This window comes from Shimia sp. SK013 (assembly GCF_001292625.1).
GTDB lineage: Bacteria > Pseudomonadota > Alphaproteobacteria > Rhodobacterales > Rhodobacteraceae > Shimia.
Window position 1 is genome coordinate 56,784 of record NZ_LAJH01000005.1, and the last position, 53,585, is coordinate 110,368.

64 protein-coding genes, 1 tRNA gene and 1 riboswitch (2 of these 66 cut by a window edge) are annotated in these 53,585 nt (G+C 58.1%); of the genes, 38 read left to right on the top strand and 27 right to left on the bottom strand.

The window, feature by feature from the left end:
- The 3 genes from yghU to rpsU all read right to left on the bottom strand — a co-directional run.
- Nucleotides 1–202, bottom strand: partial view of a glutathione-dependent disulfide-bond oxidoreductase gene (gene yghU / locus SHIM_RS00570; protein WP_054000681.1) — the beginning only. The gene continues 668 nt to the left of window position 1, outside the view; the window shows 202 of its 870 coding nt (coding positions 1–202); its start codon is at nt 200–202; its stop codon lies beyond the left edge, outside the window.
- A 70-nt stretch (nt 203–272) separates the two neighbouring features.
- On the bottom strand, nt 273–1,358 hold the full coding sequence (locus tag SHIM_RS00575; protein WP_054000682.1) for an adenylate/guanylate cyclase domain-containing protein: 1,086 nt from the start codon (nt 1,356–1,358) through the stop codon (nt 273–275).
- Nucleotides 1,359–1,501: 143 nt separating this feature from the next.
- Nucleotides 1,502–1,708, bottom strand: a complete 207-nt coding sequence (gene rpsU / locus SHIM_RS00580) for a 30S ribosomal protein S21 (protein WP_024088814.1) — start codon at nt 1,706–1,708, stop codon at nt 1,502–1,504.
- Nucleotides 1,709–1,842: 134 nt separating this feature from the next.
- Here rpsU and SHIM_RS00585 point away from each other — a divergent pair, with 134 nt between their 5' ends.
- Together SHIM_RS00585 and SHIM_RS00590 are read left to right on the top strand one after the other, a co-directional pair.
- The gene (locus tag SHIM_RS00585; protein ID WP_054000683.1) at nt 1,843–2,535 is read left to right on the top strand and encodes a COQ9 family protein; all 693 of its coding nucleotides are present in this window, start codon (nt 1,843–1,845) and stop codon (nt 2,533–2,535) included.
- A 100-nt stretch (nt 2,536–2,635) separates the two neighbouring features.
- Nucleotides 2,636–3,619 (top strand): NAD(P)H-quinone oxidoreductase, encoded by a 984-nt coding sequence (locus SHIM_RS00590; protein WP_054000684.1) that lies wholly within the window; start codon nt 2,636–2,638, stop codon nt 3,617–3,619.
- A gap of 8 nt (nt 3,620–3,627) precedes the next feature.
- Here the strand turns inward: SHIM_RS00590 and SHIM_RS00595 are convergent, their stop codons facing one another.
- Nucleotides 3,628–4,395 carry a FadR/GntR family transcriptional regulator gene (locus SHIM_RS00595; protein WP_054000847.1) on the bottom strand — a complete coding sequence of 256 codons (768 nt, stop codon included), beginning with the start codon at nt 4,393–4,395 and terminating at the stop codon, nt 3,628–3,630.
- Between the two features lie 108 nt (nt 4,396–4,503).
- Here SHIM_RS00595 and SHIM_RS20275 point away from each other — a divergent pair, with 108 nt between their 5' ends.
- Nucleotides 4,504–4,899 (top strand): hypothetical protein, encoded by a 396-nt coding sequence (locus SHIM_RS20275; protein WP_082358203.1) that lies wholly within the window; start codon nt 4,504–4,506, stop codon nt 4,897–4,899.
- Here SHIM_RS20275 and SHIM_RS00605 read toward each other — a convergent pair.
- The gene (locus SHIM_RS00605; RefSeq protein WP_054000685.1) at nt 4,896–5,354 is read right to left on the bottom strand and encodes a GNAT family N-acetyltransferase; all 459 of its coding nucleotides are present in this window, start codon (nt 5,352–5,354) and stop codon (nt 4,896–4,898) included. The two genes, SHIM_RS20275 and SHIM_RS00605, sit on opposite strands and share 4 nt — an antisense overlap.
- Nucleotides 5,355–5,437: 83 nt before the next feature.
- Here SHIM_RS00605 and SHIM_RS00610 point away from each other — a divergent pair, with 83 nt between their 5' ends.
- Nucleotides 5,438–5,788: a DUF1636 family protein gene (locus SHIM_RS00610; protein WP_054000686.1), complete on the top strand. Its 351-nt coding sequence runs from the start codon at nt 5,438–5,440 to the stop codon at nt 5,786–5,788.
- A gap of 77 nt (nt 5,789–5,865) precedes the next feature.
- On the opposite strand, the gene SHIM_RS00615 is transcribed toward SHIM_RS00610, so the two are convergent.
- Together SHIM_RS00615 and SHIM_RS00620 are read right to left on the bottom strand one after the other, a co-directional pair.
- A complete protein-coding gene (locus tag SHIM_RS00615; protein WP_054000687.1) occupies nt 5,866–6,555 on the bottom strand; it encodes a CbtA family protein in 690 nt (229 codons plus the stop codon).
- Nucleotides 6,556–6,573: 18 nt separating this feature from the next.
- Nucleotides 6,574–6,744, bottom strand: a complete 171-nt coding sequence (locus SHIM_RS00620) for a CbtB domain-containing protein (RefSeq protein ID WP_054000688.1) — start codon at nt 6,742–6,744, stop codon at nt 6,574–6,576.
- A gap of 41 nt (nt 6,745–6,785) precedes the next feature.
- Nucleotides 6,786–6,981, bottom strand: a riboswitch (cobalamin riboswitch).
- 237 nt (nt 6,982–7,218) lie between these two features.
- Between SHIM_RS00620 and smc the strand changes: the two genes are divergently transcribed.
- Both smc and SHIM_RS00630 read left to right on the top strand, forming a co-directional pair.
- Complete coding sequence (gene smc / locus SHIM_RS00625) at nt 7,219–10,674, top strand: chromosome segregation protein SMC (protein WP_054000689.1); 3,456 nt, start codon at nt 7,219–7,221, stop codon at nt 10,672–10,674.
- Nucleotides 10,675–10,746: 72 nt separating this feature from the next.
- Nucleotides 10,747–11,097: a hypothetical protein gene (locus tag SHIM_RS00630; RefSeq protein ID WP_054000690.1), complete on the top strand. Its 351-nt coding sequence runs from the start codon at nt 10,747–10,749 to the stop codon at nt 11,095–11,097.
- Between the two features lie 3 nt (nt 11,098–11,100).
- Here SHIM_RS00630 and SHIM_RS00635 read toward each other — a convergent pair whose 3' ends face one another.
- From SHIM_RS00635 to SHIM_RS00645, 3 genes are read right to left on the bottom strand one after another with little or no spacing between them, the layout of a single operon-like run.
- Nucleotides 11,101–12,270 (bottom strand): lytic murein transglycosylase, encoded by a 1,170-nt coding sequence (locus tag SHIM_RS00635; protein ID WP_054000691.1) that lies wholly within the window; start codon nt 12,268–12,270, stop codon nt 11,101–11,103.
- Between the two features lie 60 nt (nt 12,271–12,330).
- The gene (gene cbiB, locus SHIM_RS00640; RefSeq protein WP_054000692.1) at nt 12,331–13,239 is read right to left on the bottom strand and encodes an adenosylcobinamide-phosphate synthase CbiB; all 909 of its coding nucleotides are present in this window, start codon (nt 13,237–13,239) and stop codon (nt 12,331–12,333) included.
- Nucleotides 13,236–14,195, bottom strand: a complete 960-nt coding sequence (locus SHIM_RS00645) for a threonine-phosphate decarboxylase (protein ID WP_054000693.1) — start codon at nt 14,193–14,195, stop codon at nt 13,236–13,238. The genes cbiB and SHIM_RS00645 overlap by 4 nt, the downstream gene beginning before the upstream one ends.
- 173 nt (nt 14,196–14,368) lie before the next feature.
- Between SHIM_RS00645 and SHIM_RS00650 the strand changes: the two genes are divergently transcribed.
- Nucleotides 14,369–14,764, top strand: a complete 396-nt coding sequence (locus tag SHIM_RS00650; protein WP_054000694.1) for a response regulator transcription factor — start codon at nt 14,369–14,371, stop codon at nt 14,762–14,764.
- 18 nt (nt 14,765–14,782) lie between these two features.
- Here the strand turns inward: SHIM_RS00650 and SHIM_RS00655 are convergent, their stop codons facing one another.
- Nucleotides 14,783–15,757, bottom strand: a complete 975-nt coding sequence (locus SHIM_RS00655) for a glutathione S-transferase family protein (RefSeq protein WP_054000695.1) — start codon at nt 15,755–15,757, stop codon at nt 14,783–14,785.
- Nucleotides 15,758–15,961: 204 nt separating this feature from the next.
- Between SHIM_RS00655 and SHIM_RS00660 the strand changes: the two genes are divergently transcribed.
- Nucleotides 15,962–16,315 carry a hypothetical protein gene (locus SHIM_RS00660; RefSeq protein ID WP_054000696.1) on the top strand — a complete coding sequence of 118 codons (354 nt, stop codon included), beginning with the start codon at nt 15,962–15,964 and terminating at the stop codon, nt 16,313–16,315.
- Between the two features lie 180 nt (nt 16,316–16,495).
- Nucleotides 16,496–16,633 (top strand): hypothetical protein, encoded by a 138-nt coding sequence (locus SHIM_RS20280; RefSeq protein ID WP_193749835.1) that lies wholly within the window; start codon nt 16,496–16,498, stop codon nt 16,631–16,633.
- A gap of 391 nt (nt 16,634–17,024) precedes the next feature.
- Here the strand turns inward: SHIM_RS20280 and SHIM_RS00665 are convergent, their stop codons facing one another.
- Nucleotides 17,025–18,197, bottom strand: a complete 1,173-nt coding sequence (locus tag SHIM_RS00665) for a MalY/PatB family protein (RefSeq protein ID WP_054000697.1) — start codon at nt 18,195–18,197, stop codon at nt 17,025–17,027.
- 101 nt (nt 18,198–18,298) lie between these two features.
- On the opposite strand from SHIM_RS00665, the gene def (SHIM_RS00670) reads away from it, so the two are divergent.
- The 6 genes from def (SHIM_RS00670) to SHIM_RS00695 all read left to right on the top strand — a co-directional run bounded on the left by def (SHIM_RS00670) (nt 18,299) and on the right by SHIM_RS00695 (nt 22,130).
- On the top strand, nt 18,299–18,811 hold the full coding sequence (gene def, locus SHIM_RS00670; protein ID WP_054000848.1) for a peptide deformylase: 513 nt from the start codon (nt 18,299–18,301) through the stop codon (nt 18,809–18,811).
- Nucleotides 18,808–19,299, top strand: a complete 492-nt coding sequence (def, locus tag SHIM_RS00675; protein ID WP_054000698.1) for a peptide deformylase — start codon at nt 18,808–18,810, stop codon at nt 19,297–19,299. Before def (SHIM_RS00670) ends, def (SHIM_RS00675) begins: the two co-directional genes overlap by 4 nt.
- Nucleotides 19,296–19,790: a peptide deformylase gene (gene def / locus SHIM_RS00680; RefSeq protein WP_054000699.1), complete on the top strand. Its 495-nt coding sequence runs from the start codon at nt 19,296–19,298 to the stop codon at nt 19,788–19,790. The genes def (SHIM_RS00675) and def (SHIM_RS00680) overlap by 4 nt, the downstream gene beginning before the upstream one ends.
- Nucleotides 19,791–19,813: 23 nt before the next feature.
- The gene (gene fmt / locus SHIM_RS00685) at nt 19,814–20,719 is read left to right on the top strand and encodes a methionyl-tRNA formyltransferase (RefSeq protein WP_054000700.1); all 906 of its coding nucleotides are present in this window, start codon (nt 19,814–19,816) and stop codon (nt 20,717–20,719) included.
- Nucleotides 20,720–20,729: 10 nt separating this feature from the next.
- Nucleotides 20,730–20,966, top strand: coding sequence for a hypothetical protein (locus SHIM_RS00690; RefSeq protein ID WP_054000701.1), 237 nt, complete (start codon nt 20,730–20,732; stop codon nt 20,964–20,966).
- A 135-nt stretch (nt 20,967–21,101) separates the two neighbouring features.
- Nucleotides 21,102–22,130, top strand: coding sequence for a glycosyltransferase family 2 protein (locus SHIM_RS00695; protein ID WP_054000702.1), 1,029 nt, complete (start codon nt 21,102–21,104; stop codon nt 22,128–22,130).
- 48 nt (nt 22,131–22,178) lie between these two features.
- Here the strand turns inward: SHIM_RS00695 and rnhA are convergent, their stop codons facing one another.
- The 3 genes from rnhA to ispH form a co-directional block, all read right to left on the bottom strand.
- Nucleotides 22,179–22,637: a ribonuclease HI gene (gene rnhA, locus SHIM_RS00700; RefSeq protein ID WP_054000703.1), complete on the bottom strand. Its 459-nt coding sequence runs from the start codon at nt 22,635–22,637 to the stop codon at nt 22,179–22,181.
- The gene (locus SHIM_RS00705) at nt 22,630–23,235 is read right to left on the bottom strand and encodes a class I SAM-dependent methyltransferase (RefSeq protein WP_054000704.1); all 606 of its coding nucleotides are present in this window, start codon (nt 23,233–23,235) and stop codon (nt 22,630–22,632) included. The genes rnhA and SHIM_RS00705 overlap by 8 nt, the downstream gene beginning before the upstream one ends.
- A 61-nt stretch (nt 23,236–23,296) precedes the next feature.
- A complete protein-coding gene (gene ispH / locus SHIM_RS00710) occupies nt 23,297–24,250 on the bottom strand; it encodes a 4-hydroxy-3-methylbut-2-enyl diphosphate reductase (RefSeq protein WP_054000849.1) in 954 nt (317 codons plus the stop codon).
- Between the two features lie 179 nt (nt 24,251–24,429).
- On the opposite strand from ispH, the gene SHIM_RS00715 reads away from it, so the two are divergent.
- Nucleotides 24,430–24,876, top strand: a complete 447-nt coding sequence (locus tag SHIM_RS00715) for a c-type cytochrome (protein ID WP_054000850.1) — start codon at nt 24,430–24,432, stop codon at nt 24,874–24,876.
- Between the two features lie 73 nt (nt 24,877–24,949).
- Here the strand turns inward: SHIM_RS00715 and SHIM_RS00720 are convergent, their stop codons facing one another.
- Nucleotides 24,950–25,525 carry a LabA-like NYN domain-containing protein gene (locus SHIM_RS00720; protein WP_054000705.1) on the bottom strand — a complete coding sequence of 192 codons (576 nt, stop codon included), beginning with the start codon at nt 25,523–25,525 and terminating at the stop codon, nt 24,950–24,952.
- A gap of 154 nt (nt 25,526–25,679) precedes the next feature.
- On the opposite strand from SHIM_RS00720, the gene folK reads away from it, so the two are divergent.
- From folK to rnc, 10 genes are all read left to right on the top strand, one after another.
- Nucleotides 25,680–26,240, top strand: a complete 561-nt coding sequence (folK, locus tag SHIM_RS00725; RefSeq protein WP_054000706.1) for a 2-amino-4-hydroxy-6-hydroxymethyldihydropteridine diphosphokinase — start codon at nt 25,680–25,682, stop codon at nt 26,238–26,240.
- A 73-nt stretch (nt 26,241–26,313) separates the two neighbouring features.
- Nucleotides 26,314–26,667, top strand: a complete 354-nt coding sequence (rpoZ, locus tag SHIM_RS00730) for a DNA-directed RNA polymerase subunit omega (RefSeq protein WP_054000707.1) — start codon at nt 26,314–26,316, stop codon at nt 26,665–26,667.
- 24 nt (nt 26,668–26,691) lie between these two features.
- Nucleotides 26,692–28,854, top strand: coding sequence for a RelA/SpoT family protein (locus SHIM_RS00735; protein ID WP_054000708.1), 2,163 nt, complete (start codon nt 26,692–26,694; stop codon nt 28,852–28,854).
- Nucleotides 28,855–28,872: 18 nt separating this feature from the next.
- Complete coding sequence (locus SHIM_RS00740) at nt 28,873–29,553, top strand: DUF2062 domain-containing protein (protein ID WP_054000709.1); 681 nt, start codon at nt 28,873–28,875, stop codon at nt 29,551–29,553.
- Nucleotides 29,554–29,618: 65 nt separating this feature from the next.
- A complete protein-coding gene (locus SHIM_RS00745; RefSeq protein ID WP_054000710.1) occupies nt 29,619–30,353 on the top strand; it encodes a pyridoxine 5'-phosphate synthase in 735 nt (244 codons plus the stop codon).
- Entirely contained in the window at nt 30,350–30,799 is a 450-nt protein-coding gene (locus tag SHIM_RS00750) for an ABZJ_00895 family protein (protein ID WP_054000711.1), read from the top strand. Before SHIM_RS00745 ends, SHIM_RS00750 begins: the two co-directional genes overlap by 4 nt.
- The gene (locus tag SHIM_RS00755) at nt 30,796–31,107 is read left to right on the top strand and encodes a Dabb family protein (protein ID WP_054000712.1); all 312 of its coding nucleotides are present in this window, start codon (nt 30,796–30,798) and stop codon (nt 31,105–31,107) included. Before SHIM_RS00750 ends, SHIM_RS00755 begins: the two co-directional genes overlap by 4 nt.
- Nucleotides 31,104–31,517, top strand: a complete 414-nt coding sequence (gene acpS, locus SHIM_RS00760; RefSeq protein WP_054000713.1) for a holo-ACP synthase — start codon at nt 31,104–31,106, stop codon at nt 31,515–31,517. Before SHIM_RS00755 ends, acpS begins: the two co-directional genes overlap by 4 nt.
- A 56-nt stretch (nt 31,518–31,573) precedes the next feature.
- Nucleotides 31,574–32,410, top strand: coding sequence for a signal peptidase I (gene lepB / locus SHIM_RS00765; RefSeq protein WP_054000714.1), 837 nt, complete (start codon nt 31,574–31,576; stop codon nt 32,408–32,410).
- Complete coding sequence (rnc, locus tag SHIM_RS00770) at nt 32,407–33,090, top strand: ribonuclease III (protein WP_054000715.1); 684 nt, start codon at nt 32,407–32,409, stop codon at nt 33,088–33,090. The genes lepB and rnc overlap by 4 nt, the downstream gene beginning before the upstream one ends.
- 4 nt (nt 33,091–33,094) lie before the next feature.
- Here rnc and SHIM_RS19875 read toward each other — a convergent pair whose 3' ends face one another.
- A complete protein-coding gene (locus tag SHIM_RS19875) occupies nt 33,095–33,655 on the bottom strand; it encodes a thermonuclease family protein (protein WP_082358223.1) in 561 nt (186 codons plus the stop codon).
- Between the two features lie 169 nt (nt 33,656–33,824).
- Here SHIM_RS19875 and era point away from each other — a divergent pair, with 169 nt between their 5' ends.
- From era to recO, 3 genes are all read left to right on the top strand, one after another.
- The gene (gene era / locus SHIM_RS00780) at nt 33,825–34,733 is read left to right on the top strand and encodes a GTPase Era (protein WP_054000716.1); all 909 of its coding nucleotides are present in this window, start codon (nt 33,825–33,827) and stop codon (nt 34,731–34,733) included.
- Nucleotides 34,733–35,065, top strand: coding sequence for a DUF1491 family protein (locus tag SHIM_RS00785; protein ID WP_054000717.1), 333 nt, complete (start codon nt 34,733–34,735; stop codon nt 35,063–35,065). The genes era and SHIM_RS00785 overlap by 1 nt, the downstream gene beginning before the upstream one ends.
- An 85-nt stretch (nt 35,066–35,150) precedes the next feature.
- Nucleotides 35,151–35,882, top strand: coding sequence for a DNA repair protein RecO (recO, locus tag SHIM_RS00790; protein WP_054000718.1), 732 nt, complete (start codon nt 35,151–35,153; stop codon nt 35,880–35,882).
- Here the strand turns inward: recO and SHIM_RS00795 are convergent.
- The 3 genes from SHIM_RS00795 to SHIM_RS00805 all read right to left on the bottom strand — a co-directional run bounded on the left by SHIM_RS00795 (nt 35,857) and on the right by SHIM_RS00805 (nt 38,778).
- Nucleotides 35,857–36,267 carry an META domain-containing protein gene (locus SHIM_RS00795; protein WP_054000719.1) on the bottom strand — a complete coding sequence of 137 codons (411 nt, stop codon included), beginning with the start codon at nt 36,265–36,267 and terminating at the stop codon, nt 35,857–35,859. The genes recO and SHIM_RS00795 overlap by 26 nt on opposite strands.
- A 2-nt stretch (nt 36,268–36,269) precedes the next feature.
- The gene (locus tag SHIM_RS00800; RefSeq protein WP_054000720.1) at nt 36,270–36,821 is read right to left on the bottom strand and encodes a TetR/AcrR family transcriptional regulator; all 552 of its coding nucleotides are present in this window, start codon (nt 36,819–36,821) and stop codon (nt 36,270–36,272) included.
- Nucleotides 36,822–37,089: 268 nt separating this feature from the next.
- Entirely contained in the window at nt 37,090–38,778 is a 1,689-nt protein-coding gene (locus SHIM_RS00805) for an acyl-CoA dehydrogenase family protein (RefSeq protein ID WP_054000721.1), read from the bottom strand.
- Between the two features lie 142 nt (nt 38,779–38,920).
- Between SHIM_RS00805 and SHIM_RS00810 the strand changes: the two genes are divergently transcribed.
- A complete protein-coding gene (locus SHIM_RS00810; RefSeq protein ID WP_054000722.1) occupies nt 38,921–39,688 on the top strand; it encodes a sulfite exporter TauE/SafE family protein in 768 nt (255 codons plus the stop codon).
- Between the two features lie 76 nt (nt 39,689–39,764).
- On the top strand, nt 39,765–40,862 hold the full coding sequence (locus tag SHIM_RS00815) for an AI-2E family transporter (protein ID WP_054000723.1): 1,098 nt from the start codon (nt 39,765–39,767) through the stop codon (nt 40,860–40,862).
- Here SHIM_RS00815 and SHIM_RS00820 read toward each other — a convergent pair.
- From SHIM_RS00820 to SHIM_RS00845, 5 genes are all read right to left on the bottom strand, one after another.
- Nucleotides 40,859–41,368, bottom strand: a complete 510-nt coding sequence (locus SHIM_RS00820; protein WP_342585501.1) for a DUF2478 domain-containing protein — start codon at nt 41,366–41,368, stop codon at nt 40,859–40,861. The genes SHIM_RS00815 and SHIM_RS00820 overlap by 4 nt on opposite strands.
- Entirely contained in the window at nt 41,365–41,838 is a 474-nt protein-coding gene (locus SHIM_RS19880; RefSeq protein ID WP_193749836.1) for a potassium channel family protein, read from the bottom strand. The genes SHIM_RS00820 and SHIM_RS19880 overlap by 4 nt, the downstream gene beginning before the upstream one ends.
- A gap of 19 nt (nt 41,839–41,857) precedes the next feature.
- The gene (locus SHIM_RS00830; protein WP_054000725.1) at nt 41,858–42,640 is read right to left on the bottom strand and encodes an HpcH/HpaI aldolase family protein; all 783 of its coding nucleotides are present in this window, start codon (nt 42,638–42,640) and stop codon (nt 41,858–41,860) included.
- A gap of 155 nt (nt 42,641–42,795) precedes the next feature.
- Nucleotides 42,796–44,706, bottom strand: coding sequence for a Hint domain-containing protein (locus SHIM_RS00835; RefSeq protein ID WP_082358224.1), 1,911 nt, complete (start codon nt 44,704–44,706; stop codon nt 42,796–42,798).
- Between the two features lie 685 nt (nt 44,707–45,391).
- Nucleotides 45,392–45,466 (bottom strand) — tRNA-Thr (locus SHIM_RS00845).
- 86 nt (nt 45,467–45,552) lie between these two features.
- On the opposite strand from SHIM_RS00845, the gene SHIM_RS20285 reads away from it, so the two are divergent.
- From SHIM_RS20285 to SHIM_RS00865, 5 genes are all read left to right on the top strand, one after another.
- The gene (locus SHIM_RS20285; RefSeq protein WP_193749837.1) at nt 45,553–45,723 is read left to right on the top strand and encodes a hypothetical protein; all 171 of its coding nucleotides are present in this window, start codon (nt 45,553–45,555) and stop codon (nt 45,721–45,723) included.
- A complete protein-coding gene (gene murA / locus SHIM_RS00850) occupies nt 45,723–46,991 on the top strand; it encodes a UDP-N-acetylglucosamine 1-carboxyvinyltransferase (RefSeq protein ID WP_054000728.1) in 1,269 nt (422 codons plus the stop codon). The genes SHIM_RS20285 and murA overlap by 1 nt, the downstream gene beginning before the upstream one ends.
- The gene (locus SHIM_RS00855) at nt 46,988–47,467 is read left to right on the top strand and encodes a DUF2948 family protein (RefSeq protein WP_054000729.1); all 480 of its coding nucleotides are present in this window, start codon (nt 46,988–46,990) and stop codon (nt 47,465–47,467) included. The genes murA and SHIM_RS00855 overlap by 4 nt, the downstream gene beginning before the upstream one ends.
- 235 nt (nt 47,468–47,702) lie before the next feature.
- Nucleotides 47,703–49,004: a histidinol dehydrogenase gene (gene hisD, locus SHIM_RS00860; protein ID WP_054000730.1), complete on the top strand. Its 1,302-nt coding sequence runs from the start codon at nt 47,703–47,705 to the stop codon at nt 49,002–49,004.
- 203 nt (nt 49,005–49,207) lie between these two features.
- A complete protein-coding gene (locus tag SHIM_RS00865) occupies nt 49,208–50,044 on the top strand; it encodes an alkaline phosphatase family protein (protein WP_054000731.1) in 837 nt (278 codons plus the stop codon).
- Here the strand turns inward: SHIM_RS00865 and SHIM_RS00870 are convergent, their stop codons facing one another.
- Both SHIM_RS00870 and SHIM_RS00875 read right to left on the bottom strand, forming a co-directional pair.
- Nucleotides 50,045–51,367, bottom strand: a complete 1,323-nt coding sequence (locus tag SHIM_RS00870; protein WP_054000732.1) for an aspartate aminotransferase family protein — start codon at nt 51,365–51,367, stop codon at nt 50,045–50,047.
- Nucleotides 51,364–52,221, bottom strand: a complete 858-nt coding sequence (locus SHIM_RS00875; RefSeq protein WP_241488754.1) for a 3-keto-5-aminohexanoate cleavage protein — start codon at nt 52,219–52,221, stop codon at nt 51,364–51,366. The genes SHIM_RS00870 and SHIM_RS00875 overlap by 4 nt, the downstream gene beginning before the upstream one ends.
- Before the next feature lie 103 nt (nt 52,222–52,324).
- On the opposite strand from SHIM_RS00875, the gene SHIM_RS00880 reads away from it, so the two are divergent.
- Together SHIM_RS00880 and SHIM_RS00885 are read left to right on the top strand one after the other, a co-directional pair.
- Nucleotides 52,325–53,191, top strand: a complete 867-nt coding sequence (locus SHIM_RS00880; RefSeq protein WP_054000733.1) for a MurR/RpiR family transcriptional regulator — start codon at nt 52,325–52,327, stop codon at nt 53,189–53,191.
- Between the two features lie 82 nt (nt 53,192–53,273).
- Nucleotides 53,274–53,585: the 5' portion of a TAXI family TRAP transporter solute-binding subunit gene (locus SHIM_RS00885; protein ID WP_054000734.1), read on the top strand. It continues 651 nt past the right edge of the window; only the first 312 of its 963 coding nucleotides appear in the window; it begins with the start codon at nt 53,274–53,276; the stop codon falls past the right edge of the window.

Sequence of the window (53,585 nt, forward strand, 5' to 3'; positions counted from 1 at the left end):
CGGCGGCCAGCAGTTCTTCGAACATCACAGTGACTTTGACGCCGTTGGGCGTGGCCAGCGAGTAAAGCTGAAAGGGTTGCGTGCCGCGCGGCAGGTCTTTGTCTTGTGTCGGGCCCGCGATGGGGCGGTTGATGCTGGCGAATTTGCCGCCACTTTCAGCGTCCCAAGTCCAGACTTTGGGGGGCGTGTATGTATCGGTCATGTGAGTACCCTGTTTGCGTGTTGTTGCGCCCAATCTAAGCGCATCTGCGCGGATTGACAGGGGGGCGGGTTCAGTTTCCCAAAGCGGGCAAAGAATAGGGACCAGCGTCTTGGCCAAGCGCCATCATCAGGGTCTCTGTTTCGCGGCCTCGTAGGGTCGTGCGACCCATTTCCGTTGCCGTTACGTCGTCGGGCATGTTCATGCGCGCGACGGTGTCGGCGTCGGTCATCACAGAAACGCCGTATGGTTTACACGCATCCTGAAGCCGTTTGGCGGTGTTGATCGTGTCGCCGATATAGATCACCTGGCGTTTTTCCCAGCCACATTCACCGACGGCAACCGGACCTGCCGCCATGCCGATGCGCAGGGTGGGGGCGACGCCGAATGTGTCGAGATACTTTGCGCGCACTTCGGCGGTTTTGGCGATCATGTCGCGCACACAGCGCACCGCGCGGCCGTTTTTGACGCTGCCGCGGTCGCGCCAGCTCATCACAACTTCGTCGCCGACATAGTTGTGGATCATCGCGCCGTATTTGTGGATCGTCGGGTCGAGATCCAGAAAGAATCCCGATACCAATTCGAGGCTGCGCTGATCGCCCAGCTTGTCGGCCATGGCGGTGAACCCCACCAGATCGGCCAACACAAAAATGCGGTCTTCTTGGACAGGGCGATTGTAGCGCCCCATCAGGAAGTGGCGCAGGGTCCGCCCTCCCACAAGCCGTTTCGCTTGCAGAACCAGTTGCACGACAAAAGCGGTGCCTGCGGCGAAGAAAAAATCGCGCGGCAGGCCACGTTGCACCCACGCCCAGAAATCGGCCCAGTCCGGAGAGTAAAGCCAGTGGCTAAGCGCGAGGGCAGCAATGAGGTGGGTGGAGGTGATGATCGACCGCAGAACGAAGGCAGGCACAAAGGCCATCGCCCGCATCCTGCGTTGTACGGGGCCGCGATGCACCAAAAGCTCCAGCGTCAGCACGGCAAGCGCCACAAAAATGCCGCGGCTTGCGCCCCACATCAGCACCTTGGCGGAGAAGTCGCGTCCCACGATCTGGGACATGATGTAGCCATAAAACGCACCGACCACGCCCGCAGCGATGACCGCAAAAAGGATTGTGGGCAAATAGCGGTTCAGCACGGTTTTATCAGGCAAAAGTGTCATAAGGGCTCTTTGATCGGTTTTTCCGTGAAGGACCACAATTATACGGGAGGCGGTCGGCGGTCCGTCGCTGAAAAAAACAAACCCCCGAAACCGAGGCTTCGGGGGTTGTAACTTCTTGTGTCCAAAGCTGGATCAAAGGGTGCTTAGAGCAGACCTTCGCGCTGGAGTTTCTTACGTGCCAATTTACGGGCACGACGGATAGCTTCAGCTTTCTCGCGCGCTTTTTTCTCGGACGGCTTCTCGAAATGTTGCTTGAGCTTCATTTCGCGGAATACGCCTTCACGCTGCAGCTTTTTCTTCAGAGCGCGGAGCGCCTGATCGACATTGTTGTCACGAACACTAACCTGCATGTGGTTTTCACCACCTTTCTAAGTTTGAGTTGCAATGAAATTGCAGGAAGCCGCCGTATAGCAAAGGGTCCAAACATTGTCTAGTATGGCTGCAATTGCAGCATCACCTGCCAAGTTGTGCCGGAGAACACCCCATGTCCGATGCCTCTCAAAACGATCTGAAAACCCGCCTGCTTGAGGCCGCAGAGATGCATGTGCCCTTTGATGGTTGGTCCGAAGCCACCTTTGCGGCGGCAGTGTCAGAAACCGGCATCGACCCAACTGTGGCGCGTGCGCTGTGCCCACGCGGCGCGGTGGATCTGGCGGTGGCTTATCACAAGCGCGGCGATTCGCAGATGACCGCAGCGTTGGCCGAGGCAGATCTGGACGCGATGAAAATCCGCGAAAAAATCACCTTCGCGGTGCGCAAACGGTTGGAGATTTGCCTTGATCGGGAAGTTGTGCGTCGTGGCTCCACATTGTTTGCTATGCCGCAACATGCGGCGCAGGGCGCCGAGCTGATCTGGGGGACTTGCGATGCGATCTGGACTGCGATCGGCGACACCTCGCGGGATTTCAACTGGTATTCCAAACGCGCCACGCTGAGCGCGGTTTATGGCTCTTCAGTTCTGTATTGGCTGGGGGATGACAGCGAAGGCAACACCGCAACATGGGCGTTTCTGGATCGTCGGATCGAGAACGTGATGCAGTTTGAAAAGACCAAAGCCCAGTTTAAAGGCAGCCCGATTGGCAAGATGATGGCGGCGCCGTTGGAAATGCTTGAGCGTATCCGTGCGCCCAAAGCGCCAGAAGGGATGCCCGGCAGCTGGACTCCGCCGCGCCACTGACGCAGCGGCCTGTTGCAGGCCTCGTCCAAAAGTCTCTGTTCCTTGCGCGCGTCGCGGTGCTACACCTGCGGGCAACGATCACTTTGGCCGAGGACACAAGATGAGCAGCATGATGCGCGCCGTGGAAATTTCCAAACCCGGACCGGCGGAGGTGCTTGAGCTTACCGACCGCCCCATCCCGCAACCCGGACCGGGCGAAGTGCTGCTGAAAATCGCATATGCTGGCGTCAACCGCCCCGACGTGCTGCAACGCGCGGGGCTTTATGCACCGCCCTCAAATGCCTCGGATCTTCCGGGTTTGGAAGCGTCCGGCGCCATTGCTGCAGTGGGCGAAGGCGTCGCGGAGTGGGCCGTAGGAGATGAGGTTTGCGCCCTGTTGCCCGGTGGTGGCTATGCCGAATATGCGCTGACACCCGCAGCCCATTGCCTGCCTGTGCCGCGTGGCATGGGATTGCGCGAAGCGGCCTGTTTGCCGGAAACTTTTTTCACGGTCTGGTCCAACGTGTTTCAGCGCGGCGGGTTAAAGGCCGGTGAGCGGTTTTTGGTGCATGGTGGCTCAAGCGGGATTGGCACAACTGCGATCCAGTTGGCAAATGTGCTTGGCGCGCGGGTGTTTGCGACAGCCGGATCGGACGAAAAATGCACAGCCTGCGAGAAACTGGGAGCGGAAAAAGCGATCAACTACCGCGCTGAGGATTATGTGGATGTGATGCGCGCCGAAGGCGGTGCCGATCTGATCCTCGACATGGTGGGCGGTGATTATATCAAGCGCAACGTCAAAGCGTTGGCCGATGACGGGCGCCTTGTGCAGATCGCGTTTTTGCAAGGCCCTCAGGTGGACTTGAATTTCGCGCAGGTGATGATGCGGCGCCTGACAATCACCGGCAGCACATTGCGCCCGCAGAGCGATCTCGCCAAGGCGCGGATAGCGGAAAGCCTTGCGGAACATGTCTGGCCTTTGTTGGATGCGGGCCGCGTGGCGCCGGTGATGGACAGTGAGTTCACGTTGGAAACCGCCGTTCAGGCGCATCAGCGCATGGAAAGCAGCGGCCACATCGGCAAAATCGTGATGAAAGTCGGCTAAAGCGCGGGCTAGCGCGTTGTCTCATGTTCAAACCGTTGTTGGGCCACCGCCTCGTTGTGCAAATACACCTGGTGGTCTGACAGCGCGGTTTCAACAAAGTTCAGGTGAGCCTCAACAGCGGCGCGCGCCGCTTCGGGATCGCGCGCCTGTAGGGCGGTGTTGATCGCACGATGCTGTTCCAGCAGTTCATGCCGCTTCGTGCGTTGTCGGAACATGATCGTGCGGTTGTAAAAGACGCCCTCACGCAACAGCTGATACATCGAGCGCATCATGTGGAGCATGATCACGTTGTGGCTGGCCTCGATGATGGCAAGGTGGAAATCCGCGTCCAGCCGCGCCTCATCTGCCGGATTGCGTTTGGGGTGGGCGGCCTCCATCTTGGAGAACACCGTCTGAATGACGCGCAAATCGGTATCGGAGGCCCGCGTCGCCGCGCGCTCTGCCGCCAGGCCCTCCATGTCGCGTCGAAAGGAAATGTAGTCAAACACCGCCTCGTCGTGGGCTGCAAACAGCTGCACCAACGCGTCCGAAAAGGCGCTGCCCAAGACGTCGGCCACAAAGATGCCCGCGCCAGCCTTGGACGCCAGAAGGCCTTTGTCCTGCAGGGCCGAAATCGCCTCACGGAGACTGGGGCGGGACACGCCAAGGCGCTCGCTCAACTCCCGTTCGGCGGGCAGTCGTTCGCCAGGCCGCAGAATGCCGCGCAGGATCAACAACTCGATCTGGCGCACAACTGAGGTGGAGAGTTTTTCGGGCTGGACCTTTTGGAAGGGCATAGATGTCTCGCGCAAAGTGGTCAAAAGATTTGACCACATACCGGACGGCGGCGCAAGGCGCACGGATCTGGTAAGGTTGCGTTAACCAATATTGGCCAGTCTGGCGGTATGCGATTTTTGAGTTTCCTGATTTTTCTCACGGCCTGTAACGCCCCCAGTCCGCACTATTTCGGCACAGAGGCAACGCGCGTTTCCGTGATGGGCAGCACGTTTGATGTGCGCCACAAAGGTCGACTTGCTGAGGCGGTTCGCGTGAATATGCAATACGCCCCGCGCCTTGACGCCATCGCGCCAAAAGCGGAAATCGCCATGCAGGTGGTCACGGGATGCGATGTGGTCGAAATACGCGGCGATGCGGCCAAAATCACGGGCATACTGGCCTGTGATCCGGGCGACGGGCCGCCCCCTGCATTAAGCTATCTCAAAGAACAAGACTGCGAGGTGGTCGACATCTTTGTGCCCGCTGGCGGGGCGACAGCGTATCTGGAGGCCGATTGCGACTAGTCCAGCGTTTTTGCCATAAAGAGTGAGGCCGGGCTTTCCTCGTAATCGCCAAACGGCGCGCAGTCTTTGAAGCCATGCGCGTAATAGAGGCTGTGCGCTTGCGTAAGTGTGTCACCGGTCTCCAGCTTCAACACCGAAAGGTCCTGCGTGCGGGCATCTCGCTCAAGATGCTGCATCAACTGATGCGCGATGCCGCGCCCCCGCGCGTTGGGGTCAACAAACATCGATTTGATCTCGGCATAGTCCCCCTTGTTGGCCAGCGCCGCACAGCCCAACGTGGTGTCCCCGTCTTTGGCGACAAAGAAGCGGACGGACTCGACGCACAGCTCGTCAATCGACAGAAAATGGTTGTCCTCTGAGGAAAACAGAGATTGCATGAGCGCATGACTTGCTTGCAACAGACGGGTGGCCTGCGGCTCCCGAGGGTTCCCCGGTACAACGCGAATGTCGTTCATTATTCTTCCCCCTCTGGTTTCGCGCGCCAATCTGTGGCATCGCTCGGCTGCTGTCCAGCCTCAGCTTTTGGAATGACCACCTGATGACGCATACGCTTTTTGTTTGTGACACCTGCTGCGCCGAAAACGCCGCACCCAGCGGCGCAACTTTTGCCGCTGCCTTGCGGGATGCCGCCAGAGCGGATCCGGACTTACAGGCGCTGGTCGTCAAAACCGTCAGCTGCTTAAACGTCTGCTCCGAGCCTTTGGCGTTGGCGCTGCGGGCGCCTGAAAAGGCGGCCTACCTGTTCGCTGGCATTGCTCCCGAAACGGACCTTGCGGACACTTTGGCCATGGCCAAGCTCTTTGTTCAAGCGGAGGCAGGGGACATCACCGACGCCCGCCCAGCGGGCCGTCTGCGGTTTTGCCTCAAAGGGCGCATTCCTGCTCCCTAGGCTTTTTGTTTCAAAAATACCTTGGGGTGAATTGCCCCGGTCGGGGCAAGAGGGGCAAAGCCCCTCCCGCCGAATGCTTAGCTGTCTTCGCCCTGCGCCATGAACAAGGCGCAGAAGTAACCAAGTGTGACCCAGCCCACGGCAGCAAAGCCAAGGCTGTGGGTGACAAACTCCGCTGACAGTTCAGGGGGGGCTACGCCCCAGAAGGTGTCCAGATGCGGTGCACCAATCAGCTGTGGCGCGAGGATCACGATCAGACCCAGAAAGTGCATCATCATGCCGCGCCCGAACGCAATCAGCGCAAGGCCAACCAGGGTGGCAAGGATTGTGCCCATCCACCAGATCTGACGCGGGGCAAGCTCGGCAGCGGGTGTGCCTGGCAATTCGGGCGGCAGGCCAACGGCCGGCGCAAGTTGCACTGCGATAAATCCGGCCAAACCCCAGATGATGCCGTTTTGCGCCGTGATCGGGGTGCCGCGATGGTCGCGCGCCAGCCCCATCGCCGCCACCATCAACAAACCATAGCCGGCGTAGGTCACAAGGTTGAAGCCGATCGTCATCAGATGACGGCCCCATTCACCGCCTAATCCGGGCGCGCCACGTTCAGATTGAGGCGTGCCATCGGTCGCGAAGTGCAGCCGTGCGCCGGTTTCATAAAGTTCACCTTCCAGCAAAAGCGGGATGACAAAAACGAACTGAAGCAGGGCTGCAATCAGCCCCGCTATCAGGCCAGCGAACACAGCGCTGGACAACAAATTTTTGGTCATTGTTTTACAGGCGTGCGCTTAGTGGCAGGGGAATGCCATCGCGTGACGCTGGTCGTGAGCCGCATCATGCAAAACGGTGGCTTGCGCCATGCCGGAAACAGTCAACAGAGCCACGCCAACGGTCAAAGCCAGAATGAAGGCCAGTGTGTTGCTGCGTGTTGCTGCGAAATTCGCTGTTTGGGTCGTCATTTTCTTTTCTCCTTTCCCGTCACACCCGACGGGCGAAATGGGGTTTCTCTGTCTGCACGGCCGGTCTCCTGGCTCGCGGGTCGACGCGGTGCATTCCCTTCCCGGAGAGACCCTCCAGTGGTTTGAACGCGCGCTCGCCACTCACAGTCGCGGGGGCGGCTGAGGCTCAGAGCAGGCTCCTTCCTCATTCCCGAACCGAAGATTTTGCTTCGATCTACCGTACGCCCCATGTTTGGCGGTTTTTTGCGTATGGGGTCAAGGCCGTTTCCGACATAGTGACAAGCACAAACGGCGTTCTGCTGCAGGAATGCACCACGCCAAAATGCAATATCTTGTGGATAAGTGGTTAGCATTGGCCAGATGCTGTGGTTAGGCGTTGACTCAAACACTTGGCACTTTGCAGACTTGGAAATCTGCGGGAATCACACGCGCAGGCCTAATGGATTCTGAATCAAACGAAGGACCACCGCCACTTTGCGCTTTTCGAAACTCAGACTGACCGGCTTCAAAAGCTTTGTCGATCCAACCGATCTGATCATCGCAGATGGTTTGACTGGTGTGGTTGGTCCAAATGGCTGCGGCAAATCCAATTTGCTTGAGGCGCTGCGCTGGGTAATGGGCGAAAACCGCCCCAAGGCGATGCGCGGCGGTGGGATGGAAGACGTGATCTTTGCCGGTGCCGCCACGCGACCGGCGCGCAACTTTGCTGAAGTCGCCTTGCAGATCGACAATTCGGAACGGCTTGCACCAGCAGGGTTCAACGAGGATGACGCGCTGGAAATCAACCGCCGCATCACGCGTGATGTTGGCTCCGCTTATAAGGTAAACGCCAAAGATGTGCGGGCCCGCGATGTGCAGATGTTGTTTGCTGACGCCTCAACAGGTGCGCATTCACCTGCGCTTGTGCGGCAGGGGCAAATTGCAGAGCTGATCAACTCCAAACCCAAAGCACGGCGGCGGATTTTGGAAGAGGCCGCAGGCATTTCCGGGCTCTATCAGCGCCGTCACGAGGCGGAGTTGAAGCTTAGAGGGGCCGAAACCAATCTGTCCCGCGTTGACGATGTCATTGAACAATTGGCCAATCAGCTTGGCCAGCTTGCGCGCCAAGCGCGTCAGGCGGCGCGTTATCGTGCCATTGGAGACGAGTTGCGCCAGTCCGAGGGTCTGTTGCTGTATCGCCGCTGGCGTGAGGCAGACGACGCCCGATCGGCGGCAGATGACGAGCTGAAAACCCGGACCACGCAAGCCGCGCAGGCTGAGGGGCTGAGCCGTGTAGCTGCGAAAGAGCGGCAGGTTCGCGACGACGCCTTGCCACCACTGCGTGAGGAAGAGGCGATCGCGGCGGCTGTGTTGCAGCGTCTTCAGGTGCAGCGCGACAGTTTGAACGATCAGGAGGCGCATGCGCTTCAGATCATCGAAACGTTGAAGAACCGCATCTTGCAACTGGGCCGCGACATGGAGCGCGAAGGTGGGTTGAACCGCGACGCCGTGGATACCATCGAACGGCTGGAGTGGGAGCAAAAAGAGCTCGCCAAAGCCGGCGAGGGGCAGGCAGAGCGGCTTGAGGAGGCGCAAGACGAGGCGCGTGAGGCAGCGTCGGTGTTGCAAGAGCGCGAAAGCGAACTGGCGCAGCTGACCGAGGATGTGGCACGTTTGGCCGCCCGGCATCAGTCAGCACATCGCTTGCTTGAGGATACCCAGAAAACCCAATCCAAGAACGAGCTTGAGGCCGAAAAGGCCCGTGCGGCCGTGAGCGACTCTCAGGACGCGTTGGAACGTGCCGCAGCGCAACTGGAGATGTCGCGCGAGGCTGAAGGCGAGGCGATGGAAGCGGCGCAGGATGCTGAGGAGCGGCTTGCGGAGGTCGAAGACGACCGCGCAGAAACACAGTCCCGCGAAGCCGATGCCCGCGCCGAACGTTCCGAGGCCGAGGGCGAGTTGAACGCATTGCGCGCGGAAACCACGGCGTTGGCCAAATTGGTCGAGCGCGACACGGCCGAAGGCGGCCAAATTCTGGATCGTCTTCAGGTGCAGCAGGGCTTTGAAAAAGCGCTGGGCGCGGCGATGGCGGATGACTTGCGCGCGCCAGAGGTCGAAGAAGACGGCCCGTCGGGTTGGTATGTGTTGCCGCAATATCACGACGTGCAGCCGCTTCCGGCGGGCGTAACATCGCTCGTGGAACATGTCTCGGTTCCCGATGTTCTGGAGCGTCGCATGAGCCAGATTGGCTTGGTGTCGACAGAGGATGCGTTGGGCCTTCAGCCGATGTTGAAACCCGGTCAGCGGCTGGTGTCGCTGGAAGGGGATTTGTGGCGGTGGGATGGGTATCGTGCGTGGGCCGAGGATGCGCCAAGTGCGGCGGCATTGCGTCTGCAACAGCTCAACCGTCTGGAAGAGTTGAAGCAGACGATGGCGGTTGCGACGGCGCGGGCGGATGGTGCTGTGCAGGCGCATGAAACGCTGCAGTCACGCTTGCAAGAGTTGGCGCAAATCGATCAGGCCGCACGTGAAGCGCGTCGGGCTGCGGATCGCGCGGTGGCGGATGCCAACCGTGCGCTAAGCCGGGCTGAGGCGGATCGCAATCTGGCGGAAGGCAGGCTTGAGTCATTGGGCCTTGCTGTGACCCGTCACGAGGAAGAAGCCATGGCAGCGCGGTCGCAGTTGCAGGAAGCCGAGCGCGCGTTGGCCGATCTTGGTGATCTGGATGCGGCGCGGTCGGACGTCGAAGACATCAAGATGACGGTCGAAGCCGCGCGGATCATGATGATGTCGCGCCGGTCATCACACGATGAATTGCGCCGCGAAGGCGAGGCGCGTCTGAGACGGTCGCAGGAAGTGACCAAGGAAATAAGTGGCTGGCGTCACCGTTTGGAAACCGCTGAAAAGCGGATGACCGAATTGGCGGAACGCAAGGACGCCTCTGAAGAAGAGCTTTTGGATGCCGGTGCTGCCCCCGAAGAAATCGCCGCCAAGCGCGAAGAGCTGACCGACGCAATCGATCAGGCAGAAGAACGCCGCCGCGGTGCTGCTGATGTGCTGGCAGAGGCGGAGACGGCATCGCGTGAGGCGGAACATGCGTCGCGCGAGGCAGAACGGCTTGCTGGCGAGGCCCGTGAAGCGCGGGCGCGCTCTGAGGCGCGGGCCGATGCGGCGCGTGAAACCGTGGCTTATGCGGCTGAACGCATCATGGAAGATCAGGAAGTCTCGCCCGCGCAGTTGTTGGAACGGCTGGACGTGGATCCGGACAATATGCCGGATGCAGCGCAAGTCGAGGCGGATGTGAACCGCCTGAAGCGGCAGCGGGACGCGCTGGGCGCGGTGAATTTGCGGGCCGAAGAAGACGCCAAAGAAGTGCAGGAAGAATTCGACACTTTGACTGGCGAGAAAACCGATCTGGAAGAGGCGATTGCCACCCTGCGCAACGGCATTGCCAGCCTGAACAAAGAAGGTCGCGAGCGTTTGCTGACGGCCTTTGAGCAGGTGAACAGCAACTTTGGTCTCTTGTTCCGTCACCTGTTTGGCGGTGGTGAGGCGAATCTGGTGTTGGTCGAAAGTGACGACCCGCTTGAGGCTGGTCTGGAGATCATGTGTCAGCCGCCGGGCAAGAAACTCAGCACGCTGTCGCTGTTGTCGGGCGGGGAACAGACCCTGACCGCGATGGCGCTGATTTTTGCGGTGTTCCTGGCCAATCCGGCGCCGATTTGTGTGCTGGACGAGGTCGACGCGCCGCTGGATGATGCCAACGTCACGCGGTTCTGTGACTTGTTGGACGAAATGTGCCGTCGCACCAACACGCGCTTTTTGATCATCACCCACCATGCGGTGACGATGGCGCGGATGGATCGCTTGTTTGGTGTGACCATGGCCGAGCAGGGCGTCAGCCAATTGGTGAGCGTCGATTTGAAGGCGGCGGCGACCATGGTGGCCTAACTCCGGTTCACCGCAACGTGACACCCGCGCGAGCAAAACCCCGCATAAGCTGATCTCAAACAGGAGATATCTATGCGCGTACTTGCTGCCGTTCTAACCCTCGCTGCTGCGCCTGCCATCGCGCAGGACTGGAAGTCGCACTCTGGCGATGAGGCCTTTGACGCGGAGACGCTTACGGCGCGCCTTTCAGGTCAAACGCTGACGTTTTATGACGATGGGCGGTCCGTCTATGACAGCAACGGTGAGTATCAGTACATCTATGGCGGCGGTGGCACGTGGTACGGGCATTGGGCGGTGGCCGACAACTCGCGGGTCTGTGTGACCTTTGTCACCGGCGTTGAGCGTTGCGATAGGTTTGTTACCAACGGCGATCGCTTGGTGTTGCAGACGGCGGACGGGATGCGATTTCCCATCCGCCCTTAACTTTTAGAGTTTGTTCAACAGGCCAACCGTTGGCCATGCATCGGCTGGCAGACCAAGGCGTTTTTGCTCGGCTTGCACAGCGCGGCGGGTCAGTTTGCCCAGAATGCCGTCAACCTTGCCGACGTCATGCCCGCGCGCCTTGAGTTTCTTTTGCAGCGCTTTCATCTGGCCACCAGACAGGCCAGGATCGGCGTTGCCCGCATCATAGCGTGGCGCGCCCTCAAGGCGGGTGCCGAAATAGGCGGCCGTGGTCACATAGACAAAGCTCTTGTTCCACTCAAAATAGACGTGGAAATTCGGGTACGCCAAAAATGCCGGGCCTTTGCGGCCTTGCGGCAACAGCAGCGAGGCGGGCAAGTTGGCCAATTTCCCCGAACGTGGTTTTACGCCCATCTTGGCCCAATCGCGGGCGTTCATAGTGTGATCCAGACCGGATTTTGACCAATCAACGTTGGAAGGCACCGAGACCTCCTGCAACCAAGGTTCGCCCTTGCGCCACCCCAGATGGGAGAGCATTTGTCCACCGGACATTAGCGCATCAGGGGCTGACGTTTTGAGCGTCACCTTGCCGTCGCCATCGCCGTCCACGCCGTTTTCGATGATGTCGGCAGGCAGCATTTGTACCATGCCGATTTCACCCGCCCACGCACCAGTGGTTTTGGTTGGGCTGAAATCGCCACGCTCATAAAGTTCCAGTGCCGCAAACACTTGGGGGCGGAACAATTCGGGGCGGCGGCAATCGTGCGACAGCGTCACCAAGGAATTCAGCGTGTTGAAGTTGCCTTGGAACGTGCCGTAGTCGGTTTCAAAGGCCCAAAATGCCAAAAGCACGCCGCGCGACACGCCGTATTGCTGCTCGATGCGGTTGAAGATGGCGTTGTATTGATTGGATTTTTTGCGACCGTTGTCGATGCGGTTCTGGCTGATCAGACGTTGGGAGAAATCCAGAAACGGCATTTGAAACACGCCCTGACTGCGGTCTGCCTTGATCGTTGCCGGATCCTGACGGGCGGAGGCGAAAAACTTGTCCACCGTGGATTTGGAGTGGCCTTTGGAAATGGCTTCTTTCTTGAGGCCGTTGATAAAGCCGTTGAATGAACCGCCGCAGGGCACTTTGGCGGTCGCAAGGCCCGCGCTGAGAAGCAGGGTGGAAATGGCGAGTGTCAAACGCATATGAAAACCTCTTAATCTGTTGCGCCGACCCTAAGCAGGGGGGCGGCGTAGGGCAATGAATTAGACCACTGCAAAAAATAGGACAGTGCCGACCGCCAGCCCCCATGTGCGCCACAATGCGGAACAGGCGATGTCGATGTCGTCAGGCGTAACTGTGCGACGACCATCTGCGTTCACAAAGGGGAAATCGCGCAATTCGCCATCATAGGTACGCGGGCCGGACACAGCGATGCCCAAGGCGCGCGCCATGGCGGCCTCGGGCCAGCCCGCGTTGGGTGAGCGGTGCAGCGCCGCATCCGCGCGGATCACAGCCCAGTCACCCATAGTGCGATGGCTCACGGCGATCAGGACAGCGGTCAGGCGGGCAGGGATCCAGTTCAGCAGATCATCAAGTTTGGCGGCGGCTTTGCCAAACTGTTCATAGCGCTCGGTGCGATAGCCGATCATGCTGTCGGCGGTGTTGATGGCCTTGTAGATCAGCAGGCCGGGAAGCCCGGCGATCAGGAACCAGAAAGCGGGCGCTATGACACCGTCGCTGAGGTTTTCGGCCGCGCTTTCGATGGCCGATCGCGCCACATCGCTTTGGTCCATTGCCGCGGTGTCGCGGCTGACGATCATCGCCACCGCGCGTTTGCCATCGCCCAAAGACACCCGCAACGCGTCGCCCACGGCCTGCACATGCTGCACCAGTGACCGTTGCGCCAGCAGGATTGCCGCCAAAAGCAATTCCGGCAGCCAGCCAATAGCCGCCAAGACAGACCCCAAAAGCCATGCCCCGACAACCAAGGCAACGCACAGGGCAACGCCTTTGGCAAAGCGACTGTCGCCGGTGTTCAGCCGCGCATCAGCTTTGCCAATCACGCGGCCCATCAGGACCGCGGGGTGGGGCGTGCGGTCCCACATCCAAAGCGGCTCTCCCATAGCGGCGTCCAGCAGCATCGCAAGAAACAGAACAGTGGCGTGGCTCATAGTGCGGCCTCCAGCTGTGCCCAGCGGTCGGGCGCTGGCAGGCCAAGGCGCAGGTAGGTTTTGGAATAGGGAAAGATGCGAGACCAGACGTGTTGTTTGGCAAGCCGGTCCTGCCACGCGGCGGCGTCGTTGACCTCATAAAGCCGGAACAGCGTGGTGCCGCCCACGATTTTGGCGCCTTTTAGGCTCATTAGGGCGTCAAGTCGGGAGGCGTCCGCGATCAATCGCGTTCGTGTTGCATCCGCCCAGCCGTGGTCGCGCAGGGCAGCCGCGCCAATGCGCAGCGCGGGGCCGGAGACCGCCCATGGGCCGGTGAAATCTGCAAGCCGCTCGATTAAGGCAGGATCTCCGATTGCAAACCCCAGCCGTGCGCCTGCAAGCCCCCAGAATTTGCCGAAACTTTTAAGCACTATGCGGCCGGTCTGAGCGGCTTCTTTCACCAGTGTGGCGTCGGGTGTGACGTCGCAAAAACTCTCGTCGATCACGGTCAGAGGCGCAGTCAGATCGTTTTCGGCCCAAAGCCGTCCGGTCGGGTTGTTAGGGTGCACCAAAACGCGGGCGGCAGGATCGTCGGTCGAGACATCCCACCCTTGCGCCACAAAGGCGGCGGCGTGTTCATTATAGGTCGGGGCTGGAATGTCCACACGCGCAGGGTTCGCCAAAGCCGGAATGCGCGCGATCAGCGCCGAAGCGCCAGGTGCCGCCAGTATTGCCGCGTCGTCCGGCACCTGCCAGAAAGCCCGCGCCGCGTCGGTCAGAGCATCTTGCGCCGCCTTGTCCGGTAGGTCGGCCCAATCGGCTGGGGAGAAGTCTGGCAATGGATAGGGCACCGGATTTATGCCGGTAGACAGATCCAGCCATGCGGCGCGTGTGCCGCCCCAACGGGTCACCGCTGCGTCGATGCCGCCGCCGTGGTCGCGAGGAGTGCGTGTTTCCGCCGTTGAAATCATTCGCATTTTACCGACTCTTTACTCTGGTTACCCGCGAATATGCGATATCCACCGGTATTGGCAAGAAATTGCCGTTTACGGAAAATTAAAGTTGGAATTGCCCGCTCGAACCTAGAGTCTTTAGGGATACGGCGGCGCAAGCAAGGACCGCCAGATGTCAAAATCCTAGGGGGATAGATATGGGCACACTTATAGTCGGCAAGACAAATCTTGCCAAACTGTGGGGCTATCACATCAATGATGCAGGCATGCGGGTCGATGTGGTGAAGACAAACGACGATGCAGCAGAACAATTACGCACGCGGTCTTATCGCGTTGTGGTTCTGGATCTGGAAGGGGACACAGAGGACAATGCCTTTGCACTGAGTGATTATGCCGGCGTGCGCCAGCCGGACGCGCAGGTATTGTTTGTGGCTGACAAACCGTCACTGTTGGACGGTTCGCTGTTTAGGTTTTGCGTCAACATGGGTGGGTTGCTGTCCAAATCCACACCGCCTGAAGACCTTGCCGCGCTGGTGGGGCATCTGGCCAGTACCGGCGACGGCCGCCGGCACGTGTCCGGTTTGGCCATCTGAACGTCGGTCACAGAAAACTCAGGCGCGCCCGTGCGGCGCGTCGTAGTCGATCACCGGATTGATCGGCACAATGCGGTGCGGGTTTATGCTTTCGTGGCTGTAATGATAGTGGCGCACGATGTGGTCAAAGTTCACCGTCTCGCGCACGCCGGCCATCTGATAAAGCTCCCGTGTGTAGCCCCAGAGATTGGGGAAATCGACCAGCCGGCTGCGGTTGCATTTGAAATGCAAGTGGTAGACCGGATCAAAGCGGATCAGCGTCGTGAACAGGCGCCAGTCCGCCTCGGTCAACGCGTCGGCCATCAGGTAGCGGTTTTGCGACAGGCGGGTTTCTAGCCAATCCAGCGTGTCAAACAGCGGATGAACAGCGGCGTCATAAGCTTCCTGAGTGGTGGAAAAACCGCATTTGTAAACACCATTGTTCAGCGTGTCGTAAATCCGCGCGTTGACCTCCTCAATGGCGTCGCGCTGGGCCGCGGGCCAATAGTCATCCGTATTGCCAGTGATGCCGTCAAAGGCGCTGTTGAACATGCGGATGATTTCGGCGCTTTCATTGCTCACGATGGTCTCGCGCTGCTTGTCCCAGAGGATCGGCACGGTCACGCGGCCCGAATAGGTCGGGTCGGCTTTGGTATAGATGCCGTGCGCGTGGCTTTGACCGTAAAGCGTGTCGCCGGAGGCGCCCTTGTCGTCCATTTCAAAGGTCCAGCCCTGGTCCAGCATGTCGGGATGCACAGCGGACACTGTGATGTGGTCTTCCAGCCCCTTGAGGGCGCGGAATATCAGCGTGCGGTGCGCCCAAGGGCAGGCAAAAGAGACATAGAGGTGATAGCGCCCGCTCTCGGCTTTGAACCCGTCAGTGCCGCTGGGGCCCGCGCTGCCATCCGCCGTGACCCAATTGCGAAACTGGCTGGCAGAGCGCACGAATTTGCCACCCGAGGATTTGGTGTCATACCACTGATCCACCCATTTTCCGTCTACCAATAGGCCCATGTGTCTCTCCGAAATTGCGCGTTTGGGTCAAAGTAAGCGCTGCGCCCGCGCAGAGAAACCACCGTCGCCGCAAAGGCTCTGCGCGCCAATGCACAGTCTGCGGTGTATCCGCGACATTTTGCCGGAGACAGTGTGTTTACAAAAACTTGGCTTGACCCCGATAGGCTGTGCACCGATTTTGGTGCGGACCGCGGAGGAGATGACATGAGCACCTTTTTGCCCCCTGACGTGCAGGCTGGCTTGGATGCCGCCCGCAAGAAAGCATTGAAGCAACGCCATCGCCTGCGGGTGGAGGCGAACGGCCGGAGCTTTCGTGTTATCAAATTCGAAGACGACGGGTTTACACTGGATATCCAAGACGCCCCGCATCTGCGTGGTCTGGTCGATGTCTTTGACGGCGGCAAACACTTGTACCAATGCCTGATCGTTGCCTCTTCAGAGGAAGCGGACGAAATGCGCTATGACTTCAAGCGCCACACTCTGGCGATGGACCAAGCGCCGGTGGATTTTGAACGGGTGCGCGAGGCGCCGGTGGCGTTGTTGGGGAAAGAGGGTTAGGCGGTAGCGCCGGATGGCATGCATCCGCAGCGAAAGTCAGGTTTGAGCCCAAAGTGCTTGATGCTGCACCGTGCACGAATGGCTGCTTTATGACATGAACGAAGTAGCCCTCAGTATTGTTGTGCAGTTACAGGCAGAAAGCTCTCATTAATCCTTAAATTGGTTCTCGTACGCGGCGACATGTTGCGGAAAAAGATCTTCGTATGGTGGCTCATGTACGCCGAGTGCATCAACGAACATCTCGACATGATCACCGAAATCAACCAAGTGGAGTATGGTGTCTACACACTGAACGCGTCGTCCATCACTCATAATTAAAGATAACCCATTCCATATCCTATAGTCTTTATCTTCTTGCAGTTGCGGGAGGACTCTAATGGAAAATTCTTCAAAAGAATCTGAGGGAAGGAAATCTCCTTCGGCGCAGCCCATGGGCGCATCTCCGCTCTTTGCCAAATCCGTATCACCAATATGCGTGTTGTTGTGGAAGACTGAAAACACCTTGCATCATCCCTACCTGTGATATTCTCGTTTTTGGACAATATGAAAGGCGTGGAATAAACCTACCGCTAACTTGATGGTTTCCCCTAAAGCGGTCTTTGGGAAGAAAGCGATGAAAGGATACTAAGTCCGCATAGCGGTTCCAAGGCTTTGGATGCAGATTGCTGCAATGCAAAGGCGCGAAGGAGTGTCCCCCGCGCCAAAGGCTTTATTGTAGATCCGAAAACGCTTCCGCCAGCCGTTCACAGGCTTCCCGCACGCGCGCACGTGGCGTGGCGATGTTGAAACGCAGGAAGCTGTCTCCCCCTTTGCCAAACGTTGGGCCATGGTTCACGGCGATGCGGGCGCCTTGTTCGACGCGATTGGTAAAGTCTTCGCGGGCCATGCCGGTGCCGGAGAAATCCACCCAACTCAGATAGGTCGCTTCAAGGTTCATCGACGCCAGACCGGGAATGTCGGCAATCGCAGTGTCCAGGATTTTGCGGTTTCCATCCAGATAGACCACCAGTTCATCCACCCAAGCCGCGCCGTCGGGCGAATAAGCGGCCTCGGCCATGAAGAGACCAAAACTGTTGGCCGACAGACCAAGTGCTGCCATGCGCGCGCCGAATTTTGCGCGCAGGGCAGGGTCCGCAATGATCACATTGCCGGAGTGGCTGCCCGCGATATTGAAGGTCTTGGTGGTGGCCGTCATCATCACCAAACGATCGGCGATCGAGCTGTCCACATTGGCCATCGGAATATGAGTGTTGCCCGGAAAGACAAGATCGTGGTGGATTTCGTCGCTCACCAAAACAAGATCGTGCCGCTTGCAGAAATCCGCAACGCCTTGCAGTTCCTCGCGGGTCCAGACGCGCCCGCCCGGATTGTGCGGCGAGCAGAGAATGAACATGGTTTCATGCCCTTTCATCTGCGCATCCCACGCGTCAAAATCCATCTCGTAGCGGCCGTCGCTTAAGGCGAGCTGGCATTCAACAACTTCGCGTCCCGCCGCTTTGATCACCTTTGCAAAGGCGTGATACACAGGCGTCATCAGGACAACGCCGTCATCCGGTTTTGTGAAGGCGTCTACACACATCGCAGTGCCGTTCACCAGACCATGCGTGGTGAAAATCTCGTTGCGTTCCACAGCCCAACCGTGACGTTCTTTCATCCACCAACGGATTGCATCCAGATAGGCGCCATCATCGCCGTAATAACCATAGACGCCCATGTCATTCATTTTGACCAGGGCGTCCGACACGCATTGCGGTGGACGGAAGTCCATATCAGCCACCCACATGGCAATTCCGTCTTTGGCAGGTACGCCGTAAATGGATTCCATCATGTCCCATTTCACGGAATGGGTGCCAAAGCGGTCGATGATCTCGTCAAAGCTCATTAGGGTGGGTCCTTTGCTGGATTGAACGGCCCGACGCTACCTCATTGGCGGGCACGCGCAACCCCGTTGCGCAATCGGGCTGCGTGTCCTAGATGAAAGCCATGAAACGTTCGATCCTGATCCATCCCGATCCCCGTCTGAAAAAGGTCTGTGCGCCGGTCGCCGACCTAAGTGATGAATTGCGCACTCTGGCCAAAGACATGCTGGAAACCATGTATGATGCGCCCGGCATTGGCCTTGCGGCGCCGCAGGTTGGCGTGTTGGATCGGCTGATCGTGATGGATTGCATCAAGGAGGGCGAACCCGAGCCTATGGTGATGTTCAATCCCGAGGTTTTGGGCAGTTCTGATGAGACCAACGTCTATGAAGAAGGCTGTTTGTCGATCCCTGAACAATTTGCCGACGTCACCCGCCCCGAAGCGGTGCGCGTGGGCTGGATCGACATGGACGGCAACCCGCAGGAAAAAGACTTTGATGGTCTCTGGGCGACCTGTGTGCAGCATGAGATCGACCATTTGAACGGCAAGCTGTTCATTGACTATCTTGGCCCGATGAAGCGTCAGATGATGACGCGCAAAAGCCAGAAAATGAAACGTGAGCTGGCGCGGGGATGAGCGTTCTGCCGATTGTTCTCTGGCCTGATGCGCGCTTGTCGCAAATTTGCGCCCCGGTCGGCGACGCGGATATTCGAACGCTGACCGATGAAATGTTTGAAACAATGTATGCGGCTCCGGGTCGTGGGCTTGCCGGTCCGCAAATCGGCGATATGCGCCGCGTTTTCGTGATGGATGTCACGTGGAAAGAAGGCGCGCGTACTCCGATGGTCTTTGCCGATCCGGCGATCACCGCCCGAAGCGTCGAAACTGTCGTGATGGAAGAGGGCTGCCTGTCTATCCCTGACCTGATGGTGCCAGTGACTCGGCCACGCGAGATTTCCGTAACATGGCGCGATGAAGCTGGTGCCTCGCACAGCGCCGACTTTGACGGTTTTGCGGCCCGTTGTATCCAGCACGAAATGGATCATTTGGACGGCGTTGTCACGCTGGATCACCTCGACACCGCCACCCGGGCCGCGCTGATAGAAGGATATGACCCCAAATGACTGTGCGTACCTGCATTCCCTGGCCTGACAAACGCCTGCGCACCGCCGCCGCACCGGTGACGGAGATAACCGATGAGGTGCGTCAGGTCTGGGATGATCTGATCGAGACGATGTATGCGATGCCTGGTGTTGGCATGGGGGCAAACCAGATCGGCGTGATGCTGCGCGTGATTGTGGTGGATGCGACCGAAGACGGCACCGAAGCGATCCGGATGGCCAATCCGGAAATCCTGCACGCGTCGGTGCAGCCGCACGAGCACGAAGAAGCGAGTCCAAACCTTGTGGGCGTGTCGGCCAAAATCAAACGTCCGCGCGCGGTGACCGTGCGCTATTTGGACGAACACGGCGCAACCGTTGAGAAGGATTTTGTCGGTCTGTGGGCGACATCGGTTCAACATCAGATCGACCACATCAACGGCAAGATGTATTTCGACCACCTTAGCAAGACCAAGCGGGATATGTTGATCAAAAAGGCCCGCAAGCAGCGCTGAGGCGCCGCACACAGGAGAAGCAGATGCGTATTGTATTCATGGGGACACCCGATTTTTCGGTGCCGGTTCTGGATGCTCTCATTGCGGCGGGTCACGAGATCGCCGCCGTCTATTGCCAGCCGCCGCGCCCTGCGGGTCGCGGTAAGAAGGATCGCCCGACCCCTGTGCATGCCCGCGCCGAAACGCTTGGCTTGGAGGTGCGCCACCCTGTGTCGTTGCGTAATGAGGCCGCACAGGCCGAATTCGCGGAGCTCAAGGCTGATATCGGCGTGGTGGTGGCCTATGGCCTTATCCTGCCACAGGCCATTCTGGACGCGCCCGAACTTGGCTGCCTGAACATTCATGCCAGTCTTTTGCCCCGCTGGCGCGGGGCGGCACCGATCCACCGCGCGATCATGGCGGGCGATACAGAGACCGGCGTGTGCATCATGCAAATGGATGCGGGCCTTGATACCGGCGACGTGCTGTTGCGTCGTGAGATTGCGATTGGCACCACTGAAACCACCGCAGAACTACACGACCGCCTGTCGCAACTGGGCTCGGGCGCCATCGTTGACGCGCTGGCAAACCTGTCGGCGCTGAAACCAGAGCCTCAGCCTAGTGAGGGTGTTACTTACGCCGAGAAGATCGCCAAATCTGAGGCGAAAATTGACTGGACCGCGACGGCCGAAGAAGTTGACCGCAAAATCCGCGGCTTGTCCCCGTTTCCAGGTGCATGGACCGAGATTGACGGCCAGCGGGTGAAACTTTTGGCGTCGCGGATCGGCGCGGGGCAGGGTGAACCGGGCACGCTGTTGGATGATGCGCTTACCGTGGCGTGCGCGAGTGGGTCGGTGCAGCTTCTGCGCTTGCAACGTGCAGGCAAAGGCGCGCAGGATGCAGAGACATTTTTGCGGGGCTTTCCCTTGAGTGCCGGCCAAACCCTTTAAGGAGCACGCTATGTTCTTTGCCTTTTTCGGCACGGTCATCATCGCCGGTATCATCGGATATGCGTCTGAGCGCTCGGGCTTCACCCACAACGGTTATATCCCTTCGATCATCATCTGTGTTGGCGGCGCGTTTCTGTTTTTTATGGTGTCGCGCATGTTTCATATCGGCTTTGGCAGTCCCGGAATGAACGCAATTGTGTCCGCTGTCGGGGCCCTCATTATCGTGCCCACACATTTTCGCCGCTAGGCCCGCTGTGGCGTTTCTGCCGCGAAAACCTTCGATTCAATTAAAAATGTAGACGTCTGCCCTGACGGCTTGCTACCCTGTGTCCATAACAAAGGGTGGCCGAAAAGAGCTGCCCATGAGCATGAGGCAAAAACAGTGGCTTTCTTCGGATTTGGCAGCGAGTCCGCTGCCCCAAAAGTGACGGTTGTCACCACCATGAAAGACGAGGGTGCTTATATTCTCGACTGGGTGGCGCATTACAAAGCGCTGGGCGCGACCGACATCGTCGTTTTCACCAATGATTGCAGCGATCAAACTGATTTGATCCTGCGAAATCTCAATCGGCTTGGACAGCTGCATCACCGGTTCAATCGTGTGATGAAGCGCGGCCCGCACAAAAGCGCGTTGATGTGGGCGCAACATGAACCCTGCGTTCAGGATGCAGACTATATTCTGGTCGTGGATGTGGACGAATATCTGCAAATCGGCGTTGGCGATGGCACGTTCCAGGCGCTGATCAATGAGCATCCCGAGGCGGATGCGATCTCTCTTGTGTGGCGCGTTTTCGGCAGCGCGGGCATTGAGGCGATCTCTGATGTGCCAGTGCCACAGCAGTTCACCTTGGCAGAACCTGAGGTGCCGACAGCAGACATGCATCCGCACCGGTTCTTCAAAACGTTGTTCCGCAACACCAAGAAGTTCAACCGTATGGGCGTGCATCGCCCGTTCATTGAACCGGACGCCACAGACATCAACTGGGTCACGCCTGATGGCACGCGACTGGACGACCGTCAGGTCAAAGGCGCGCTGCATATCAACAAGGGATTTGGCTATGACGTGGCACAGCTGAACCACTATGCGCTGCGTTCGGTGGACAGTTTTTTGAACAAGCAACGCAGGGGCCGCGCCAATCACGTGAACGGCAAGCTGGAGCTGCCATATTGGAACAAGTTCGATAAGAACCACACCGAAGACCGCCGTCTGGCCGAAGGGTTTGACGCCGCGCTGGCGCTAAAAACCGACCTGCTCAAGGACGAGATCCTCGCCAAGCACCATCATGCAGCCGTTGATTGGGCGCAGCGCATGGCGCAAAAAGCGCGTCGCCAGCGGCCGACCAAGATGTTCCTCGCCAAGCTTAAGGCGCGCGAACAAGTCGAGGCCGTCAACGAGAATAAGGCCGCGTAATCAGGTCTGAAATCTACAAAGGTGAAAGGCGCGGCGTTTGTCCGCGCCTTATTTTTTGGTCTTGTAGGGCGCCATGCCTTCGCGGGCCAACTCGTCAGCGCGCTCGTTTTCCGTATGCCCTGCGTGGCCTTTGACCCATTCCCAGGTCACATCATGGCGCGCCTGTGCCGCGTCCAGTCGCTGCCACAACTCGACGTTTTTGACCGGCTTCTTTGCAGCGGTTTTCCAGCCATTGCGTTTCCAGCCGTGAATCCAGCCGGTCACCCCGTCTTTGACATAAGAACTGTCGGTCACAACGGTGATTGTTGACGGGCGTTCCAGCGTTTCAAGCGCCATGATCGCCGCCATCAGTTCCATCTTGTTGTTGGTGGTTTCCGCTGCGCCGCCGTTCAGCGTGCGTTCTTTGACGACGGTGTCGCCGTCTTTGGCTTGCATCAAGGTGCCCCAGCCGCCCGGACCGGGATTTCCTGAACACGCGCCATCGGTATATGCAAACAAATCAGCCATGCGCGGTGAGTATGACAAATGAGTCGTCGGTGCCAGCCAAACCGACTCCGCTTCCTGTACGTTTTCGACTCACGGCGAAACCGGCGGTCTCGAGCAATTCGGTCAACTCTTCCGGTTGGTAATAGCTGTAAAATCTGCCCAGATGATCGCGCGCTTCGCCGTCGCCAAGTTTCATTCCAATGTGGAACGCACCTGCGGGTTTGAGCGCTTGTTTCACACGTGTCAGATGCGCAGGCAAATCCGCCTTCGGCGCGTGCAAAAGGCTGAAATTGGCCCAGATACCATCGTAGCGCGCAGCCGCATCCAACGCATCAAACGTGCCAACCGTCACATCCAGATCAAACGCTGCCTTGGCCAAGCCCGCCATTTCAGGCGAGGCATCCATGGCGTCCACGCGGTATCCGGATGTGCGAATTTTAGCAGCCCACTGACCGGGACCACAGCCGTAATCCAACACAAGGCCGTTTGGGGGCAACAGGTCAAAAAAAGCGGTCAGATCGCTGAATTGATCCACGTCGATGTCATCGATGTGGGCAAATTTTTCGGCGTAGGTGCCGGCCGCCTTGGCATAGACATCCAGTGTTTGTTTGTCGCTCATGCCCGCTCCATAGCGCAGTGTCCGGCAATCCCCAAACACGTCATATTTGAGAAAGGTCGACTCACAGCTCTACGTCTCGCAAAACCCGTGGCACTTTGAAATTCACGCGCTCTACCGCGGTTTCCACGATCTCGACTGTCACATCAAAGCGGGTCCTGAAAGCGTCGATAACTTCATTCACCAGCACTTCGGGAGCGCTGGCGCCAGCGGTGATGCCAAGGGCCGAGATGCCTTCGAGCGCCCGCCAGTCGATGTCTTCGGCGCGCTGTACAAGCTGGCTGTATTCGCAGCCATTGTTGGCGCCCACTTCGACCAGCCGTTTCGAATTGGAGGAATTCGGCGCGCCCACAACCAGCATCGCATCGACTTTGGGCGCCACGGCTTTGACCGCCTCTTGCCGGTTTGTGGTGGCATAACAAATGTCTTCTTTGTGCGGCCCAACAATATTGGGAAAGCGCGCGTTCAGCGCGGCAACAATGCCTATGGTGTCGTCCACTGACAATGTGGTCTGCGTCACAAATGCAAGTTTGTCAGGGTCACGCACATCCACGGTGGCCACGTCGCTGGCGGTCTCTACCAACAGCACTTCGCCGTCAGGCAACTGGCCCATGGTGCCAATGGTTTCGGGGTGGCCTGCGTGGCCGATCATGATGATCTGAAGGCCGTGTTCTGAGTGGCGCTCTGCCTCGATATGCACCTTGCTCACCAAGGGACAGGTCGCGTCGACATAAATCATATTGCGGCGTTGCGCTTCGGCGGGCACGACTTTGGCGACCCCATGCGCGGAAAAAATCACCGGGCGGTCATCAGGGCATTCGTCGAGATCTTCGACAAACACCGCACCCTTATCCCGCAGACCATCCACAACAAATTTGTTGTGCACGATTTCGTGGCGTACATAGACCGGCGCGCCCCATTTGGTCAGGGCCATTTCGACGATCTTGATCGCACGGTCGACTCCGGCGCAAAAACCGCGCGGGGCGGCCAGGTGGATCTGAAGCGGTGGTTTGGTCATGATGGTCTCCGTATCGCGCATTCACAGGTAAGCGTTTGCGCCGCTGTGGTCCAGCCTGTCCAAACACCGAGATGGTCGCGCACAAAAAGTTGAAGCCCGCTGGCGTGCCGACTTTCTTGACCTTCCAGCGCTGGAAGTCTCTAGCGGGATGCCAACATAACAATACAGAGGAATATTACATGCGTTTTGTGTGGGGCGGAGCGGTTGCAGTGGTGGCCGCAATAGCAGGCGTTTGGGTGTTTATGTCCGGCGCTGCCGCGAATGGGTTGCCATATCAGGATGCTGCCAGTGTGGCGCGCGGCGAACCGATTTATGCGGAAAACTGTGCGTCCTGTCATGGGGCTGCGTTGGAGGGCGAGGACAACTGGCGGCGGCGGAAGCCAGACGGCATGATGCCTGCGCCGCCGCATGACGCGTCAGGCCATACCTGGCATCACGCAGACGACATTCTGATAGCCATCACAAAGTATGGCACGGAACAAGTCGTGGGGCAGGGCTACAAGAGTGACATGCCCGGCTTTGGTGACGTGCTGTCGGATCAGGATATTCTAGATGTCCTCGGCTATATCAAAAGCACATGGCCTGATCGTGTGATTGATATGCACAATAAGGCCAACGGAGCATAGCGGGTATCGCAGCAATCGGGCACAAAAAAACCGGGGCGGTGCAGCCCCGGTTTCAGGTCGTCGTCAAGCTGAGTTACTTGCCGGCGAATTCTTCTTCGCGGTCACGCTCGGGCATCGGATCGCGCGGTGGGCGTCCAATGACTTCGCGCAGGCCGTCCAGCTCGATAAAGTTGTCGGCCTGACGGCGCAGTTCGTCGGAAATCATCGGCGGCTGGCTGCGGATTGTTGAAACAACAGATACGCGCACACCTTGACGCTGCAGGCTCTCAACGAGCGGCCGGAAATCCCCATCTCCGGAAAACAGCACGATGTGGTCCACATGCGGCGCGAGCTCCATGGCGTTGACCGCCAGCTCGATGTCCATGTTGCCTTTGACCTTACGACGGCCTTGGCTGTCGGTGTATTCCTTGGCTGCTTTTGTGACCATGGTGAAACCGTTGTAATGCAGCCAGTCAACCAATGGCCGGATCGGCGAATACTCGTCGTTCTCCAGCAAAGCAGTATAATAAAACGCGCGCAGCAACTTGCCACGACGCATGAACTCGGCACGCAACAGCTTGTAGTCAATGTCGAAGCCGAGCGATTTCGCTGCGGCGTACAGATTCGACCCGTCTATGAACAGCGCAAGCCGTTCGTCTTTGTAAAACATCAAAATGTCCTTTCTGAACCTGCCGCGCGTGAAATGTCCCGTGAGTGAAAAAAATGAACGAGCGTGACAGCGTCATAAGGGTAGTGATATTTGCGGCAGCATCAAGATCGCCCCCCGGCTATTTAGGATAGGTCCCCAGAATGATGGCGCTAAAATGATTGAAAACATACTGTTAGCACTCGGCGGGAACCTGCCGTCACAGGTTGGTGAACCCCAAGATACGTTGTCCGCCGCGTTGGTGCGGTTGAATGAGGCGGGGATCACTCTCCTTTCAGTCAGTCGATTCTTCGAAACGCCTTGTTTTCCGGCCGGTGCCGGCCCCGATTACGTAAATGCTGCTGTCACAGTCGCCAGCGATTTGACGCCCCGTGACCTGCTGCGGCGCCTTCATGAGATCGAAGCGGAGTTTGGTCGTGAAAGAGATACCCGTTGGGGCATGCGGACACTGGATATCGACCTGATCGCGATGGGGGATTTGGTGCTGCCGGACGAGGCCACACAGCGGTCGTGGCAAACATTGCCCATGGAAGAACAAGTGCGCGCGACGCCGGAACAACTGATTCTCCCGCATCCTCGTTTGCAAGATCGCGCCTTTGTCATTGGTCCGCTGATGGACGTCGCACCCCAGTGGAAACACCCGCTGACAGGCCAAACAGTGGCGGAAATCCACGCTCAATTGCCAAAACAAGACCTTGCGGCACTAAAAAGCCTTTGAAACGCGCTTGTCACCGCGCGAAAAGCCGCATAAATACACCACTTCTGATCAGACCGTATGAATGGAGTGCCGCATGGCCCGCGTAACCGTTGAAGATTGCGTCGACAAGGTTCCGAACCGTTTTGAACTCGTAATGCTTGCCAGCCATCGCGCCCGCGAAGTGTCGGCTGGTGCTGCGATCACGCTGGACCGCGACAATGACAAAAACCCCGTCGTAGCGCTGCGTGAAATCGCTGACGAAACGCAAACCGCTGATGAGCTGCGCGAGCGTCTGATCGAGGCGAACCAGACCCAGATTGAGGTCGACGAGCCAGAAGAAGACAAGATGGCGCTTCTCATGGGTGCCGAAGCCGATACACCGGCCGAGGACGACATGTCAGAAGAAAAGCTGCTGCGCGCGCTGATGGAAGCGCAAGGTCAGGGCTAAGCCGCTAGGCTTCAGGGGAGTGTAATGGCCGACACAGACGACAAGGTCGCGCTTTTTCCGGCAGATGATCTTGTCGCGCTGGTCCGGGCGTACAACCCTCGTACCAACGAGACACTGATCCGTGCGGCTTATGAATTTGGCCGCGCGATGCATGATGGGCAGTTCCGCCACTCAGGCGAGCCCTATTTTTCTCATCCCATTGATGTCGCCTGCATTCTGGCAGAACAGCGTTTGGATGATGCCTCTATCATCACAGCGCTATTGCACGACACAATCGAGGACACCAAAGCCTCTTTTGATGGCGTGGTGGAGCAATTTGGGGCTGAAGTTGCAGGCCTTGTGGATGGCGTTACCAAGCTGACAAATCTGCAGTTGAGTTCGACCGAGACCAAACAGGCGGAAAACTTTCGCAAGCTGTTTATGGCCATGTCCAAGGACCTGCGGGTGATTTTGGTCAAGCTGGCCGACCGTTTGCACAACATGCGCACAATCAAGGCGATGCGCCCTGACAAGCAGGCGCAAAAAGCGCGTGAAACCATGGATATTTATGCTCCGCTTGCCGGTCGCATGGGTATGCAGTGGATGCGCGAAGAGCTCGAAGATCTTGCCTTCAAGGTGCTGAATTCTGAAGGCCGTGCGTCAATCATCCGGCGTTTTATCACGTTGCAGAAAGAAACTGGCGACGTCATCGAGCGCACCACGGGTGACATGGAGACCGAACTGGACGCCGTGGGCATCACGGCAGCTGTGATGGGGCGTGCGAAAAAGCCTTATTCGATCTGGCGTAAGATGCAGGAAAAAGACCAGGGATTCTCACGCCTGTCCGACATCTATGGCTTTCGCATCATCACCGAAAGCGAACAGGACTGTTACCGTGTCTTGGGTGTGATCCACCAGCGCTGGCGCGCGGTGCCAGGGCGGTTCAAGGATTACATCAGTCAGCCGAAATCCAACGGCTATCGCTCGATCCACACAACGGTGTCGGGACGCAACGGCCGTCGAGTTGAGGTGCAGATCCGCACCCAGCAAATGCACGATGTTGCCGAATCCGGTGTTGCGGCGCATTGGTCTTACAAGGACGGTGTGCGCGGCGAGAACCCGTTTGCGGTGGATCCGGTAAAATGGATTTCTGGCCTGAGCGAGCAGTTTGACGCCGAGGAAGATCACGAGGACTTCCTCGAAGCTGTGAAGCTTGAGATGTATTCGGATCAGGTGTTTTGCTTCACGCCCAAAGGCGAAGTTGTGAAATTGCCGCGTGGCGCGACGCCGATTGATTTCGCTTATGCCATCCACACCCGCATCGGCCACGCCTGTGTGGGTGCCAAGGTTGATCACCGCCGCGTGCCGCTTTGGACGCGTATCAAGAACGGTCAATCGGTCGAAATCATCACCGCCGAAGGCCAGATGCCGCAGGCCACGTGGCTGGACATCGCCACCACGGGCAAGGCGCGCACCGCCATCCGGCGGGCCCTGCGCGAGATGGATCGTGAACGCTATGTCAAACTCGGCGCGCAGCTTGCTGTGGCAGCGTTTGAGCAGGTCAACAAAAAGCCCACCGACAAGGCTTTGGGTGTGGCCGCCAAACACTTCCGTCTGAAAGACAAAGATGAGGTTCTGGCGCGACTTGGCTCGGCCGAGTTGAGCGGCACCGAAGTGGTGCAGGCGGTTTATCCCGAACTGGTACCGGACGAGAGCGAAGTGGTAACCAGCGAGCGGGCGGTGATCGGTCTGGCCGCCGATCAAAGCTTTCAGCGCGCAAAATGCTGTGAACCGCTGCCCGGTGAACGCATCGTCGGCATCACCTATCGCGGTCAAGGCGTCGTGGTGCATGCAATTGATTGCGACAGCCTGTCCAATTATGAGGATCAGCCCGACCGCTGGCTGGACCTGCATTGGCATTCCGGCAAGTACAAACCTATCTTTGACGTGAAGGTCTGGGTCACGATTGGCAACGACGCCGGGGTACTGGGACGTATTTGCACATTGATCGGAGAGAACAAGGCCAATATCTCGGACCTTGAATTTGTGGATCGCAAGCCGGATTTTTATCGGCTTCTGGTCAGTGTCGAACTTGCGGATGCCGAACATCTGCACAAGTTGATGCTGGCGCTGGAGGCCGAGAACGACGTCGCCGAAATTTCACGTTATCGCAACCCCGAACCGGCGCGCGCGCCCAGCGGACCCTGACACGCAAGGACACCCAAAGTGGTTTTCAAACGGCGCGACAGACGACCAATCATTCAGGCTTTGGGAGAGCTTTTCTATCCGCGTGGTGGTTGGGGTCGGGCGGCGCGCTATGTTCAGCACAGGCTGCGGCGCCTTCCCGGTACGCCAGAGACCATCGCCCGGGGCATCTGGGCCGGTGTGTTCACCACGTTTACGCCGTTTTACAGCTTACACTTTCTGGTAGCCGCGGTCTTGGCGCGGGTGCTGAACGGCAATCTGCTCGCGGCTCTGTTGGCGACGTTCTTTGGAAATCCGCTGACCTATTTGCCGATTGGTGTGGTGTCGCTCAAGACCGGACACTTTCTTTTGGGGACCGAATTTGAGGCGGGGGAAACCAAGACGCTGGGTCGCAAGTTTGCTGATGCGGGCGCCGACCTCTGGCACAATTTCTTTGCCATTTTCACCGATGAAGTCGCCGATTGGCACGGGTTGACGATTTTCTACGACGAAGTTTTCTATCCCTACCTGATCGGCGGCATTCTTCCGGGGATCATCGCGGGCACGGTGGCATATTACCTGAGCGTGCCGGTGATCCGCGCCTATCAAAAACGCCGGTCCGCACGGTTTCAGAAAAAGATCATGCAGGTGCGCGCTATGGCCGAAGAACAGGTTGCCCGCACGCAGGTCGAGCAGGCCAAGAAAGACACTCCCAAATCCTGAAAAAACCGGTTTTCCTCGGACAGGCTGCGCCGTAGTGTCGGCCTAACGACCTTAGGAGGACCGCCATGTTGCGTCTTGGAGTGAACATCGACCACGTCGCCACCGTGCGCAACGCGCGAGGCTCTGCCTATCCTGATCCGGTGCGCGCCGCCAAGCTGGCCGAAGAGGCCGGTGCAGACGGCATCACAGCCCACCTGCGAGAAGACCGCCGTCACATCGAGGACGCAGACATCGACGGCCTGATGGAGGCGCTGACGGTGCCGCTGAACTTTGAAATGGCGGCGACTGACGAAATGCTGGCCATTGCTCTGCGTCACAAACCGCATGCGGTGTGCATCGTGCCGGAAAAGCGCGAAGAACGCACAACCGAAGGCGGGCTTGAGGTCGCACGCGAAGAAAACAAGCTGGCGCATTTCATTGCCCCATTGCGTGAAGTCGGCTGCCGCGTGTCGATCTTCATTGCCGCTGATCAGGCGCAGATTGAGGCCGCGAACCGCATCGGTGCGCAGGTGATCGAACTGCACACCGGTGCCTATTGCGATTTGCACGCCGAAGGCCGCTTTGATGAACGCGACGCCGAGCTGGCCCGCCTGACCGAAATGGCGACTTTTGCCCACTCTCTGGGCCTTGAGGTGCACGCCGGTCACGGCCTGACGTATGACTCCGTGGCCCCGATTGCGGCATTGCCCGAGGTCATGGAGCTCAACATCGGCCACTTCCTGATCGGGGAGTCGATTTTTCTCGGCCTTGAGCCTGCGATCAAGGAAATGCGCCGTATCATGGACGAGGCCCGCGCATGATCAACCCGCGCCGATATGCCGTTGCTTTTGTGCTGACACTTGTGGGGCTGGCGATTGCGGGATTTGCGCTAAGCTATCTTCGGATCGGCGTTCCCGCCGGCATGAACACGTGGCTGCCGCCCGCAGTCGCGGCCTTGATCACTGGACAGACCATTGCGCGCGACACAGGCGCGCCTTTGTCCGCAGGCACCTACTGGCGTTTAGGTGTGCCTGCGACCCTTATCGCGGTGGTCTTGCATCTGATTGTTGCCACGGCCGTCTTTGGCGGTCTGACGGTGATGACCGGCGTAAACATGCTCTCTCAGGTGGCCGTCATTGGTGTGCCGGGTCTGGCAATCATCGCGGCCATCATCGGTGTCGCGATCTATTTCAGCAACGTATGTTTCCTGTGGATTGGCGTCAAAAACGTCCTGCGCGTGCAAGCCAAAAAGGCGGATCGCGCATGATCCGCCACGTTGTGATGCTCAATCTGCGCCCGCATGTGCAAGCCCCGCTTGAGGTGGTGATGGGCAAGCTGGCGGATCTGGTTGATCAACTGGAGGGCTGTGACAACTTCGTATCTGGCCCTAACCGAGATTTCGAACAGAAATCGCCGGACTATCCTTATGGATTTATGTTTGACGCCGTCGACGCCGAAACGCTGGCGGTCTATGCCGAGCATCCGGATCACAAGGCGCTGGGCGCGCGGCTGGTGGCGATGTGCGAAGGAGGCGGCAAGGGCATCATGGTGTACGATCTGGAGATCGCGGCATGATTTTGGGCGTCGGCACGGATCTCGCGAATATTGACCGCATCGCAGGGACACTTGAGCGGTTTGGTGACCGGTTTCGCAACCGTGTGTTCACCGAAGTGGAGCAGGCCAAGGCTGAACGTCGCCTCGACACGCCGGGCACCTATGCCAAACGCTGGGCAGCTAAAGAAGCCTGCTCCAAGGCGCTGGGCACGGGCCTTCGCATGGGCATCAGTTGGAAAGACATGGCTGTCAGCAACCTGCGCACCGGTCAGCCCATTATGCATGTTACGGGATGGGCCGCCGAGAGGCTCAGGGAAATGACGCCAGAAGGACATGAGGCCATCATCCATGTGACTTTGACCGACGACCACCCATGGGCGCAGGCCTTTGTCGTGATCGAAGCCCGCCCCATTGCGGCCAACTTGGGTTGACAGGCACCGCCCGCGCCCGCATGTAACCCCCGACCCAATCCGGAGAGACCAGACCCATGGCCGACAAAGCCAAACAAGACAACGGTATCGTTGAAACCATCAAAACCGTTGTCTATGCGCTTTTGATTGCGGGCGTGTTCCGCACCTTGTTCTTTCAGCCGTTCTGGATCCCGTCGGGGTCGATGAAAGACACCCTGCTGATTGGTGATTTCCTCTTTGTGAACAAGATGACCTATGGCTATTCCTACGCGTCTTGTCCGTCGATCCGACTGCAACGCTTTGGCGTGAACATCGATGCCAAGGATATCTGCGGCTGGCTGGATGGCGACAACAAGCGCATTTGGGGCGGCGAGCCCGAGCGCGGCGATGTGGTGGTGTTCCGTCACCCAGTCACCGGACAGGACTATATCAAACGCCTGATTGGCCTGCCCGGCGACAAGGTACAGATCAAAGCCAGCGTGCCTTATATCAACGGTGTACCGGTCAAGCACATGCCGGACAGCGTGTTTGAAGAGCTCAAGGAACCTCAAGGACCGGAACGGCGCCCGCCGAGTTGTGAAAACGATCCGGTTGGCTTTGGTGGCATCTGCGTGAAATCCCGCAAGATCGAAACGCTGCCCAACGGCAAAAGCTATGGTGTGCTCAACATCGGCACCACCTCCGTCGATAACACAGGTGTCTACTCCGTACCCGAAGGCCACTTCTTCTTTATGGGCGACAACCGCGACAACTCGGTCGACAGTCGCGTCGGCCAGAACCGGCGTGGTGTTGGGTTCGTGCCTTATGAAAACCTGATTGGCCGTGCGGACCGGATCATGTTCTCCTCTGCCGGCCGAAGCATGTTCTTCTTCTGGACGTGGCGCGGGGACCGCTTCTTTAAGGCGGTCGAGTGAAGCTGGCTGCGGAACTGCAAGCGCTTGAGGCGCGGTTGGGGCACACTTTTGAACGCCCCGACCTGCTCGTGCGCGCAGTGACGCATTCGTCGATGTCCTCGCCCACCCGACAAGACAACCAGCGCCTTGAATTTCTCGGGGATCGGGTGCTGGGTCTGGTGATGTCCGAGGCGTTGTTGGAGCACGATAAATCCGCCGCCGAAGGCCAGCTTGCGCCACGGTTCAACGCCTTGGTGCGCAAAGAAACCTGCGCCGATGTGGCGCGCGAGATCGATATTGGCGCAGCTTTGAAATTGGGTCGTTCCGAAATGATGAGCGGCGGCCGCCGTAAGCAAGCCTTGCTTGGTGACGCGATGGAGGCGGTTATTGCTGCCGTATATCGCGACGCCGGTTTTGACGCGGCCCGCGCGATGATTTTGCGCCTTTGGGGCGACCGCGTGCAAAGCGTTGAGGCTGACGCGCGTGACCCCAAAACGTCGTTGCAGGAATGGGCACAAGCCCGCAAGTTGCCGCCCCCGAATTACGATTTGGTTTCGCGATCCGGTCCGGATCATGCGCCGGTGTTCACCATCGCGGTGACACTTGAAAACGGTCTGAAGGCCGAGGCGACCGACAATTCCAAACGCAAAGCCGAACAGGCCGCGGCCAAGGCATTGTTGGCTGAGGTGGAAAAGGGGTGAGGCCCTATGCTCCTGGCCTTAACTTTCCTTTGTGCTTAGCTGCAACTCGCCAGAGCTTCTTGCGCACACCGTCAGGCCCAAATTCCGCATAGGCACCACCTGAGAACTTAGCCCAGTCAAGCGCCAGCCCCTGTTTTACAAGTTCTTCGCTCAAGTCCGTTCCGTCATCCAAAACGCAATGGCCGACCACACGGTCATAGCTTTTTTCGGGAAGCAAGTTGGCCGTTACAGCTTTACCTTTTGTCAAAGCAACCAAAGCCCATTTCGCCTTCTTCCCGTAGAGTTGGTCCATTTCAGGCGCGTCGACCCCAAATAACCTAATGTGTATTTTTTTTATTACGATGGTGTCACCATCAATAACGTAACAACGCCCATCAACTTGTTTGAGTGCCGGCGTTTGAGCGTGCTTCGGGGGAGCAACTGTTGACGCCGGGATTTTTTGTGTGTCGATCGGTGCCCGTCTTCTGATGCTTGAAGGTCGAGTTTCATTTGTTTTGATCGTTGAATGGGTTGGCCTATGAGACGAGCGCCCGCCAAAAAGGGCGCGAAGAATCTTGAAGATCATGGTCACCTTTGCGCGGAGAGACTCCTGCCGCTTTGTATTGAGAATTTCATTTAGCAAAAAGTGTTTGAGATCAGGTTATCAAATCTGGGGGGCGGAACAAGCCTGCCCCCTAGCCCCTGCTGCCAAAGTAAGCTACAGACGCGCCTTAACCAATCAAAGGCCAAGCCCAATGACCAAACGCGCCGGATTCGTCGCCCTGATCGGAGAGCCCAATGCGGGCAAATCCACACTCACCAATCAGATGGTGGGTGCCAAAGTGTCGATCGTGACCCACAAGGTGCAAACCACCCGCGCCCGAATCCGTGGCGTGGCGTTGCATGGCGAAAGCCAGCTTGTGTTTGTCGACACCCCCGGCCTGTTCCGCCCACGTCGCCGATTGGATCGTGCGATGGTCGCCGCTGCTTGGGGTGGTGCTGCTGATGCTGACGTCGTCGTCTTGATGGTCGAAGCCCACCGCGGCGTCACCAACGGCGTTGAAGCCATCCTGGATGGGCTGCAAGAGATCGGCAAAGGCCGCAAAGTCGCATTGGCGATCAACAAAATCGACCGCGTGAAATCCGAAGTTCTTCTGGCGTTGTCCAAGGATCTCAACGACCGATACGACTTTGTCGAAACCTTCATGATCTCCGCAGAAAAAGGTCACGGCTGCGACCACCTCAAAGCCTGGCTTGCAGGTGTGGTGCCCGAAGGCCCTTGGCTTTACCCCGAAGATCAGATCGCGGATGTGCCGATGCGCATGATCGCGGCCGAGGTCACGCGTGAAAAACTGACCCTGCGACTGCATCAGGAATTGCCATACCAGATGACGGTTGAAACCGAGAACTGGGAAGAGCGCGACGACGGTTCGGCCCGCGTAGATCAAACCATCTACGTCATGCGTGACGGTCACAAAGGCATCGTTCTGGGCAACAAAGGCGAGACCATCAAAGCCATGTCCAAAGCTGCACGTGAAGAACTCGAAGAGTTCATGGGGCGCCGTATCCATCTGTTCTTGCAGGTCAAAGTACGCCCGAACTGGTTGGAAGAAAAAGAGCGTTACTCTGAGATGGGCCTCGACTTCAAAGACGGCAACACCTGATCATGCGCCTGACTGCCGAGTTCTGGGTGCAAGCCTATTTGGCGCGACTTCGACTTACTGATATCCCTGCTTTTGTTGTTGCGCATGGCGATGACACCGCCGGCGCTGTGTTGGTGAAACTCAACACGCTGGACGGTCAGGCTAAAGTGTTTGAACGCTCGTTTGACTTGATGAGTGGGGAGCGCCGTTGGGTGGTTCTTTCCGAAGGCGCAGAGGCCGACGTAGATGCTGCCCTCGCACGCCAGCGCGGATTTGATTCCGACGCTTGGGTGATCGAAGTCGAAGACCGTCAGGGGCGGCATCTTTTGGATGAACCCGGTCTCTCGGAGTAGTATTCTGCGCTGAAGGAGGCCCCGCAGGTCGATTTTTCTAGAAAAATCTCTCTGGCCGGTTTTGGATGGCGCAAAGGATTTGGCTATGGACTGGCGCGATCAGGGCTTTGTGCTCTCCACCCGAAAACACGGCGAAACCTCGGTGATACTTGAGGTCTTTACCCCGGAACGCGGCCGGCACGCAGGTATCGTGCGTGGTGGGGTCAGCCGAAAAATGACCCCCATTTTGCAACCCGGAAGCCAGCTTGATCTCAGTTGGCGGGCGCGGCTTGAGGATCACATCGGTACGTTCACCGTTGAACCCGTCCGCTCCCGCGCCGCGGCCCTAGGTGATCGCATGGCGCTCGCAGGACTTAACGCCGTGACCGCACTTTTGGCGTTCTGTCTGCCTGAGCGTGAACCGCATCCCGACCTTTACCGGCGTTCAGAACAGCTTCTGGATCTGTTGGGGCAAAACGATCTTTGGCCGCTGGCATATCTGCGCTGGGAAATGGCTTTGTTGGAGGAAATGGGGTTTGGGTTTGATCTGTCTGCCTGCGCTGTTAGCGGCTCCAGCGAAAACCTGATCTACATCTCACCAAAATCCGGGCGGGCCGTTTCCGCCAAAGGCGCGGGCGAGTGGGCGGATCGTTTGCTGCCCCTGCCGCCAGTCATGCTGGATCAAGGCGCAGCATCCGATGATGAAATCCGTCAAGCTTTTGACACTACAAGATTTTTCCTTGCTGAAAAACTGGCGCCAGAGCTGTCACATCGCCCCTTACCGGAGGCTCGTGGACGGTTTGTTGACCTGTTCAGCCGCCGTTTGCGACCCCGGTGAAATACATCTCTCGTCCTGCGTCGTCGCTCAGGATCAAGCGGGCCCCGGCGACCTCGACCAAAGTCATATCGCGCAGGGCAGCGAAAAACGCCGCGTCTTCCTTGGCAAGCTGGCAAGCGACTTCTGACGGTTCGGAGACCGACAGGTTTTCAAGCACAAACCATGGGTAAGGCGCGGTTTGATTTGCCGTAAACGTTTGGCACGGTCCCGCGCCGGTCACAGCACCGGTTTCGTCAAAACGGATAACGTTGTGATAGCTAACAAGCCGATTGTCGATCTTGATAAGGCGCCAATCGAAATTTGCGCCTCCATACTTTGTGAGCGTTTCATCGGGGCTGCATGCCGCCAGCAACCAAAGGCCAAGGACCAAAATCAGACGTGTCATACCTATTGGTACAGCGCCAAAATCAAATCGACCAGTGTGCCCATGGCGGGACCGTTCACGCCCGCATCAGTTGCCGACATATCCTCCATGCCGATGAACGCAGCATAAAGTATGCGCACCAGTTCCGGATTGGTCAGGCCAATGTCTTTTAGCAGGGCGCCGAGGTATTTCATCCGCTGTGCGTCCACCCGCACCACGGCCTGTGACACAGCCGCATCGCTGTGCGCCCACGCTCGCACGGTTGGATCAAGTGCGAGGCCACTATTTCCGTCAAACGTACCAGACCCGGAAATCCCACCCAAAGCGCGCAGTTTTTGGACTGGGCCAGCCTGATCCTCAAGCTGCGCGACGAAATTGGCGTATGCCTGATCTTCCCAAGCGGCGAGCAACGCGCCGTGAAAGGCCGCAATGTCGGCGAAATGCCAATAAAAGGACCCCTTAGTGGTTTTTAGCCGCCGCGCCATGGGTTCCGCTTTCAACGCCGCAACGCCGTCTTCGGTTAAGGCGACGAAGCCAGCGCGTAGCCAGTCGTCCGTGCTCAATCGTTTGTTCATGCGTTACTGTACGCTGCCGTACGGAATGACTTCAAGTCGCAGGTGTTTCCCGCGTCCATACGCCACAGTATGGAAGGGGCGGAAGGGAAACCTTTACCTCCAACAAAGATGATCTTATTCCAGTGCGCAGGATAGCCGTCAGGAGTTAGCGAAATCGGCACCGCCGCGTTGCAGACGCGATACCTACGCAATACCGACAGGCGATTTTGGACAAAAAGGCCCCGCACAACCTCTCGGCAGGCGGGGCCAATATTCGTCGTACTGGGGATCAGGCGAGCAAACGTCGCGCGATCACCTGTGCCTGAATTTCCGCAGCACCTTCAAAGATGTTCAGGATCCGCGCATCGCACAGAATGCGGCTGACGGTGTATTCTAGAGCAAACCCGTTGCCGCCGTGGATCTGCAACGCGTTGTCGGCCGCCGCCCAAGCCACACGGGCACCCAACAGCTTGGCCATACCCGCTTCAAGGTCACAGCGGTGGCCGTGGTCTTTCTCCCAAGCGGAGAAATATGTCAGCTGGCGCGCCACCATGATTTCCACGCACATCATTGCCAGTTTGCTGGCGACGCGTGGGAAATTGATCAGCGATTTGCCGAACTGTTTGCGGTCGATCGCATATTGCATGCCAACATCCATCGCTGATTGTGCAACGCCGATGGCGCGGGCAGCTGTTTGGATGCGTGCAGATTCGAAGGTTTCCATCAACTGTTTGAAACCTTTGCCTTCTTCCCCGCCAAGAAGGTTTTCACCTTTGACCTTGAAGCCATCAAATGCCAGTTCGTATTCCTTCATGCCACGATAGCCGAGCACCTCGATTTCGCCACCGGTCATGCCTTCGGTCGGGAAGGGATTTTCGTCGCTACCCGGCGTTTTTTCCGCAAGGAACATTGACAGACCGCGGTGGTCCGAGGTGTCCGGAGTGGTGCGCGCCAACAGCGTCATGACATGAGTCCGGGCCGCGTGTGTGATCCAGGTTTTGTTGCCTGTGACCTCCCAATTGCCCTCTTCAGTCTTTACCGCTCGAGTGCGCAGCGAGCCAAGGTCGGAGCCGGTGTTTGGCTCGGTAAATACCGCAGTCGGCAGGATCCCGGCGCTCGATATTTTAGGCAGCCATTGCTGTTTCTGTTCCTCAGTGCCGCCACAGAGGATCAACTCCGCAGCAATCTCGGAACGGGTGGCCAGCGAGCCCACGCCGATATAGCCACGCGACAGCTCCTCAGACACCACGACCATGCTCGCCTTGGACAGGCCAAACCCGCCGTATTCCTCAGGAATGGTCAATCCGAAAACGCCCAATTCCGCAAGCTCTTCAACGATTTCCATCGGGATGAGCTCATCCTTCAGGTGCCACTCATGCGCATTGGGTTCGACGCGGTCCACGGCAAAGCGCCGGAACTGTTCGCGGATCATTTCCAGCTCGTCGTCAAGGCCAGATGCTCCGAACATGATGTTGGCAGATTGCTCCTGCATCAGTTCAACCAGACGCATTCGGGCGGCTTGGGAGTTGCCGGAATCGCACAGCGTCATAACTGCTGGCTGCATCAGGCCGCGCAGTTCGTCCTGCGTCAGGCCGAGATCCTGCATGCGGATGATTTCGCCTTGGCTCATTGGGATGCCGCCATAGACCTGCCAGAGGTATTCGCCAAAAGCGATCTGGTGGATCAATTGCTCGATCTCTCCAAACTTGCCGTCCGATTGAAGCCGTTCGGCCCACGCCTGCATTTGCTTTAGGGACTGGGCGTAAGTGGCAAGCCAGGACAGACCGTGTGCGGCTGTCTGGTTCTCTTCGATCAATTGGGCTGAAACCCTGCCGTTTGTCGACACGATGTCGCGCACGCGGGCGGTTGCGGTGGCCAAAAGTGCCTCAACCGGGGCCACTGCCGCGCCAGTCAGAGGCAAAAGATCGGGGAGAATTACGGGGCTTGTCATCGTCGGGTCCTGTCCATCATGGGCCATGGAATTGTATCCTCTGTTTCTGCAGTGTGACATAATTCTTTTGCAGTTGCAGCGCAACAAAAATGCCAGTTAACGCGACGTTTTGTTCATATGTTGCGCGCGCGAATTTTGCGGGTGCAGCAATTACGGGCTATAGCGGGGTATGGATGTATTTTTCTCAAACCTTGAGCCCGCCACACTTTTTCTGGCGTGTGGCGTGGCGGTGCTGGCTGGGGTGATAAAGGGCATGGTCGGCTTCGGCATGCCGATGGTTCTGATTTCCGGGTTGAGTTCGTTCATCGCACCGGAACTTGCGCTTGCGGGACTGATTCTGCCGACACTGGTTACCAACGGCATTCAAGCGTTTCGCCAGGGCATCCAGGCGGCTTGGCAATCCGTGCGCCGGTTTCGACGGTTCTTGTTTGCCGGAGGGCTGACGATGTTGGTTAGCGCGCAGTTTGTACGGGTGCTGCCGTCGGAGATCATGCTTTTGATCATCGGGATACCAGTTTCGGTGTTTGCAGCCAGCCAGTTGCTGGGACGGCCAATCCGCATCGCCAAACCTTCGGCCGGAGGCGAAATGGCCGTTGGGACGGTTGCCGGCGTGCTGGGTGGGCTGTCCGGGGTTTGGGGGCCGCCTACTGTGACCTATCTGACGGCAATCGGAACGCAAAAAGAAGAACAGATCCGTGTGCAGGGCGTCGTGTATGGGCTTGGCGCCTTGTTGCTGGTTGGCGCGCATCTCGGGTCAGGGGTGCTTAACGCCAAGACGGTTCCATTTTCCATAGCGCTGATCCCACCAGCCATTTTGGGCATGTGGGTTGGCGGCCAGATCTCAGACAGAATTGATCAAGACCTGTTTCGGAAGGCGACCCTTCTGATTTTGCTATTGGCCTCCCTGAACCTGATCCGCCGCGGGTTGTTGGGGTAGGCGCTTCTTTGCTTTCCTTGCTTGTTCCCACGCGCACCTGGGGTAGGGTGAGGAGAGTCAGACCGAAGGACGTCCAGTGACAGAAACCAACAGCTATCTCCGGCTTGCAACCGCGTGCCTGGCCGTGATTGCGGTGATTGCCTTTGGCTGGTTTCTGAACGCAGCACAGCCGATCATCATCCCAATCGTGCTTGGTGCGTTGCTGGCGTTTCTGATGGACGGGATTTCCCGCGTTCTTGCCCGCATCCCGTATTACAGTGCCGTTGTGCCAAGTTGGCTGCGTATGACGTTGACCACGGTCGTTCTTTTTGTGGTTCTGACCGGACTGATCAGCTTTTTTGCACGCAATCTTGACCCGGTTGTGCGCGCGATTCCGGCTTATGTGTCCGGATTGTCTGTGGCGGTCTCCGAAATTGCTGCGCGGTTTGATGTTGAATTCGAACTGACATGGCAATCGGTCGACCGGCTGATCTTTGACAACATCGATGTGCAATGGCTGATCCGCTACACGTTGAACTCGGTCAGCTATTCCGCGGGATATCTGGCGCTGGTGTTCCTGTATGCCGTGCTATTCCTGATCGAACGAGAAAGCATAGCCGTTAAGGTCGCAGCGATAACGCCGGACGAGCAAAGCCGTCAGGATGTGTGGCATACGATCGACCTGATCACCGATCAGATCGGCACCTATTTCACCACCAAGACGATGATCAACGTTGTGTTGGGGCTGATCTGTTGGCTGATCTTTCAGATGTTTGGGCTGGAATTTGCGGCGTTCTTTGCCGTTACTACAGCGATCTTCAACTATATTCCCTATGTCGGGTCGTGGATCGCAATGGCCCTGCCGATGTTGTTTGCCGTCGGGCAGCTTGGGTTGAGTTGGAACGTGTTCTGGTTGTTCTCGCTGCTAAGTGCCGCGCAGTTCGGGATCGGCTATTTCTGGGAGCCGCGTCTGATGGGGCGGTCGATGAACCTCAGCCCGGTAATCGTCATGGTCTCGCTGGCCTCTTGGGCTGCGATCTGGGGCCTGATTGGCGCCATTTTGTCGGTCATTCTGACCTCAGGCATTATGACGATCATGTCATTCTTTGAGGTGACGCGGCCAATGGCAATTTTGCTGACCAACAATGGTGACGTCCCAAGCCGGCGAGAAGAGGTGTCTGGCACTGCTGACTAAGCGGCGTTTACCTTGTCATACCAAGCCAGAAGCACATCGATATCTGGGGCCACTTCGGTCGCCATGCCATCGGCAAATTGTTCAAACTTTTCGGAGTTGAGCGGGTTCGTGCCCGCGATCACCGTGGCACCGCTTGCGGCAGCTTCGGCGATCAGGTCGCGAAAACCTTGTCCGTCTGCTTCCTGTTTGCCAAATTTGTTGAGCATAAAGACATCATATGGCCCCTCCATGCTGCGCGCGACTTGGGTCACTGCATGGGCCATGGCGTTTGGATCAAGACGACAGCCACGAGCTTCTTTGCCGAGATGCTGGCTGATGCGGATCACGTCCCCGTCCGGCAAAATTTGCACGTCCATGTCACAACGATGATCGCTTTCACATTCGCTGTTGGTTTGCACGATGCCTCGCGTGGCAACACCGCGGGCTTGCAGACGCTTGGCCAACTCTGCGAGCAGCAGGTCGAGTTCGCCCCGTCCGCGGGCCATAGTATAGGCGATTTTCATCATGTGTCTTTGTCGCCGGAACGCGGTTTGGAGTCAAACGACTGGTCTATGGCGCTGGGCATTATGCTGCTGACCTGAGAGACTAAAAACGCCGTCGAAATGCCGAAGCAAAGAATACCGGTTATGCCACCAAAAGCGCCGAAGACACGGAACTCGACCGGCAGGATAAGGTCGCCATAGCCCACAGTGGTGTAAGTGACGAGCGAGAAGTACAAGGCGTCGTAAAATTCGACCAAAGCGCCCATCCACATCAAAAAATAGGCCCAAAGCCAGATTTGGACGGTGTGGGAAAATACAATCATGCCAAAGGCGACACCTGTGAGAATGGCCGTCCGAGTTGCACGCCTTCGAGTCCGCATCCAGCGGCCTAAAGTTTCCAGCGGTTCAATTATGACAGCCAATAGACCGACGTGAATGATCGCGCAAAGGCTGAGAACGACAGACCCCCAAAGGACCTGGCCAGATTGGCTCATTGCTGTGTCCATGGTACCTCTATTCCTTGTCCAAGAAACCTTTGGCGTCAGCGGACAGCGCGCGTGCCGCCTTGGCCAGAACGAGCGTTTCTATTCCAACGGCCACAAATGTGGCGCCCTGATCAAGGTGGGTTTTTGCGCCCTCCAAAGTCAGGGTCAGTATGCCGGCAGCTTTGCCTGCTTTGCGGATTTTTCTGATTGCGGCCTCTATCACCGCCTGCACCTCCGGGGCGCCGGAATCGCCAGGATACCCCATGTCAGCAGACAGGTCGGCGGGGCCGATGAACACACCATCGACACCTTCAACCGCAAGGATCTCATCAAGGTTTTCAAGCGCTTGTCGGCTTTCGGCTTGCACGAGCAAACAGATTTCCGCATCCGCAGTGGTGACGTAGTCCGGAATGGACCCAAACCGTGTGACACGCGAACCTGCGCCACCCATTCCCCGTATGCCGTTGGGCGCATAGCGGCAGGCCCTCACCATATCGCGCGCCTGTTCAGCCGTGTCTATGAGGGGGACCAGTAGGGTCTGCGCGCCCGCATCCAGAGCCTGTTTGACGATCCAGTCCTGTCCGTAAGGCACGCGCACAACCGCGTGGCTGGGGGAGGGATCGATTACCATTAGCTGGTCGCGAATGCTGCGCAGATCATTGGGGCCGTGTTCACCGTCAATCACCAGCCAATCAAAGCCGGTGGTCGACATCAGCTCCGCGGCATAGGCCTCAGCAAAGGTAAGCCAGCATCCGATTTGGGGCTTGTTTTGCGCCAGTGCGGCTTTGAAGGTGTTTTTAGGCGCTGGCATCCGGTGTCCTTTTCGAATGGTAAAACAAGGTCTTCCCGATCAAAGACCTTCGGGACGTTGCTGTCCAGTCGAGAAGTAAAAAGGACGCCTCTAAAAGAGAAGGGTCGGCCCCCACGGCCGACCCATCCCATAGCGAACTGTGTGCTGTGCGCCGGTTAGGCGATCAGCAGCGCCTCGTGGCGCTTGAGCGACAGACGTGCAGCCGAATAAGCCGCCAGGCCTTCTTCTTCGCGAAGCTCCGGGAAGAGGGAATAGATCTCTTCGCGTTGGGACTTTTCGATACCGTTCATCGAATAGTCACCAGGCTGGAAGCTTTCGCTCCAAGCGCCATTTGCCAGAACCACTTCGTGCTGTTCGCACATCACGTGGACGTAAGTCACGTCGTCGACGTCGACCATGTCCACTCCATCGAGGTGCGTCAGGTGCTTTGCAGCAACCAAAACTTCGCGTTCTTCGAACAGAAGTTCAGCTTGCTCAGACACCAGCAGCATGCGGTGGCTGGGCGAGACCATCATGTCGCGCTCCGGCTGGTTTGGACCCAATGAACCTTGACGGATTAGGATTGGACGCAGTTGCGGGCGGGCCGCCATGTCGGTTGCGTTCAGTTTGCGGGATCCGGACCAGCGGATCGGCTGCAGACCGTTGTCGCGGGTGACAACCAAATCGCCTTCGCGCAGGTTTTCGACCGCCACTTCGCCCATTGGCGTCAGGATCTTGGTGCCTGGGGTAAAGCAGAGAACGGTGATACCGGGTTCGATGTTTTCAAAGTCCATCGTGCCGGTGACATTGCCGTCACCGTCAAGGAATTCCACAGTTCCGTCAAAGCCGTTGCCGTCGCTGTCGGTGGTCAGGTTGGTTACACGCCAGTCAACACCACGCTCACCGGCGAGATCGATGTCATCAAGGTCTAGGCCGCCGCTGCCGCCATAAATAGTGTCACCGATAGCGTCTTCGGGTGATGTGATCACAAAGGTGTCGGCATCGTCGCCGCCGTGCATTTCGTCCGCACCAGCACCACCGATAATGGTGTCGTTGCCTTCGTTGCCATAGATTAGGTCATCACCTTCGCCGCCGACAAGAGAGTCGCCTTCGTCGGTCGCCGCCACGCCGCCGTCGGTTGTGAAGAAGACGTCGGATACGGTCACATCAGCAGGATCGTCGTCCAGATTTACAGTGATGATCTCGATACGGGCTACGGGGCCGGGGATGGTCACTAGAACAGAATTGCCACCGTCGTCGGCATCGCCTGGCGCGGACCCATCAGAGATAGCCGCCTCGTTGGTGCCGTCACCGTCGATGTCGACCAAATGCAGGTTGCTGCCATCTTCGGCTGTCAGGGTCACTTCGATCCGGTTGCCTTCTGCGTCATAGGCCCAGATTTTGGTCACAGAGTTGCCGTCGATGTCGTTGATGCGGAACTGTGCGTCTTCAACGGCTTCGGAGAATTCGAGTGCCGCAGTTGTGGTCGCACCAGTTCCCGCGCCGGTGTCCATGCGCAGGCCGCTGTTGGCGTCCGGAGTTTCGGAGCCGCCGCCCAGTCCACCGGTGATCTGTGTTGCGTCTTCGAATTCCGATGTGCCGCCAGTAGAGGTGTAGCTTACAGTGACTGAACCAGTGTCCTGAGTGGCAGGACCGCCCAGAGGGTCGCCGTCCGCAGGAGTGCCGACTTCGCTCCAGTTGAAGCTTTCGACACCGCCGCCAGAACCGCCGACAGCGCCATCGTCGCCGCCATAAATTGTGTCGTTGCCGTCGTTGCCAAAGATTGTGTCCGAGCCCGCTCCGCCGACAAGATAATCGTCGCCAGCGTCATCGTCCGAATCTTGAGGATCGCTTTCATCGCCGTGCACTTCGTCGTCACCGGCGCCCGCATGAACGGTGTCAGCGCCGTTGCCGGCAAGAATGGTGTCATCGCCAGCGCCTGCGACAATCGAGTCTTCGCCGTCTTGCGTGCTGATTACTGCGCCAGTATTGGCAGCTGTGTCGCCTTCGCCGTCGGTGAAACCCACATTCACTACGTCATCGTTCTCGGTTCCGTCCACGATGCCAGGACCTGTCGGATCAGCCATTGTTCCCTCGTTTCCTTTTGTGCACGGCTCGTGGTTCAAATTGAACACGAAGCACAGCGCTCCCACCGCCCAAAAGAGAGCGGCATTTCGGCATCCCAATAGATGCCTATTTGTTGATTGGCTGCCCCAGCCAGAACATACGCCCCCCAGACAGGCGTGACCCAAATATGGGCGAAAGAAGGCGGCGTTGAAACAAAAACATCTAAATTTGGTCGAAAAAGAACCGAAATTGTGGCGTTAACCAATTGTTACCCTGTCTGTTTTTGCAGGGTTTTGTGGGCATTGTTTCCGTATTGCGGCAAAAGTGAGGCGGAATGGGGCGGATTCTGGAGCGCATTTTCGCCACAATTTGGTCCAATTTGCTCAATCGCAGCAAAGGTTTCGCGCCACAATTCATTTCACCGCTTCAGTCGTTTCCAAATGGGAACCAATCGAGGGGGTCCGCGAATTGGAATTCGGTTGGAACGTGGCTGCTTTGGTCTAATCGGAATTGATTTCAATTTATGCACAAAGGCGCGCGTTACGGTTGATTGATCTGCAACTGCAAACAAAAGTGATTCGAATCAGCGGTATGAAATTGACGTTGGAACGACGCCATGAGGGCCGAGAATCATGAAAGTGACTTCCAAACGAGTCGGAACTCGCGCGTGTTCGATTACTTTGTTGAGTCTCGGGGAGGGTCCGGTGGTGCTGTGAGGGAGGATCGAACTCCCGACCTCACCCTTACCAAGGGTGTGCTCTACCACTGAGCTACCACAGCATTACCGTGGCGGGGATTTAGACTCAAACTACGAAGGGTGCAAGCGCAATCTGGACGGTTTTTTCCTGCTCCTGTAAGGAAAGTGTATGGAACGCAAATCACCCTCCGAAAAACCAACGAAAAAAGCGCTTAGCAAAGAGGACCGTCTTAAGGCGGCTCTTAAGGCCAACATGGGCCGTCGCAAGGCGCAGGCAAAGGCGCGCGCCGCCGCGCCGGAGGGAAACATTGAGACAGTGAAGAGTGAAGGGCAGGAATAATGGATTCTATATTGGTGCGCGGGAACGGTCCGCTTAAAGGGCAGATTCCGATCGCAGGGGCAAAGAACGCCTGCCTGACGTTGATGCCAGCGACAATTCTCAGCGAAGAGCCTCTGACGCTGACCAATGCGCCGCGGCTGAGCGACATCAAAACGATGACAACGCTGTTGCAATCGCTGGGCGCTGAAGTGACCTCGTTGCAGGATGGCAAAGTGCAGGCGATGAGCTCTCACAACCTTGATAACCACGTCGCGGATTATGACATTGTGCGCAAGATGCGGGCGTCCAACCTTGTTTTGGGGCCAATGCTGGCGCGTCTGGGGCACGCGGTTGTATCGTTGCCGGGGGGCTGTGCAATTGGCGCGCGGCCCATGGACCTGCACATTTACGGGCTTGAGAAATTGGGCGCGCAGATCGAGTTGCGCGACGGTTACCTGCATGCAAAAGCACCTGGCGGTCTGAAAGGGGCCGAGATGGAGTTGGCGTTTGCATCGGTGGGCGCGACGGAAAATATCCTGATGGCTTCGACACTTGCCAAGGGCACAACGGTCATTCGCAACGCTGCACGCGAGCCGGAGATTGTCGATCTGGCAGATTGTCTGCGGGCGATGGGCGCGCAAATCGAAGGTGATGGTACAAGTGAAATCGTGGTGCAGGGCGTGGATCGACTGCACGGTGCGACACATCAGGTTGTGACCGACCGCATCGAACTTGGCACCTTTATGTTGGCACCTGCCTTCTGTGGCGGTGAGGTCGAATTGCTGGGCGGCCGGATGAACCTTGTGCAGAGCTTTGCCGAGAAACTTGACCTTGCGGGCATTGATGTGACTGAAACCGAGGCGGGCTTGAAAGTGGCGCGTCGTGGTGATCGGGTGAAGGCCGTGGATGTGACAACCGAACCTTTCCCCGGCTTTCCGACCGACTTGCAAGCGCAGTTCATGGCGCTGATGTGTATTGCCGAAGGCACGTCTGTGCTTGAGGAAAAAATCTTTGAAAACAGGTTTATGCATGCGCCGGAGCTGATCCGGATGGGCGCGTCGATCGACGTTCACGGCGGCACTGCTACAGTGCATGGTGTTGATCAGCTTAAGGGTGCACGGGTGATGGCGACGGACCTTCGGGCGTCTGTATCGCTTATTCTGGCAGGGATGGCCGCCGAGGGGGAGACCATGGTAAGCCGTGTCTATCACCTTGATCGCGGTTATGAACGGATCGAGGACAAGTTGGGGGCCGTGGGCGCCCATATCGAAAGGGTGAAGGATCAGTGACTGAAGACGCACGTTTCGAAGACGGGGGCGACAAGCCGCTGAACCTTGGGGCGCTGGACGCCGAAGACCTGAAGGTGTTGTCCACCCTGATGCAGGATGCGGTGTTTCCTGCGAGCGAGATGCAGTGGATTCCTAGTGAGCGGCGGTTTGCTGTTTTGCTGAACCGGTTCCGTTGGGAAGACCTCAAGGCCGCCGAGACGCGCAAGCGGGCGGTAGAGCGGGTGCAGTCATTGCTCGTGTTCGACAACGTCGTGCACGTGGCAAGCCAAGGTGTGGCGCGCGGGGATGCAGACACGATCCTGTCGCTTTTGTCAGTGGCGTATACGGCTGGTGAAGATGCCGACGGGGTCATCGAGTTGATGCTGGCCGGCGATGGTGGCATTCGGTTGCAGGTGGAAGCACTTGAAGTCTCGTTGCGGGATGTGACGCGACCTTATGTGGCGCCGTCCAAATCAGCGCCGCAGCACGAGGCGTGACGCGCACTGGTTTCCGACCTTGGTCGAGAGTGGTTAACGCCCCTGTTTCCTCGGAGTTTTGAGGTGCGGCATCGCGGCGGCATACCGTCGGTATTGCGTCGGTGCGCTGGGCCGCGTTCGCGGCGGTAAAGTCGGCGTGCGTTGCGCAACAGCCAGCCGCGACCGGGCGCGGTGGCATTGCGCCTTGAGGGTAAGCGCTCCCAAGGCTAAGACACCTCCGCAAAGGAGTCTTTTTATGCCTCAGTTTCTGAACACCTCGGATGTCGATTTCGAAACCCGCTTTGCGGCCCTTTTGGGCGCCAAGCGCGAAGACAGCCCGGATGTGGATGCGGTTGTTGCCGACATCATCGCGGACGTTCGACATCGGGGCGACGCGGCAGTGATCGAGCTGACGGCGAAGTTTGACCGGCTGGAGTTGACGCCCGAGACGATGCGGTTTTCACAAGAAGAAATCGAGGGCTATTGCGCCGAAGTCAATGATGAGGATCGCGCAGCTCTGGAGTTGGCGGCGGAGCGCATCCGCGCCTATCACGCCCGTCAAATGCCACACGATGACAGTTGGACGGACGAAAGTGGCGCGACCTTGGGCTGGCGCTGGAGCGCGGTCAGCGCGGCGGGGCTTTATGTGCCCGGTGGGTTGGCGAGCTATCCGTCGTCGGTTCTGATGAATGCGATCCCCGCCAAAGTTGCTGGCGTGGAGCGGCTGGCGATTGTGGTGCCGACGCCGGATGGTGTGGCCAATCCGCTGGTGTTGCTGGCAGCGCGGATCGCGGGTGTGGATGAGATTTACCGCATCGGTGGCGCGCAAGCGGTGGCGGCGCTGGCTTACGGCACAGACACAATCGAAGCGGTGGACAAGATTACCGGCCCGGGCAATGCCTTTGTTGCGGCGGCCAAGCGGCGGGTGTTTGGCAAGGTTGGCATCGATATGATTGCGGGGCCGAGCGAGATTCTGGTGATTGCGGATAAGGACAACACGCCGGATTGGATCGCCTTGGACCTGTTGTCGCAAGCCGAGCATGACGAAAGCGCGCAGTCGATCCTGATCACCGATGATGCCGCGTTTGGGCAGGCGGTGGCCGAGGCCGTTGAGGCACGGCTTGAGACGCTTGAGAGACGCGCAATCGCCGGAGCCAGCTGGCGGGACTACGGCGCGGTGATTGTGGTGCGCGATTTGGCTGAGGCGGCGGCGTTGTCCAACCGTGTGGCGCCGGAGCACCTTGAGTTGTGCGTGGCGGATCCGGATGGATTGTCAGAACAGATCACCCATGCGGGCGCGATTTTCTTGGGTCAGTTTACGCCTGAAGCGATCGGCGACTATGTAGGTGGGCCGAACCACGTTTTGCCAACAGCGCGGTCTGCGCGGTTTAGCTCGGGTCTGTCGGTGATGGATTTTGTCAAACGCACAACGTTGTCGAAGATGACGCCGGAAGCGCTTAAGGCAATTGGACCGGCGGCGGAGACCCTGGCGCAGTCTGAAAGCCTTGAGGCGCATGGGTTGAGTGTGCGGGCGCGGTTGGATGCGTTGAACAAATAGCGGCTGATCAAGGTTGGGCGCACTGTTTTGGTTTAGGGGCGTTGCCCCTCGCGCTGACGCGCTCACCCCAGGATATTTGAGGCAAGAGGAAAAGCCGGTATTTTTGTGTTCGGATGCCGCTCGGGAAGCATCGTTTGCGGATTGTGCCGTAGCGGCGTGCCAGCCTAGAGTCTGGCCAAGGCAATGGGCTTGGAGAGACAATCATGGACCGCAAACTTTTGTTGATCATTCTGGACGGCGTGCCGTGGCGCAACTGGAACCGGTTGTTTGGCAACCTTGAGGGCTGGGTCGAAGACGGCACGGCGCAGAAATGGAAAATGCGCGCGGTGTTGCCGTCGATTTCCGCAAGTTGTTATGCGTCGATCCACACGGGTGTAACACCGCAGGAGCATGGCTGCACCGGCAACGGCAATGTGTTTCGTATCAAACAGCCGGATATTTTTGCGCAGGTGCGTAAAGCGGGCGGCAAGACCGGAGCGGTGGCGCATTCGTTCTGGAGCGAGTTTTTCAACCGCCATCCGTTCGATTACGTGCGCGACATTGAATATGACGAACCGGATGCCAAGACGATCAATCACGGGCGGTTTCATACAATGACCGGCTATGGGGCGGCCAACCAGATGACGCCAAGTGATGTGGATTTGTTTGCGACGCTCAGCAATCTGTGTCTGAAGCAGGGGCTGGATTATGGCATGTTACACACCTGCACGCTGGACAGCATGGGGCATAGGTTTCAGCACGAAAGCCATGAAATGGATCACGCCTGTTTTGTGATGGATGAGATGCTGGCGCCGTTTATTCCGAAGTGGCGGCAGTTTGGCTATGAGGTGATCGTCACCGCCGATCACGGGCAGGACGCGCGCGGCCATCATGGCGGGCGCAGTGATTTGCAGCAGGAGTTTGCGCTTTACTATTTTGGGGACGCCAAAGGGCCGGACAGCGACACCGTGCTGCATCAGTTGCAGCTGGCGCCGACGATTTTGAGCCGGATGGGCGCGGAAATTCCCGAGACGATGAAAGGCGAGCCGTTCCTGCGGTGATTAAGGCAGGCTTGCCGCCAAGGCCGTGTCGAGCGCATCGGTGATAAGGCCGATGTGGTGGTCTTGCATGATGAATGGTGGCGCCAGCAGAATGTGGTTGCCAAGTTTGCCATCAATCGTGCCGCCCATCGGGTAGCAGATCAGCCCAGCGTCAAAGGCGGCGGCTTTGATTTTGGCGTGCACTTGCAGCGCGGGATCAAACGGCGCTTTGGTGTCGCGGTCTGCCACAAGTTCCATGCCAATAAAAAGACCACGGCCGCGGATATCGCCAATGTGGGCGTGTTGGCCGAAGCGGTCGTTCAGAGCACCGCGCAGTTTTTCACCCATTGGGGCCACGCGATCGGCGATGCCGTCGGTGGTCAGCCGGTTCAGGACAGCGAGGGCGGCGGCGGCGGCAGTTGGGTGGCCGTTGTAGGTATGGCCGTGTTGGAAAAAACCCGTGCCGTCGCGGATGGTGTCAAAGATCTCGGCCGTACAGAGCATCGCGCCGATGGGTTGATAGCCAGCGCCAAGACCTTTGGCGATGGCGCAGATGTCGGGGGTGATGCCGTCCTGTTCAAAGGCAAAAAGGCTGCCGGTGCGTCCCATGCCACACATGACCTCGTCCAGGATCAAAAGGACGCCGTGGGTGTCACAGATCTCGCGGATGCGTTTGAAGTAGCCTGCGACCGGAGGGACCGCGCCGGAGGTGGCACCAACCACCGGTTCAGCGACAAAGGCCAACACGTTTTCTGCGCCAAGCTCTGCGATTTTGTCTTCGAGTTCGTTTGCAACCCGCTGTCCATAGTCGAATTCGGATTCGCCTTCTTTTTGGCCGCGATAGGCGTAGCAAGGCGCGATGTGATGCGTGTCCATCAACATCGGTGCAAAGGGTTCGCGGCGCCACATGTTGCCGCCTGTTGCCAATGCGCCAAGGGTGTTGCCGTGATAGCTTTGGCGGCGTGCGATGATGTGGCGACGGGACGTGTCGCCTTGTTCCACGGTGTATTGGCGGGCGAGTTTCAGGGCGCTTTCCATCGCTTCCGATCCGCCAGAGACGAGGTAGACGCGGTCCAGGTTTCCGGGAGCGGCGTTGATGAGCGCGTCGGCGAGGGCTTCGGCGGGTTCGGAGGTGAAGAAGCCGGTGTGGGCAAATGCGACGGTGTCGATTTGATCTTTGATGGCATTGATCACCGCAGGGTCCGAATGACCGAGACAGGAAACCGCAGCGCCGCCGGAGCCGTCGAAATAGGCTTTGCCGGATTGGTCATAGAGGAAAGGGCCTTCGCCGCGTGCAACGACGGGCGGGGTTTTGCGGCTATGACGGGGAAAGGCGTGGCTCATGGCGTGGGCTCCTTTCTTGAGGGTTCACGAAGGGCGGTGGCAATGCGGGCGATGTTTTCGGCGTTGTCAGCTGCAGGGGTGCCATCGGGACGGCAGATGTTGTTTTCAAAACCGATGCGCAGGTCTCCACCCATCTTGGCGGCCTGCAGCATAACGGCGTGCTCGTTGGCGCCAAAGGCACACACGGTCCAGTTGGGGAATTCACCCTTGAGCGCTGCAACAAAGGGCGCAAGTTCGGAGGCGCGCGCTGGGCGCGGCGGGATGTAGCGGCCCAGCACCAGAAGCACGTCGCGCATGTCTTGCGGGATGGTGCCGGTGTCGATCAGGTGGCACAGGGTGTTTAGGTCGTCCGTGTCGTAGAGAATATGTTGAACCTCGGTGCCGATATCGGCTGCGGTGGCGTAAAAATGCGGGGCCAGATCAGGGCTGCGCATGATTTCGCGCACCGACACGCTGGCAGCGGTCGGGCGCAGATCCAGCAGGCAGGTCAGCTGGGCAGGCACGTCGAAAATGCCGCCAGCCTCGGTGGTGGTTTGGATCGCCATGCCGGGGGCGTGGCTTTCGATTTCCGCGATGGTTTCGCGGTAGAGACCGGCGTCGAGCGTGTGTTGGTTGGCTGCGTCGCGCACGTGTAAATGGAGTGCGCCGGCGCCCGCGATTTGACAGGCGCGCGCGGTCTTTGTGATCTCGGAAATAGTTAACGGAATTGCGGGGTGATCCGCCTTTTGGCGGCGTGCGCCGTTGGGGGCCACGGTGATTCTCGGCATTTTCTGCGCTGTGATGGCGGTGAGGCGCCGATCCGTCAATATTTCAGAAGAGTCGTAACCGGCTGACATCTTGAGATTATTCCTCATGGGAGTGTCTTTTGAGACAGTTCTAAGCACTCGTGAAACATATGTTTCACCTGTTGACTTTGCGTAAAACAAATGGAATGTTCCTGTCAAGTGGAGGGGATTCGTGAACAAACCGATACGGATCGAAGACAGAATTGCAGAAAGCTATTCTGACCTGAGTGCGCGTTTGCAGGCGGCAGCGGATTACGTTGTGGCCAACCAGATGGATGTGGCAGCGCGCTCTTTGCGGTCGGTTTCTGCGGCCAGTGGCGTGTCGCCTGCGACCTTGTCGCGGCTGGCGCGGTCGCTTGGCTTTTCCAGCTATGAAGAAATGCGCGAATTGTGTCGTTCAGCTGTTGGCGGGCGGCAGACGTCGTTTGCGGAGCGCGCCGATCTGCTCAAGCAAAGCAGCGATTCAAGCCAGACCATTCTGGACCGTCAAACAGCGGCCTGCGTGTGGAACCTCTCGGAAATGGGTGCAACGCTGGATCGCACACGGTTGCAGGAGGCGGTGGACGCTTTGGACGGAGCCCGCAACGTGGTGTTGTTTGGCGCCTTCGGGTCGACCGGCATCGTCGAATACATGGCGTATCTGGCGAATTACTTTGCCACCAACTGGACGCTCGCGGGCCGGATGGGGGCGTCGCTTGGGGCGTCGCTGGCGTCGATGGGGCCTGAGGATGTGCTGTTTGTTGTGACCAAAGCGCCCTATGCCAGCCGCGCAGTTCGGGCTGCGGAAATGGCGCAAGAAGTCGGCGCAAAAACCATTGTAATCTGCGACAGCCACGCCTGTCCGGCGAACAAATTTGCGACTTTTCCTTTTATTGTGCCGTCAGAGAGTCCACAGTTCTTCTCATCTTATGCTGCGACTCTGGCATTGATGGAGACAATTATCGCCATGCTGGTGGCGCAGTCCGGAACAGATACGAGTCAGCGCATCCGTGACGTTGAACGCCGGAACAAGAGCCTGGGAGATTTCTGGGCCGAGTAAGATCAAGTCAAGATAAGCCCGCAAAAGCAGGGCGCAAAAACAACGCACAAGACTTTTACTATCATCAACTAGGGAGCCTAAGATGATTTCCAAACTGAAACTGGCAGGCGCAGCCATTGTCGCGTCGATGACCTTTGGCGGTGTCGCAACTGCACAAGAGTTTATCTCGATTGGTACCGGCGGTGTGACCGGTGTGTATTACCCCACTGGCGGCGCGATCTGCCGTCTGGTGAACAAAAGCCGCAAGGAGCACGGCATCCGCTGTGCTGTGGAATCGACCGGCGGCTCGGTTTACAACATCAACACCATCAAAGCCGGCGAGCTTGAGTTCGGTGTGGCGCAGTCTGACTGGCAACACCACGCTTATAACGGCACGTCGAAGTTTGCGGACAAC

Excerpts from the sequence above, each read along its gene's own strand:
- ispH (WP_054000849.1), bottom strand. The coding sequence starts at position 24,250 with ATGACCAAACCACCGCTTCAGATCCACCTGGCCGCCCCGCGCGGTTTT.
- SHIM_RS00755 (WP_054000712.1), top strand. The coding sequence starts at position 30,796 with ATGATCCGCCACGTTGTGATGCTCAATCTGCGCCCGCATGTGCAAGCC.
- SHIM_RS00805 (WP_054000721.1), bottom strand. The coding sequence starts at position 38,778 with ATGGCCCATGATGGACAGGACCCGACGATGACAAGCCCCGTAATTCTC.
- SHIM_RS00875 (WP_241488754.1), bottom strand. The coding sequence starts at position 52,221 with ATGAGGAATAATCTCAAGATGTCAGCCGGTTACGACTCTTCTGAAATA.
- SHIM_RS00830 (WP_054000725.1), bottom strand. The coding sequence starts at position 42,640 with ATGCCAGCGCCTAAAAACACCTTCAAAGCCGCACTGGCGCAAAACAAG.
- hisD (WP_054000730.1), top strand. The coding sequence starts at position 47,703 with ATGCCTCAGTTTCTGAACACCTCGGATGTCGATTTCGAAACCCGCTTT.
- SHIM_RS00585 (WP_054000683.1), top strand. The coding sequence starts at position 1,843 with ATGTCCGATGCCTCTCAAAACGATCTGAAAACCCGCCTGCTTGAGGCC.
- SHIM_RS00820 (WP_342585501.1), bottom strand. The coding sequence starts at position 41,368 with ATGATGAAAATCGCCTATACTATGGCCCGCGGACGGGGCGAACTCGAC.
- SHIM_RS00835 (WP_082358224.1), bottom strand. The coding sequence starts at position 44,706 with ATGGCTGATCCGACAGGTCCTGGCATCGTGGACGGAACCGAGAACGAT.
- SHIM_RS00735 (WP_054000708.1), top strand. The coding sequence starts at position 26,692 with ATGGCCGACACAGACGACAAGGTCGCGCTTTTTCCGGCAGATGATCTT.
- SHIM_RS00575 (WP_054000682.1), bottom strand. The coding sequence starts at position 1,358 with ATGACACTTTTGCCTGATAAAACCGTGCTGAACCGCTATTTGCCCACA.
- SHIM_RS20280 (WP_193749835.1), top strand. The coding sequence starts at position 16,496 with ATGTTGCGGAAAAAGATCTTCGTATGGTGGCTCATGTACGCCGAGTGC.
- SHIM_RS00590 (WP_054000684.1), top strand. The coding sequence starts at position 2,636 with ATGAGCAGCATGATGCGCGCCGTGGAAATTTCCAAACCCGGACCGGCG.
- SHIM_RS00645 (WP_054000693.1), bottom strand. The coding sequence starts at position 14,195 with ATGCGAATGATTTCAACGGCGGAAACACGCACTCCTCGCGACCACGGC.
- SHIM_RS00615 (WP_054000687.1), bottom strand. The coding sequence starts at position 6,555 with ATGACCAAAAATTTGTTGTCCAGCGCTGTGTTCGCTGGCCTGATAGCG.
- SHIM_RS00605 (WP_054000685.1), bottom strand. The coding sequence starts at position 5,354 with ATGAACGACATTCGCGTTGTACCGGGGAACCCTCGGGAGCCGCAGGCC.
- rnhA (WP_054000703.1), bottom strand. The coding sequence starts at position 22,637 with ATGGCTGATTTGTTTGCATATACCGATGGCGCGTGTTCAGGAAATCCC.
- fmt (WP_054000700.1), top strand. The coding sequence starts at position 19,814 with ATGCGTATTGTATTCATGGGGACACCCGATTTTTCGGTGCCGGTTCTG.
- rpsU (WP_024088814.1), bottom strand. The coding sequence starts at position 1,708 with ATGCAGGTTAGTGTTCGTGACAACAATGTCGATCAGGCGCTCCGCGCT.
- SHIM_RS00715 (WP_054000850.1), top strand. The coding sequence starts at position 24,430 with ATGCGTTTTGTGTGGGGCGGAGCGGTTGCAGTGGTGGCCGCAATAGCA.
- def (WP_054000699.1), top strand. The coding sequence starts at position 19,296 with ATGACTGTGCGTACCTGCATTCCCTGGCCTGACAAACGCCTGCGCACC.
- def (WP_054000698.1), top strand. The coding sequence starts at position 18,808 with ATGAGCGTTCTGCCGATTGTTCTCTGGCCTGATGCGCGCTTGTCGCAA.
- SHIM_RS00630 (WP_054000690.1), top strand. The coding sequence starts at position 10,747 with ATGCGCGTACTTGCTGCCGTTCTAACCCTCGCTGCTGCGCCTGCCATC.
- SHIM_RS20285 (WP_193749837.1), top strand. The coding sequence starts at position 45,553 with ATGGAACGCAAATCACCCTCCGAAAAACCAACGAAAAAAGCGCTTAGC.
- cbiB (WP_054000692.1), bottom strand. The coding sequence starts at position 13,239 with ATGAGCCACGCCACTGTTCTGTTTCTTGCGATGCTGCTGGACGCCGCT.
- SHIM_RS00720 (WP_054000705.1), bottom strand. The coding sequence starts at position 25,525 with ATGTTTTACAAAGACGAACGGCTTGCGCTGTTCATAGACGGGTCGAAT.
- SHIM_RS00795 (WP_054000719.1), bottom strand. The coding sequence starts at position 36,267 with ATGACACGTCTGATTTTGGTCCTTGGCCTTTGGTTGCTGGCGGCATGC.
- SHIM_RS00745 (WP_054000710.1), top strand. The coding sequence starts at position 29,619 with ATGTTGCGTCTTGGAGTGAACATCGACCACGTCGCCACCGTGCGCAAC.
- SHIM_RS00610 (WP_054000686.1), top strand. The coding sequence starts at position 5,438 with ATGACGCATACGCTTTTTGTTTGTGACACCTGCTGCGCCGAAAACGCC.
- SHIM_RS20275 (WP_082358203.1), top strand. The coding sequence starts at position 4,504 with ATGCGATTTTTGAGTTTCCTGATTTTTCTCACGGCCTGTAACGCCCCC.
- SHIM_RS00810 (WP_054000722.1), top strand. The coding sequence starts at position 38,921 with ATGGATGTATTTTTCTCAAACCTTGAGCCCGCCACACTTTTTCTGGCG.
- SHIM_RS00870 (WP_054000732.1), bottom strand. The coding sequence starts at position 51,367 with ATGAGCCACGCCTTTCCCCGTCATAGCCGCAAAACCCCGCCCGTCGTT.
- SHIM_RS00750 (WP_054000711.1), top strand. The coding sequence starts at position 30,350 with ATGATCAACCCGCGCCGATATGCCGTTGCTTTTGTGCTGACACTTGTG.
- SHIM_RS00800 (WP_054000720.1), bottom strand. The coding sequence starts at position 36,821 with ATGAACAAACGATTGAGCACGGACGACTGGCTACGCGCTGGCTTCGTC.
- lepB (WP_054000714.1), top strand. The coding sequence starts at position 31,574 with ATGGCCGACAAAGCCAAACAAGACAACGGTATCGTTGAAACCATCAAA.
- era (WP_054000716.1), top strand. The coding sequence starts at position 33,825 with ATGACCAAACGCGCCGGATTCGTCGCCCTGATCGGAGAGCCCAATGCG.
- SHIM_RS00650 (WP_054000694.1), top strand. The coding sequence starts at position 14,369 with ATGGGCACACTTATAGTCGGCAAGACAAATCTTGCCAAACTGTGGGGC.
- murA (WP_054000728.1), top strand. The coding sequence starts at position 45,723 with ATGGATTCTATATTGGTGCGCGGGAACGGTCCGCTTAAAGGGCAGATT.
- SHIM_RS19880 (WP_193749836.1), bottom strand. The coding sequence starts at position 41,838 with ATGAGCCAATCTGGCCAGGTCCTTTGGGGGTCTGTCGTTCTCAGCCTT.
- SHIM_RS00865 (WP_054000731.1), top strand. The coding sequence starts at position 49,208 with ATGGACCGCAAACTTTTGTTGATCATTCTGGACGGCGTGCCGTGGCGC.
- rpoZ (WP_054000707.1), top strand. The coding sequence starts at position 26,314 with ATGGCCCGCGTAACCGTTGAAGATTGCGTCGACAAGGTTCCGAACCGT.
- SHIM_RS00655 (WP_054000695.1), bottom strand. The coding sequence starts at position 15,757 with ATGGGCCTATTGGTAGACGGAAAATGGGTGGATCAGTGGTATGACACC.
- acpS (WP_054000713.1), top strand. The coding sequence starts at position 31,104 with ATGATTTTGGGCGTCGGCACGGATCTCGCGAATATTGACCGCATCGCA.
- folK (WP_054000706.1), top strand. The coding sequence starts at position 25,680 with ATGATTGAAAACATACTGTTAGCACTCGGCGGGAACCTGCCGTCACAG.
- def (WP_054000848.1), top strand. The coding sequence starts at position 18,299 with ATGAAACGTTCGATCCTGATCCATCCCGATCCCCGTCTGAAAAAGGTC.
- recO (WP_054000718.1), top strand. The coding sequence starts at position 35,151 with ATGGACTGGCGCGATCAGGGCTTTGTGCTCTCCACCCGAAAACACGGC.
- SHIM_RS00705 (WP_054000704.1), bottom strand. The coding sequence starts at position 23,235 with ATGAGCGACAAACAAACACTGGATGTCTATGCCAAGGCGGCCGGCACC.
- SHIM_RS00660 (WP_054000696.1), top strand. The coding sequence starts at position 15,962 with ATGAGCACCTTTTTGCCCCCTGACGTGCAGGCTGGCTTGGATGCCGCC.
- SHIM_RS00620 (WP_054000688.1), bottom strand. The coding sequence starts at position 6,744 with ATGACGACCCAAACAGCGAATTTCGCAGCAACACGCAGCAACACACTG.
- SHIM_RS00595 (WP_054000847.1), bottom strand. The coding sequence starts at position 4,395 with ATGCCCTTCCAAAAGGTCCAGCCCGAAAAACTCTCCACCTCAGTTGTG.
- SHIM_RS00665 (WP_054000697.1), bottom strand. The coding sequence starts at position 18,197 with ATGAGCTTTGACGAGATCATCGACCGCTTTGGCACCCATTCCGTGAAA.
- SHIM_RS00635 (WP_054000691.1), bottom strand. The coding sequence starts at position 12,270 with ATGCGTTTGACACTCGCCATTTCCACCCTGCTTCTCAGCGCGGGCCTT.
- SHIM_RS00690 (WP_054000701.1), top strand. The coding sequence starts at position 20,730 with ATGTTCTTTGCCTTTTTCGGCACGGTCATCATCGCCGGTATCATCGGA.
- SHIM_RS19875 (WP_082358223.1), bottom strand. The coding sequence starts at position 33,655 with ATGATCTTCAAGATTCTTCGCGCCCTTTTTGGCGGGCGCTCGTCTCAT.